The sequence below is a fragment of the Escherichia sp. WS1450 genome, from assembly GCF_046487395.1.
GTDB classification, from domain to species: domain Bacteria; phylum Pseudomonadota; class Gammaproteobacteria; order Enterobacterales; family Enterobacteriaceae; genus Escherichia; species Escherichia coli.
Genome location: NZ_JBJQJO010000008.1, coordinates 57672 through 115342, shown reverse-complemented (window position 1 = coordinate 115342; position 57671 = coordinate 57672). Strand labels below are relative to the sequence as shown.

Sequence of the window (57671 nt, the reverse complement as noted above, 5' to 3'; positions counted from 1 at the left end):
TTGTAAAAAAATACCCCAGTTCCAGTCTATAGACATAAATCTACTCCAGAAAAAAGAGGGTAGCAGCGTTAACTGCTACCCTCGAAGATTGTTACCCAGCGTATTGCGGTTTTCAGGCCCGATGGGGAACGACCATCAGGCGTATAGTCTGTCCGTGCTACGTAACAATCGAGAGGGCTGGAATTTCCGCCCCTGGTTCTTGTAATTAGTTCAGTGCTTTGTCATTCGGTTCTTTGAACAGTGCTTTCATTTCGTCTGACAGTTCGAAATTCATGTTCAGGTTTTTCGGCGGAATGGGATTTTTGAACCACTTATCAAACCATTTTTCCGCTTCACCGGAGGTCTGCACCTGAGCGATGGTGTCATCCATCAGCTTTTTGAACTGCGGATCATCTTTACGCAACATACAACCGTAGGCTTCCTGAGACTGCGGCTTGCCGACGATTTCCCAGTTGTCTGGTTTCTTCGCTTTCGCACGTTCACCGGCCAGCAGAGCGTCATCCATCATAAAGGCAACAGCACGACCGCTTTCCAGGGTGCGGAAAGAGTCACCGTGATCTTTGGCGCTGATGATGCGCATATTCATTTTTTGCTCTTCATTCAATTTGTTGAGCAAAACTTCAGAGGTAGTGCCGGAAGTGACGACTACGGCTTTGCCTTTCAGGTCGGCAAAATCTTTGATATCGCCGCCCTTTTTGGTCAGCAGGCGCGTACCGACCACGAAAATAGTGTCAGAGAAAGCCGCCTGTTTCTGGCGTTCGACGTTATTGGTGGTAGAACCACATTCAAAATCGAAAGTGCCGTTTTGCAGCAGTGGAATACGGTTTTGTGAGGTGATCGGAATCAGTTTCACCTGCAAGTCCGGTTTGTTGAGTTTCTTTTTCACTGCTTCAACAATGGCGTTGGAGTAATCCTGCGAGTAACCCACCACTTTTTGCTGATTGTCGTAATAAGAGAAAGGTACTGAAGATTCACGGTGACCGACGACAATCACACCGTTTTTGGCGATTTTGTCCAGCGTACTGCCCGCTGCCGGGGCGGCGTCATCTGCCTGTGCCAGTCCTGCGGAAAGCGCCAGGGCGAGGATTGCTGTGGCAGGTTTACGTAATTGCATATCCAACTCCTTTATCTTCTGCGTTAAGAACGCATGGATACCCGTTGTGAGTGTTTGTGTTGTTATCGTCTGCAACTTTATTGTGCAGTGTTGTGCCTGTTAGGTAACATTTAGTTTGGCTAAATGTAAAGATATTGCTGTTTTATTGTTTGTTTTTGCGAGATGCGCCGCACCATTCCGAAGCAAAATTCTTAAAATGCACTCTTTTGGTGCTACCCGTGGATTGCTGTGGTGCAACCGGGTTGTACTGATGCTGGTTCAAGCTTTGCCTTGTATAACAAAGCAATAGATGTGCCAAAGTTGGATAGGGGAATTTTGTTATCCGGATAACGCACTGATGCCGCATCCGGTGAGCGTGCCGAAATACGGGATGTATTCCGGCACGATAAGAAGGGATTATTTACGTCGTTGACGCAGGCTCATCAGCACAGCAGCAAAACCAAACAATGCCGTCAGTACCCACAGCGGCCAGTTGCCGGTACGTGCGTACGGTGTAAGTCCGGTAGTCGGCGTCACGTTAGTGGTCAACACTTCGCGGGTGAACTGCGGGATCATTGCCTGAATCTCACCCTGCGGGCCAATCACCGCCGTAATACCGTTGTTGGTGCTACGCAGCAATGGGCGCGCCAGCTCCAGCGCACGCATTCGCGCCATCTGGAAGTGTTGCCATGGACCAATAGATTTACCAAACCACGCATCGTTGGAGATAGTCAGCAGGTAGTCGGTATCCGGGCGGAAGTTATCGCGCACTTGCTCGCCGAGAATGATCTCATAGCAAATGGCCGCAGTAAGCTCAATACCATTCACCGACAGCGGCGGCTGGATATATGGCCCACGGCTGAACGACGACATCGGCAGATCAAAGAACGGTGCTAACGGACGCAGAATCGACTCCAGCGGGACAAACTCGCCAAACGGCACCAGATGGTTTTTGTTATAGCGATCGGCTGATTCGTAGCTGTACGGTGCACCTTTACCCAGCGTGATGATGGTGTTGTAGGTATCGTAGCGGTTCTGCTTATTGAGACGCGCGTCAACAATTCCGGTTACAAGCGTACTCCCTTTATCGCGCAACTCACCGTCCAGTGCTTTGAGGAACGGTTGCTGATTAATTTCCAGATCGGTTATCGCCGACTCCGGCCAGATAATCAACGATGATTTGCCCATCAGCGGTGCCGTCGCGTTGTAATAAATTTTCAGCGTATTAAGAAGCTGGCTTTCGTCCCACTTCAGCGATTGCGGAATATCGCCCTGAACCATCGAAACCTGAATGGTTTTCTCCGGTTGCGGGGTAAACCACTGGATGTAACGCAGCGGGAAGGGAAGGGCAAACAGCACGACGGCCACTACCAGCGGACGCCAGTTGCGTTTGACCAACGCCAGTGCCAGCAGGCCACTAACCATCATCAGCAGGAAGTTAATGGCTTCCACGCCCATTATCGGTGCCAGCCCTTTTAACGGGCCATCAATCTGGCTATAGCCGAACTGTAACCACGGGAAGCCGGTCAGCACCCAACCGCGCAGAAACTCGGTCACTTGCCAGAGAGCAGGGGCGGCAATCGCCACGCGCAGCCAGGTGGTTTTCGGCCATAGACGCGACAGCACGCCAGCAAACAGTCCGGTATACAGCGACAAATACGCCGCCAGCAGCACCACCAGGAAGATGTTAACCGGGCCAGGCATTCCGCCAAAAGTCGCGATGCTGACATAGACCCAGTTAATACCGCTGCCAAAGAGGCCAAATCCCCAGCAAAAGCCAATAGCGGCAGACTGGAGTGGACGGCGGTTAAAGGTCAGCGCCTGAAGCCCCATCAGCGAAATAATCGCCGCAGGCCAGACGTCGTAAGGAGAGAAGGCCAGCGTTCCGCAGGCACCGAATAATAACGCCAGCAGCAGGCGAATGCGCTGGCGTTCAATTAATGAGGCAAAAGCCATGTAGTTATCTATCCAGTTTCGGTTTTATTCATCCAGCTTCGGCTGGGGTGAGTCATCCGGGATTTTGACATGAACCTGAATAATACGCCGACTATCGGCCATCGCCACTTTGAACTGGTAACCGTCGATGTCGATAGTTTCGCCACGCGCCGGAAGATGCCCAAATGCCTGCATCACCAGACCACCGATAGTGTCAACCTCTTCATCGCTAAAGTGGGTGCCGAACGCTTCGTTGAAGTCTTCAATGGAAGCCAGTGCGCGCACGGTCCAGGTATGACGACTCAGCTGACGGAAGTCGATATCATCTTCTTCGTCATACTCGTCTTCAATCTCACCAACAATCAGTTCCAGGATGTCTTCAATGGTCACCAGACCGGAAACCCCACCGAATTCGTCAATGACGATCGCCATGTGGTAACGCTGAGAGCGAAACTCTTTCAGCATCCGGTCTACGCGCTTACTTTCAGGAACGACAACTGCCTGACGTAACACTTTGTCCATGCTGAAGGCTTCAGCATCGCTGCGCATAAACGGCAGCAAGTCTTTCGCCATCAGAATCCCTTCAATGTGATCTTTGTCTTCGCTAATCACCGGGAAACGTGAGTGGGCGGACTCGATGATGACATCAAGGCATTCGTCCAGCGTCTGGTTGCGTTTCAGGGTAATCATCTGGGAGCGGGGGATCATGATGTCGCGAACGCGTTGGTCTGCGATGTCCATCACCCCTTCGAGCATATCGCGCGTATCTTCGTCGATAAGGTCGTTCTGCCCGGAATCACGGATCAGCGCCAGCAGTTCGTCACGGTTTTTCGGTTCACCGTGGAAAAGTTGGCTGAGTAACAGGGAGAAAAATCCCTTCTTGTTGCTTATCGTGTCACTACTGTGTGAATTGTCGTCGCTCATGGCGTCGTATGGGTTCTCATGTTAGTTAATCAAAACGCCGTCGTTAATCACCAACGGCGGGGACATCTGCCAGTCAAATGCCTGGCAAATTATTCTTTCTCGGCAATGTACGGATCCTCATAGCCCAGAGCAAGCATAATCTCTGTTTCGAGGGCTTCCATTTCTTCTGCTTCGTCATCTTCGATGTGATCGTAACCTAACAAATGCAGACTGCCGTGCACCACCATATGCGCCCAGTGCGCCTCCAGTGGTTTGCCTTGCTCCTGTGCTTCCTTCTCAACCACCTGACGGCAGATAACCAGATCGCCCAGTAGCGACATCTCCATTCCAGGCGGCACTTCAAACGGGAAGGAGAGCACGTTGGTCGGCTTATCCTTACCGCGATAGGTCAGATTCAGACTGTGGCTTTCGGCGGTATCGACCACGCGAATCGTCACTTCCGATTCTTCCTGAAACTGCGGGATCACCGCATTCAGCCATGTCTGAAACTGGCTCTCTTCCGGTAACCCGGAATTATCTTCACATGCCAGTTGTAAATCGAGGATCACCTGACTCATTTTTGTTCCTGTTCTTCGCGCTTGCGTTCTGCTGCCAGCGCCGCTTTACGTTTTTGTTCTGCTTCTTCCCAGGCTTCATAAGCGTTAACGATACGCGCCACCACCGGGTGACGAACCACGTCTTCGCTGTGGAAGAAGTTAAAGCTGATCTCTTCGACGTCAGCCAGCACTTCGATGGCGTGACGCAAGCCTGACTTGGTATTACGCGGCAGGTCGATCTGTGTGACATCGCCGGTGATAACCGCTTTTGAGTTAAAACCGATACGGGTCAGGAACATCTTCATCTGTTCGATGGTGGTGTTCTGGCTCTCATCGAGAATGATAAACGCGTCGTTCAGCGTACGACCACGCATATAGGCCAGCGGCGCGACTTCAATAACGTTGCGCTCAATCAGTTTCTCGACTTTCTCAAAGCCCAGCATTTCAAACAGCGCGTCGTACAGTGGGCGCAGATACGGGTCTACTTTCTGGCTTAAATCGCCAGGCAGGAAGCCCAGTTTCTCACCGGCTTCGACCGCCGGACGAGTCAGCAGAATACGGCGAATTTCCTGACGCTCCAGGGCATCAACTGCCGCAGCCACTGCCAGGTAGGTTTTACCCGTACCCGCCGGGCCAACGCCGAAGGTGATGTCATGGTCGAGAATATTGGCGATGTACTGCGCCTGGTTTGGCGTGCGCGGCTTGATTACGCCGCGTTTGGTTTTGATATTGACCGCTTTGCCGTACTCCGGCACGCTCTCCGCGCTTTGCTCCAGTACCCGCGCTTCTTTAATCGCAAGGTGGATCTGTTCCGGTTCGATATCCTGAATCTGACCGCGCATCGGGGCGGTATCGACATACAGGTTACGCAGAATGTCTGCCGCAGCGGTGACGCAAATCGGACGGCCGGTCAGTTTAAAGTGGTTATCGCGGCGATTGATCTCGATGCCGAGACGGCGTTCGAGCTGCTTGATGTTGTCATCAAACGGGCCGCACAGGCTCAACAGACGCGCGTTGTCTGCTGGCTCCAGGGTGATTTCGCGAGTGTCTATGTTCAAACCGTTCCTCTTATCTGTATGCCGCCGGAAGCTGAACATTCACCGGCCTATAAGGAAATTATTCACGCCACAGGAAAAAGGCGCAAGCATTGCGATAAAGATGGGGATAAAGAGAGAAAAAACAAGGCCCACCGGAACGGCGGGCCTGAGAATTACGGCTGATAATAACCCACGCCAAGGTCGTTTTCTTTGCGGGTACGGGCAATCACCGATTCCGGTGTTTCTGCCACGCGCAGACCCATTTCATCTTCAGTACGCACCACTTTACCGCGCAGAGAGTTCGGGTAGACGTCGGTAATTTCTACATCGACGAATTTACCGATCATATCCGGTGTACCTTCGAAGTTAACCACGCGGTTATTTTCAGTGCGACCGGAAAGCTCCATGATGCTCTTACGCGATGTACCTTCTACCAGAATACGCTGGGTGGTGCCGAGCATTCGGCGGCTCCATGCCATCGCTTGCTGATTAATGCGTTCTTGCAGAATATACAGACGCTGCTTCTTCTCTTCTTCCGGAACATCATCAACCATATCGGCGGCTGGTGTACCTGGACGAGCGGAGAAGATAAAGCTGTAGCTCATGTCGAAATTGACGTCGGCAATCAGCTTCATCGTTTTCTCGAAGTCTTCGGTGGTTTCGCCAGGGAAGCCAACGATGAAGTCAGAACTGATCTGAATATCCGGACGCGCCGCACGCAGCTTACGGATGATCGCTTTGTACTCCAGCGCTGTATGGGTACGTCCCATCAGGTTCAGAATGCGATCGGAACCGCTCTGTACCGGCAGATGCAGGAAGCTCACCAGCTCCGGCGTGTCGCGGTACACTTCGATGATATCGTCGGTGAATTCGATCGGATGGCTGGTGGTAAAGCGAATACGATCGATCCCGTCGATCGCAGCAACCAGACGCAGCAGATCGGCAAACGATCCGGTGGTGCCGTCGTAGTTTTCACCACGCCAGGCGTTCACGTTCTGACCGAGCAGGTTGACTTCACGCACGCCCTGAGCCGCAAGCTGGGCGATCTCAAACAGAATATCGTCGGACGGACGGCTTACCTCTTCACCACGGGTGTAAGGCACTACGCAGTAGGTGCAATATTTATTGCAGCCTTCCATGATGGAGACAAACGCGGTCGGCCCTTCGGCACGCGGTTCCGGCAGACGGTCAAACTTCTCGATTTCCGGGAAGCTGATATCTACAACCGGGCTGCGGTCGCCGCGCACGGAGTTGATCATCTCCGGCAGACGGTGCAGCGTTTGCGGCCCAAAAATAATATCGACATAGTGGGCGCGCTGGCGAATGTGCTCGCCTTCTTGCGATGCCACGCAGCCGCCGACGCCGATAATCAGGTCTGGATTCTTCTCTTTTAACAGTTTCCAGCGACCCAACTGATGGAAGACTTTTTCCTGAGCCTTCTCGCGGATTGAGCAGGTGTTCAGCAGCAGCACATCCGCTTCTTCCGCCACGTCGGTCAGTTGATAGCCGTGGGTGGCATCCAGCAGATCGGCCATCTTCGATGAATCGTACTCGTTCATCTGACAGCCCCAGGTTTTAATATGGAGTTTTTTGGTCATCGACTTGCTCTTGCGAAATAGTAGCCAGGAATGCAGGGCGCATAGTGTAATGCTTTGCTGCCGTTGTGACCAGTATGAGCGTTATCAGCCCTTGGGGGTAAAAATCCTGTAAACTTAAAGCATATTGCTAACAGGATGATTGACCATGACAAATCAACCAACGGAAATTGCCATTGTCGGCGGAGGAATGGTCGGCGGCGCACTGGCGCTGGGACTGGCTCAGCACGGATTTTCGGTAATGGTTATCGAACATGCCCAACCTGCACCGTTTGTCGCTGACAGCCAGCCGGACGTGCGGATCTCGGCGATTAGTGCGGCTTCGGTATCATTGCTTAAAGGGTTAGGGGTCTGGGATGCAGTACAGGCTATGCGTTGCCATCCTTACCGCAGACTGGAAACGTGGGAGTGGGAAACGGCGCATGTGGTGTTTGACGCCGCTGAACTTAAGCTACCGTTGCTTGGCTACATGGTGGAAAACACTGTCCTGCAACAGGCGCTGTGGCAGGCGCTGGAAGCGCATCCGAAAGTAACGTTACGTGTGCCAACCTCGCTGATTGCGCTGCATCGCCATGATGATCTTCAGGAGCTGGAACTGAAGGGCGGTGAAACGATCCGCGCGAAGCTGGTGATTGGTGCCGACGGCGCAAATTCGCAGGTGCGGCAGATGGCGGGAATTGGCGTTCATGCCTGGCAGTATGCACAGTCGTGTATGTTAATTAGCGTACAGTGTGAGAACGATCCCGGCGACAGAACTTGGCAGCAATTTACCCCGGATGGACCTCGTGCGTTTCTGCCGTTGTTTGATAACTGGGCATCGCTGGTGTGGTATGACTCTCCGGCACGCATTCGCCAGTTGCAGAATATGAATATGGCGCAGTTACAGGCGGAAATCGCGAAGCATTTCCCGTCGCGTCTTGGGTATGTAACACCGCTTGCCGCTGGCGCTTTTCCGCTGACGCGCCGCCATGCGTTGCAGTATGTGCAGCCGGGGCTTGCGCTGGTGGGCGATGCCGCGCATACCATCCATCCGCTGGCGGGGCAGGGGGTGAATCTTGGTTATCGTGATGTCGATGCCCTGATTGACGTTCTGGTCAACGCTCGCAGCCATGGCGAAGCGTGGGCCAGTTATCCGATCCTCAAGCGTTACCAGATGCGGCGCATGGCGGATAACTTCATTATGCAGAGCGGTATGGATCTGTTCTATGCCGGATTCAGCAATAATCTGCCACCACTGCGTTTTGTGCGTAATCTTGGTTTGATGGCGGCGGAGCGTGCTGGCATGTTGAAACGTCAGGCGCTGAAATATGCGTTAGGGTTGTAGCCTTACAACATTGCCGGATGCATGCCAACCGTAGGTCGGATAAGACGCGTCAGCGTCGCATCCGACTTTGAAGGATAAGACGTGTCAACATCTCATTCGACATTGAATATACGCAGAAAAGCAAAAAGCTCGCCGAAGCGAGCTTTTTTAATGTGGCTGGGGTACGAGGATTCGAACCTCGGAATGCCGGAATCAGAATCCGGTGCCTTACCGCTTGGCGATACCCCAACTGGGTGCACTTACAAGGTAAGCGTCTTGAATAAATTGGCTGGGGTACGAGGATTCGAACCTCGGAATGCCGGAATCAGAATCCGGTGCCTTACCGCTTGGCGATACCCCAACAAATTGGTTTGTGAATTTGCCGAACGCATTCGACACATTCAGAATTTGGTGGCTACGACGGGATTCGAACCTGTGACCCCATCATTATGAGTGATGTGCTCTAACCAACTGAGCTACGTAGCCAGATTGTTTCTTCGATGGCTGGGGTACCTGGATTCGAACCAGGGAATGCCGGTATCAAAAACCGGTGCCTTACCGCTTGGCGATACCCCAATAACCGGGCGGTGAACCGCTTACTCGAAGAAGATGGCTGGGGTACCTGGATTCGAACCAGGGAATGCCGGTATCAAAAACCGGTGCCTTACCGCTTGGCGATACCCCATCCGTACAACGCTTTCTGGTGAATGGTGCGGGAGGCGAGACTTGAACTCGCACACCTTGCGGCGCCAGAACCTAAATCTGGTGCGTCTACCAATTTCGCCACTCCCGCAAAAAAAAGATGGTGGCTACGACGGGATTCGAACCTGTGACCCCATCATTATGAGTGATGTGCTCTAACCAACTGAGCTACGTAGCCATCTTTTTTTTCGCGATACCTTATCGGCGTTGCGGGGCGCATTATGCGTATAGAGCCTTGCAGCGTCAACCTCTTTTTCAAGGAAAATTGCTCGAAAGTGACTGTTTGGTTAGGTTGCGAACAGCGTGGCGCTATATTCGTCAATTATTGTTTACTTTGTGTTTTTTCCCCACCCTACAGCCATTCTTTTGTCATACAGGATGAAATTCGGAATTCAACAATAGTGGTGGGAAATTAATCTATGAAGTACTGGCCTACAGTGATGAATTGTCAAACAGTGATGTGGCAAACCCGGAACATTTCCTTACTGCATATCAGAATCAACAAGCACCTCAATAACTGAAACAGCCCCGGATTTTACCGGGGCTGTTTCGCATTTCTTACTTATACGCCGACTGGTGAACACCAACCGCACGACCAGATGGATCGTCCATTTTTTTGAACGCTTCATCCCATTCGATCGCTTTAGCGGAAGAACACGCGACGGAAGGACCGCCCGGCACGCACTCAGCGGCGCTCGGAAGCGGGAACAGTTCTTCAAAGATCTCCCGATACAAGTACGCTTCTTTAGAGGTTGGCGTGTTGTATGGGAAGCGGAAGCGGGCGGTTTCCAGTTGTTGATCGGTAACCTGCTGTGCCGCCACTTCTTTCAGGGTGTCGATCCAACTGTAACCGACGCCATCGGAGAACTGCTCTTTCTGCCGCCAGGCCACACTTGCGGGCAAGTACGACTCAAAACATTCACGCAGGATGTGTTTTTCCATTTTGCCGTTACCGCACATTTTATCCTGCGGGTTAATGCGCATCGCCACATCAAGGAATTTTTTGTCGAGGAACGGAACGCGTGCTTCCACGCCCCAGGCTGACATCGCTTTGTTGGCACGCGCGCAGTCATACATATGCAGGGCCAGCAGTTTACGCACCGTCTCTTCATGCAGTTCTTTAGCGTTCGGCGCTTTGTGGAAGTAAAGATAACCGCCAAACACTTCATCAGAACCTTCACCGGACAGCACCATTTTAATGCCCATCGCCTTGATCTTACGCGACATTAAATACATCGGTGTTGAAGCGCGAATAGTGGTCACATCATAGGTTTCGATGTGGTAAATCACGTCGCGGATGGCGTCCAGACCTTCCTGTACAGTGAAGTGAATTTCGTGATGCACAGTGCCCAGATGGTTTGCCACTTCCTGGGCTGCTTTCAGATCCGGTGAACCCGGCAGACCTACAGCAAAGGAGTGTAACTGCGGCCACCAGGCTTCAGAACGTTCCTGATCTTCCACGCGACGGGCGGCGTATTTCTTGGTGATCGCGGAAATGATTGAGGAATCCAGGCCACCAGATAGCAGCACACCGTAAGGAACGTCAGACATCAGATGGCTTTTAACGGAATCTTCCAGTGCCTGACGCAGCTCGTTTTTGTCGGTTACGTTATCTTTCACTGCATCGTAGTCGAACCAGTCGCGGTGATAATAAGAACGGATTTCGCCGTCCTGACTCCACAAATAGCTCCCCGCCGGGAACTCTTTAATCGTGCGGCATACCGGCACCAGGGCTTTCATTTCTGAGGCCACATACAGCTGACCATGTTCGTCATAGCCCATATACAGTGGGATGATCCCCAGATGGTCGCGGCCAATCAGGTATGCATCTTTTTCGCTGTCGTACAGGGCAAAAGCAAACATGCCCTGCAAGTCGTCGAGAAATTCCGGCCCTTTTTCTTGATACAGCGCGAGGATCACTTCACAGTCAGACCCGGTCTGGAACTGGTAACGATCGCCATATTCAGCGCGCAATGCCTGGTGGTTGTAGATTTCACCGTTTACTGCCAGCACGTGGGTTTTTTGTTGGTTGTAGAGAGGTTGCGCCCCCGCGTTAACGTCAACAATGGACAGACGTTCGTGGGCGAGAATGGCGTTATCGCTGGCATAAATACCGGACCAGTCCGGGCCACGATGACGCATCAGGCGTGACAGCTCGAGTGCTTTCTTGCGCAGCTCAACTGCGTCTGTTTTGATATCGAATACGCCAAAAATTGAACACATAACCTTCTCCGTTAACCTGGTATTTGTTGCTTGTTGTGTTTGCTTGTTTAAAAAAATGCCGCAAAGCAGCACCGTGCGCAAGCTATTTGGCAGTGGAAAAATAAAAAACGTAATAGTGATTGCTGATTTGTGAAAAAGGGGAGGGTGTGGTGACGTATTTATTGATGGATCGATAATTTTTGGCTGGTTTTATTGAATAGGATGATTTTAATGATGGCTAAAAATAAGAAACCACGCCCTGAGGCGTGGTTGCTATTCAGATAACGTCGATTTCAGCGACCGACGGGTAAATCCAGCTTGGGCGGAACGGCATACTGTCGATATCGTCGAGCGATGAAACACCAGAAAGCACCAGAATCGTCTCCAGACCCGCCTGGAAGCCCGCCAGAATATCGGTACGCAGGTTATCGCCGACAATCACCGTTTCTTCCGAATGCGCCTGCATTTTGTTTAATGCTGCGCGGATGATCCACGGACTCGGCTTACCAACATAGAACGGTTTACGTCCGGAGATTTTTTCGATCCCCGCGCATAGCGCGCCACAGGCCGGATAAAAACCGCGCCCGTGGGTGTCCGGGTTGGTGGCGATAAAGCGTGCACCGTTAGCGACGAAATAGGCTGCTTTATGCATCATGTCCCAGTTGTAGGAACGCGTTTCGCCAACAATCACAAAATCAGGGTTCACATCGGTAATAGTGAAACCGGCTTTGTACAGTTCATGAATCAGTGCGCCTTCGCCCACCACATATGCTTTCTTGCCTTCCTGGCGACGCAGGAAATCGGCGGTTGCCATCGCGGAGGTATAAAACACGCTGTCCGGCACATCGACACCCGCAGTGGCAAAGCGGTTCGCCAGATCTTGCCCGGTCTGCGAAGGATAGTTGGTCAGCAACACCAGCGGCAGGCCTTTATCCATAATCCCGTGCAAAAATTCCGCTGCACCCGGTACGGCGACGTTATCGTGCATCAGCACGCCGTCGATATCGCAAATTACATTTTTAATGGTCATGGACTACCCAGAATATTGACAACAATAAGCGCCACTATAAAAGCACATTAATTTTCCAGCAAATGCTGGAGCAAAATACCGTTGAGCATGGCGCGTTTTACCAGCGCAAAAGCGCCGATTGCCGAGCGGTGATCCAGCTCAGAACGTACTACCGGCAGATTAGTGCGAAACGCCTTCAGCGCCTGGGTATTAATGCAGCTTTCAATAGCAGGGAGCAGCACTTTATCGGCTTCGGTGATTTCACCGGCAATAACAATTTTTTGCGGATTAAATAAGTTGATCGCAATGGCGATGGTTTTGCCCAGATGACGACCCACATACTCAATCACTTCCGACGCCAGGCTATCGCCTTTGTTCGCAGCTTTGCAGATAGTTTTTATGGTGCAGTCGTCCAGCGGCACGCGGCTCTGGTAGCCCTGCTTTAACAGATTCAACACCCGTTGTTCAATAGCAGCGTTGGCAGCAATAGTTTCCAGGCAGCCAAAGTTGCCGCAGTGGCAGCGTTCACCCAGCGGTTCGACCTGAATATGGCCAATTTCACCGACGTTGCCGTTGCGGCCAATAAAAATGCGCCCGTTAGAGATAATCCCGGCCCCGGTCCCGCGATGGACACGCACCAGAATGGAGTCTTCGCAATCCTGACTTGCACCGAAGTAGTGCTCTGCCAGTGCCAGACTACGGATATCGTGACCGACGAAACAGGTCACTTTAAAACGTTCTTCCAGAGCTTCTACCAGCCCCCAGTTTTCTACCTGAATATGCGGCATGTAATGAATTTTGCCGCTGTCCGGGTCAACAAGTCCTGGCAGGATCACGGAAATGGCGATCAGCTCGCGCAGTTTGCGCTGGTAGCTATCAATAAACTGAGCAATGGCGTTAAGCAGGGCATGTTCCAGCGTCTGCTGGGTACGTTCCGGCAGCGGGTAATGTTCTTCTGCCAGCACTTTGCTACTAAGATCAAACAGAGTGATGGTGGCGTCGTGACGACCAAGCCGTACGCCGATTGCGTGGAAATTGCGGGTTTCGGTGACGATAGAGATAGCGCGGCGGCCCCCGGTGGAGGCCTGCTGATCAACTTCTTTAATCAGCCCGCGTTCGATAAGCTGACGCGTAATTTTTGTTACGCTGGCGGGGGCAAGCTGGCTTTGCTCGGCAATCTGAATCCGCGAGATTGGCCCGTACTGGTCAATCAGGCGATAAACCGCCGCGCTGTTAAGCTGTTTTACGAGATCAACATTACCTATCTGAGCTTGTCCGCCTGGTGTCATACTTTCTCTTATTGAGTTACGACCTCGTTACCGTTAACGATGGTCCTGGTGATTTTAAAATCAGGTGTGAATGCAGTCAGGTTGGCTACTTTACCTGCGGCGAGTGTGCCGAGACGTTTCTCAACGCCAATCGCACGCGCCGGATAGAGCGTCGCCATACGTAGCACTTCATCCAGTGCGATACCGCAATGTTCGACCAGATTACGCACGCCTTCAATCATGGTTAAGGATGAACCGCTTAACGTACCGTTCTCATCCACACAAAGTCCATTACGGTAGTATATTGTTTTACCCGCAAAAATGAACTGTTCAATGTTGGCACCTGCTGGCGCGGTGGCGTCAGTAACCAGACACAGTTTGTCGCCTTTCAGACGTTTAGCGTTGCGAATGTTGGCGTAATCAACATGCAGGCCATCAGCGATAATACCGCAATAAATGTCAGCTTCGTCGAGGATCGCGCCCGCCAGGCCCGGCTCACGACCGGTAATATACGGCATTGCGTTGTACAGATGGGTGGCAAAGGTAATCCCCGCGCGGAAACCGGCTTTCGCTTCTTTCAACGTCGCGTTGGAGTGACCGGCAGAAACCACAATCCCGGCATTTGCCAGTTTGCTGATGACTTCTGCAGGAACCATTTCCGGTGCCAGGGTCACTTTGGTAATGACATCGGCATTTTCGCACAGGAAATCGACCAGCGCGGCATCAGGCTTACGCACAAAATTCGGATTATGGGTGCCTTTTTTTACCAGATTCAGCCACGGGCCTTCCAGATGCAGACCTAACGCCTGATTCGGATGTTTTGCCAGGTACTCGCGCATAACGCGCACGCCCTGTTTCATCAGCTCGTCGCTGGTGGTGATAAGCGTCGGCAAATAGTTAGTACAGCCTGATTTCTCATTGGCTTTCTGCATGATTTCCAGCGTTTCTACGCTGACTGCTTCAGCAGTATCGTTAAACTGCACGCCGCCGCAGCCGTTTAACTGCACATCGATAAAACCGGGGGAGAGAATGGCCCCGTTCAGTGAACGTTGTTCGATCTCTGGCGGCAGTTCCGCTACCGGACAGACGCTTTTAATCAGGCCATCAGCGATAACAACCGCGTGGTCATCAAGAAATTCGTGGCCGGTAAAGATCCGGCCCTGGGTTAATGCATACATTCTGACCCCCGATTTTAAAAAATATTGCCCTGAGCAAGGTGTCAGGGCAGGGATAACAATTACAGACCTTTGATATTTTCTGCTTCTAATTCATTGAAATATCTTAAAGTCTTAACTTTCAGCTCCATGGTGGAAGGTTCATCGCACACCATGATCGCTTTTGGATGCAGTTGCAGACAGCTGATGGTCCACATGTGGTTTACGCAACCTTCAACGGCGGCCTGCAGTGCCAGTGCTTTCTGGCTACCCAGCACCAGAATCATCACTTCTTCGGCATCCAGCAATGTACCAACACCGACAGTCAGGGCATATTTTGGCACCTGATTGACATCGTTATCAAAGAAACGAGAGTTCGCGACGCGAGTGTCATGAGTCAGTGTTTTGATACGAGTACGAGAAGCCAGAGAAGACGCCGGTTCGTTAAATGCAATATGGCCGTCGTTACCTACACCGCCCATAAACAGATGAATTTTTCCGTAAGAACGGATTTTTTCTTCATACTGGCGGCACTCGGCGTCGATATCCGGGGCGTTGCCGTTGAGAAGGTTGATGTTTTCTGCTGGAATATCAACGTGATCGAAGAAATTACGGTGCATAAAGCTGTAGTAGCTTTCCGGATGCTCTTTCGGCAGACCGACATATTCGTCCATGTTGAAGGTGACAACGTGCTTAAAGCTGACCTGGCCTGCTTTATGCATTTCGACTAACGCTTTATAGGTGGTCATCGGCGTGCCGCCAGTCGGCAGGCCCAGAACAAACGGACGATCGGCAGTCGGTTTGAACGCATTGATACGATTGACGATATGGCGAGCAGCCCATTTGCCGACCTGTTCAGCGGTAGTCAGGGGGATCAGTCTCATTATTCACCTCAATAAGTAAAATGTAAGCCGTTGGCGGATTAGGCATCTTTAAGCGTAACCTGGATTTGCGCAGACAGGCGTCAATCCGACCTGATTTTTTGAATGATAAAATAAGTTTTCTGGTTTAGCCAGTAAAAGGGAGTGATGATAACGATATTTGGTGACAAAACTCACAAAAGACACGCGTTTAATTTGCGATACGAATTAAATTTTCACACACTCTGTAGCAGATGATCTAACAATCTGATTACAGAACATCGGCAGTACAATTTGCAGCAAAATAAAAATACGGCTTTAAACGAGCCAAATAGGGTTCTCGTAGGGGGAATAAGATGAATATTTTAGGTTTTTTCCAGCGACTCGGTAGGGCGTTACAGCTCCCTATCGCGGTGCTGCCGGTGGCGGCGCTGTTGCTGCGATTCGGTCAGCCAGATTTACTTAACGTTGCGTTTATTGCCCAGGCGGGCGGTGCGATTTTTGATAACCTCGCATTAATCTTCGCCATCGGCGTGGCATCCAGCTGGTCGAAAGACAGCGCAGGTGCGGCGGCACTGGCGGGTGCGGTAGGTTACTTTGTGTTAACCAAAGCGATGGTGACCATCAACCCGGAAATTAACATGGGTGTACTGGCGGGTATCATTACCGGTCTGGTCGGTGGTGCAGCCTATAACCGTTGGTCCGATATTAAACTGCCGGACTTCCTGAGCTTCTTCGGCGGCAAACGCTTTGTGCCGATCGCCACCGGCTTCTTCTGCCTGGTGCTGGCGGCCATTTTTGGTTACGTCTGGCCGCCGGTACAGCACGCTATCCATGCAGGCGGCGAGTGGATCGTTTCTGCGGGCGCGCTGGGTTCCGGTATCTTTGGTTTCATCAACCGTCTGCTGATCCCAACCGGTCTGCATCAGGTACTGAACACCATCGCCTGGTTCCAGATTGGTGAATTCACCAACGCGGCGGGTACGGTTTTCCACGGTGACATCAACCGCTTCTATGCCGGTGACGGCACCGCGGGGATGTTCATGTCCGGCTTCTTCCCGATCATGATGTTCGGTCTGCCGGGTGCGGCGCTGGCGATGTACTTTGCAGCACCGAAAGAGCGTCGTCCGATGGTTGGCGGTATGCTGCTTTCTGTTGCTGTTACTGCGTTCCTGACCGGTGTGACTGAGCCGCTGGAATTCCTGTTCATGTTCCTTGCGCCGCTGCTGTACCTCCTGCACGCACTGCTGACCGGTATCAGCCTGTTTGTGGCAACGCTGCTGGGTATCCACGCGGGCTTCTCCTTCTCTGCGGGGGCTATCGACTACGCGTTGATGTATAACCTGCCGGCCGCCAGCCAGAACGTCTGGATGCTGCTGGTGATGGGTGTTGTCTTCTTCGCTATCTACTTCGTGGTGTTCAGTTTGGTTATCCGCATGTTCAACCTGAAAACGCCGGGTCGTGAAGATAAAGAAGATGAGATCGTTACTGAAGAAGCCAACAGCAACACTGAAGAAGGCCTCAATCAACTGGCGACCAACTATATTGCTGCGGTTGGCGGCACTGACAACCTGAAAGCAATTGACGCCTGTATTACTCGTCTGCGCCTGACCGTGGTTGACTCGGCTCGCGTCAACGATGCGATGTGTAAACGGCTGGGTGCTTCTGGGGTAGTGAAACTGAACAAACAGACTATTCAGGTGATTGTTGGCGCGAAAGCGGAATCCATTGGCGATGCAATGAAGAAAGTTGTTGCCCGTGGTCCGGTAGCCGCTGCGTCAGCTGAAACTGCGCCTGCAACTGCCGCGCCTGTAGCAAAACCGCAGGCTATACCAAACGCGGTGTCTGTCGCGGAGCTGGTATCGCCGATTACCGGTGATGTTGTGGCACTGGATCAGGTTCCTGACGAAGCATTCGCCAGCAAAGCGGTGGGTGACGGTGTGGCGGTGAAACCGACAGATAAAATCGTCGTATCACCAGCCGCAGGGACAATCGTGAAAATCTTCAACACCAACCACGCGTTCTGCCTGGAAACCGAAAAAGGCGCGGAGATCGTCGTCCATATGGGTATCGACACCGTAGCGCTGGAAGGTAAAGGCTTTAAACGTCTGGTGGAAGAGGGCGCGCAAGTAAGCGCAGGGCAACCGATTCTGGAAATGGATCTGGATTATCTGAACGAAAACGCCCGCTCGATGATTAGCCCGGTGGTTTGCAGCAATATCGACGATTTCAGCGGCTTGATCATTAAAGCTCAGGGCCATGTCGTGGCGGGTCAAACACCGCTGTATGAAATCAAAAAGTAATCTGCTTTATACCTGATGCGACACGGCAGCGTCGCATCCAACAATGACAAGCGGTGGAGATCTTCTCTGCCGCTTTTTTTTTCATCAATCATCCCCATAATCTCAGTGAGATTTTCGATTTTCACTAACTAACAGTTGTCAGCCTGTCCCGCTTATAAGATCATACGCCGTTATACGTTGTTTACGCTTTGAGGAATCCACGATGAGTGAGGCAGAAGCCCGCCCGACTAACTTTATTCGTCAGATCATCGATGAAGATCTGGCCAGTGGTAAGCACACCACAGTACACACCCGTTTCCCGCCGGAGCCGAATGGCTATCTGCATATTGGCCATGCGAAATCTATCTGCCTGAACTTCGGGATCGCCCAGGACTATAAAGGCCAGTGCAACCTGCGTTTCGACGACACTAACCCGGTAAAAGAAGATATCGAGTATGTTGAGTCGATCAAAAACGACGTAGAGTGGTTAGGTTTTCACTGGTCTGGTAACGTCCGTTACTCCTCCGATTATTTTGATCAGCTCCACGCCTATGCGATCGAACTGATCAATAAAGGCCTGGCGTACGTTGATGAACTGACACCGGAACAGATCCGCGAATACCGCGGCACCCTGACGCAGCCGGGTAAAAACAGCCCGTACCGCGACCGCAGCGTTGAAGAGAACCTGGCGCTGTTCGAAAAAATGCGTACCGGTGGTTTTGAAGAAGGTAAAGCCTGCCTGCGTGCGAAAATCGACATGGCGTCGCCATTTATCGTAATGCGCGATCCGGTGCTGTACCGCATTAAATTTGCTGAACACCACCAGACTGGCAACAAGTGGTGCATCTACCCGATGTACGACTTCACCCATTGCATCAGCGATGCGCTGGAAGGTATTACGCACTCTCTGTGTACGCTTGAGTTCCAGGACAACCGTCGCCTGTACGACTGGGTGCTGGACAACATCACCATTCCTGTTCACCCGCGCCAGTACGAATTCTCGCGCCTGAATCTGGAATACACTGTGATGTCCAAGCGTAAGCTGAACCTGCTGGTGACCGACAAGCACGTTGAAGGCTGGGATGACCCGCGTATGCCGACCATTTCCGGTCTGCGTCGTCGTGGTTACACTGCGGCTTCTATTCGTGAGTTCTGCAAACGCATCGGCGTGACCAAGCAGGACAACACCATTGAAATGGCGTCGCTGGAATCCTGCATCCGTGAAGATCTCAACGAAAACGCCCCGCGCGCAATGGCGGTTATCGATCCGGTGAAACTGGTTATCGAAAACTACCAGGGCGAAGGCGAAATGGTTACCATGCCGAACCATCCGAACAAACCGGAAATGGGGAGCCGTCAGGTGCCGTTTAGCGGTGAGATTTGGATCGACCGCGCCGATTTCCGCGAAGAAGCTAACAAGCAGTACAAGCGTCTGGTGCTGGGTAAAGAAGTGCGTCTGCGTAATGCTTACGTCATTAAGGCAGAACGCGTGGAGAAAGATGCCGAAGGCAATATCACCACCATCTTCTGTACTTATGACGCCGACACCTTAAGCAAAGATCCGGCAGATGGTCGTAAAGTGAAAGGTGTTATCCACTGGGTGAGCGCGGCACATGCGCTGCCGGTTGAAATCCGCCTGTACGATCGTCTGTTCAGCGTGCCGAACCCAGGTGCTGCGGATGATTTCCTGTCGGTGATTAACCCGGAATCGCTGGTGATCAAACAGGGCTTTGCTGAACCGTCTCTGAAAGACGCGGTAGCGGGTAAAGCATTCCAGTTTGAGCGTGAAGGTTATTTCTGCCTCGACAGCCGCCATTCTACGGCGGAAAAACCGGTATTTAACCGCACCGTTGGGCTGCGTGATACCTGGGCGAAAGTAGGCGAGTAATTTTAAGTTCTACCAGGCCGGGTGAGGCGTTTACGCCGCATCCGGCATGAAACATGCAAACAATTCAAAATGCCGCGCTCTGCGGCGTTTTTTTCTGCTTTTCTTCGCGAATTAATTCCGCTTCGCAATTTATCCATAAAATAAATTTAAAATCATAAAACATAATTAAATAAAATGTAACCGCTTTCATCTTGCTGGAATTTCACGTTTTTATTCTTCTGCAAGCCTTTCAACTGCAAACTTAAGCCTTGTAACAAAAATCATCAAAATATGTGCGGTTGCTCATGTTCTTACATTCTGGTTACAGAAAGAGATTGATAATTCGCGTCGCGAAAAATAGTCTGTTCCTGTAGTCAGCGAGACTTTTCTCAACGCTACTTTTTTAATTTTTATTTTTTTCGCTGTTCACCTTTGGTGCAGCAATTTATACGTCAAAGAGGATTAACCCATGCGTACGTTTAGTGGCAAACGTAGTACGCTGGCGCTGGCTATCGCCGGTGTTACAGCAATGTCGGGCTTTATGGCAATGCCGGAGGCTCGCGCCGAAGGATTCATCGACGATTCAACCTTAACCGGCGGTATCTATTACTGGCAGCGTGAACGCGACCGTAAAGATGTTACCGACGGCGACAAATACAAAACCAACCTTTCTCACTCCACCTGGAACGCCAACCTCGATTTTCAGTCCGGTTATGCTGCTGATATGTTCGGCCTTGATATTGCTGCGTTTACGGCGATTGAAATGGCGGAAAACGGTGACAGCTCTCACCCGAACGAAATCGCGTTTTCAAAAAGCAATAAAGCCTATGACGAAGACTGGTCCGGCGACAAAAGCGGTATAAGCCTGTATAAAGCAGCGGCCAAATTTAAATACGGTCCGGTGTGGGCGAGGGCAGGTTATATTCAGCCAACTGGTCAAACGCTGTTAGCGCCGCACTGGAGCTTTATGCCGGGTACTTATCAGGGTGCGGAAGCCGGGGCGAATTTTGATTACGGCGATGCGGGTGCGTTGAGTTTCTCCTACATGTGGACCAACGAATACAAAGCACCGTGGCATCTGGAAATGGATGAGTTTTATCAGAACGATAAAACCACCAAAGTTGATTATCTGCACTCCATCGGTGCGAAATACGACTTCAAAAATAACTTCGTACTGGAAGCAGCATTTGGTCAGGCGGAAGGGTATATCGATCAATACTTTGCCAAAGCCAGCTACAAATTTGATATCGCCGGTAGCCCGTTAACCACCAGCTACCAGTTCTACGGTACGCGCGATAAAGTTGACGATCGCAGCGTCAACGACCTTTACGACGGCACTGCCTGGCTGCAAGCGTTGACCTTTGGTTACCGGGCGGCTGATGTAGTGGATTTGCGTCTGGAAGGCACCTGGGTTAAAGCCGACGGTCAGCAGGGATACTTCCTGCAACGTATGACTCCAACCTACGCTTCCTCCAACGGTCGCCTGGATATCTGGTGGGATAACCGTTCTGACTTCAACGCCAACGGCGAAAAAGCGGTCTTCTTCGGTGCGATGTATGACCTGAAAAACTGGAATCTTCCAGGCTTCGCCATCGGCGCTTCCTACGTTTACGCATGGGATGCTAAACCCGCTACCTGGCAGAGCAATCCGGATGCGTACTACGACAAAAACCGGACTATTGAAGAGTCTGCCTACAGCCTGGATGCGGTCTACACCATTCAGGACGGTCGCGCCAAAGGCACGATGTTCAAACTGCACTTCACCGAATACGACAACCACTCCGACATCCCAAGCTGGGGCGGTGGTTACGGCAACATTTTCCAGGATGAGCGTGACGTGAAATTTATGGTAATCGCACCATTCACCATCTTCTGATGCCCGACGCGGCAGGTTTTGTGCCTGCCGCACGTTTGAGGAATTTGCTATGAAAAAACTGATTCTCATCGCCATAATGGCATCGGGGCTGGTAGCTTGTGCGCAATCAACCGCGCCACAGGAAGACAGTCGTCTGAAAGAGGCATACAGCGCCTGTATTAACACCGCGCAAGGTTCGCCGGAAAAAATTGAAGCCTGCCAGAGCGTGTTAAACGTGCTGAAGAAAGAGAAACAACATCAGCATTTTGCCGACCAGGAAAGTGTACGCGTACTGGATTATCAGCAGTGTCTGCGCGCAACGCAAACCGGTAATGACCAGGCGGTAAAAGCCGATTGTGATAAGGTCTGGCAGGAAATTCGCAGTAATAACAAATAAGTGAGAGCTGTAACTCTCGCTTTTCTTATTTCCCGTGTATAAAAAAGCCAACCCGCAGGTTGGCTTTTCTCGTTCCGGCTGGCTTATTTGCCTTCGTGCGCGTGCTCATCTTCGCGGCAATCGCCTTCGGCACAGTGACCGTAAAGATAGAGACTGTGGTTAGTCAGGCGAATGCCATGTTTTGCGGCAATTTCACGCTGACGCGCTTCGATGGAATCATCACTAAATTCGATTACCTTGCCGCAGTCGAGGCAGATCAGGTGATCGTGGTGATGTTGCTGTGTCAGTTCAAATACGGATTTACCGCCTTCAAAATTGTGGCGGGTGACGATACCAGCGTCGTCAAACTGGTTCAGTACGCGATATACCGTAGCCAGACCAATTTCTTCACCCATATCGATCAGACGTTTGTATAAATCTTCCGCACTGACGTGATGGTTGTCCGGCTCCTGAAGAACTTCCAGGATTTTCAAGCGAGGAAGCGTTACTTTCAGGCCAGCTTTCTTTAGGGCGGTATTGTTATCAGTCATGCGGAATCTGTCCTGTTACTAAGCGGTTCACTTCATTAGGAGAAGTGACAGAATTTGCTCTTGAGATAATGCGTATCATTATAGAATTGCCACGCCTAAATGAAAACCACAAGTCCCTGGCAAATATTGTTAATAAAAACGTGGCACTGCTTACATTTACAACGGCAAGGCCACTTGAACACCGGGACATTGTACAGGTACAACAGCAAAAGTTACAAATTTGTAGCAATTATTTTGATTGGCATTATCTATTAATACGGCGTAGACATGAGTCTACGCCGCATCACATCAGGCATTGAGAATTTCGTCGAGATGCAACTCTTCAGAAATCTGTTTAACCCATTTTTCTACACGTTCAGCGGTCAGTTCCGGCTGACGGTCTTCGTCGATAGCCAGACCGACAAAGTGGTCGTCATCAGCCAGACCTTTTGATGCTTCGAAATGATAGCCCGCAGTTGGCCAGTGACCAACAATGGTTGCACCGCGCGGTTCAATGATGTCGCGGATGGTGCCCAATGCGTCACAGAAGTATTCAGCGTAATCTTCCTGGTCACCACAACCAAACAGCGCAACCAGTTTGCCATTGAAATCAATCTCTTCGAGAGTCGGAAAGAAGTCATCCCAGTCACACTGCGCTTCGCCGTAATACCAGGTTGGGATGCCCAGCAGCAGAATGTCATATGCTTCCAGATCTTCTTTGCTGCTTTTTGCAATGTCATGGACATCGGCAACGTCTTTACCAAGCTGTTTTTGAATCATTTTTGCGATATTTTCGGTATTACCGGTGTCGCTGCCGAAAAAGATGCCAGTGATAGCCATGAGTGAAATAACCTCTTGAAACTTATTGAAATGGGGGTGGAAAATTGCCCACGGATAAAGGCAATCATAGCAGAACAGGCAGTCTTGCGGAATCAGCAAACGAGCAGGACTGCACACTGTGCTACATGAAAGTGGAAATTTAAACGATGCCCTGACTACGCAGCGCCGCCAGTTGCTGCATTAACATCTCTTCGATCAGTTCGCTACGGCTCATATTGCGCGATTCCGCCAGCTCGTTCAGCGCCTCGACAGCTTCCGCGTTCAGCTTCAGTTCGACACGCTTAAGGCCACGTACTTTGTCGCGTTTTAGCTGGTTGCGTTTATTAATACGCAGCTGTTCATCGCGCGAAAGCGGATTAGTTTTCGGTCGTCCCGGTCGACGCTCGTGCGCGAACAGATCTAATGTCGTACGGTCCGTTTGTTCTTTGGCCATGATTTTGGTGACTTCGGGGGAAACAATCAGCCAGGCCTCTGCCCGGATGGATAGCGCGCCATAATACATCAGCGCGATGAGTCACGCCAACGCCCGCGCGCGGAAAGCGACGCGGGCGCTGGGTTTTTAATCAGTTGCGTTAATCATTGAGATAGCGACGGATAGCGCGTAATACCGCATCCGGTTTTTCAGCATGGACCCAGTGACCCGCGCCTGCAATCACATGCGCCCGTGCCTGTGGAAATTGTGCCAGTAAATCATCGCGGTACTGCTCGCTAACATACGGAGAATTGCCGCCAGGGATAAACAGGGCAGGGTGATCCCATGCCGGGATTTTCTCCCAACCCACAATATGCGGATACTGATCCCACAATACCGGCACGTTAAAGCGCCACTCCCCATCAACAAAAGATTTCAGCAGAAACTGAATCACCCCTTCTTCATTAAGATGCTGGCGCATTATTGCTGCTGCTTGCTGGCGAGTTTGTGCGTCCGATTCACTGACTGCGTTGATGGCCGCGAAAATCTCATCATGCCGGCGAACGTGATAATTGACCGGAGCAATATCAATTGCCACCAGCTTGTCAATCCGATCGGGGGTCAGTGCAGTAAGTGCCATTACCGCTTTACCGCCCATGGAGTGACCGATAAATGTTGCTTTGTCGATCTGCAGTGCATCCAGGGTATCAACAAGATCCTGCGCCATCGCCGGGTAATTCATCACTGGATCTCTCGGTGAAAGACCGTGGTTACGCATATCAACTTGGATGATATTGTGATCGTTTACCAGATCGCGAGCCAGTACGCCAAGGTTGTCGAGACTGCCAAACAGACCATGGACAAGAACGATGGGAGAATTATTGTGCTGGTTTTGTGCAGTTTGCGCGCGGATATTCAATTTCATGGCAAAGTTCTTTTTTTCGCGTTGTCGGGTTAGGGTATTATGTTGACCATTGTGCCACAGGGCTGCAACAAATAAGGTTTATTCCGAGTTTTTCTGCAAGCCAGGCTTGACGCTATCCGCTGCCGGGATTTATTCATATACTCCTGGCGACTTGTATTCAGCTAAGACACTGCACTGGATTAAGATGAAAACGATTGAAGTTGATGATGAACTCTACAGCTATATTGCCAGCCACACTAAGCATATCGGCGAGAGCGCATCCGACATTTTACGGCGTATGTTGAAATTTTCCGCCGCATCACAGCCTGCTGCTCCGGTGACGAAAGAGGTTCGCGTTGCGTCACCTGCTATCGTCGAAGCGAAGCCGGTCAAAACGATTAAAGACAAGGTTCGCGCAATGCGTGAACTTCTGCTTTCGGATGAATACGCAGAGCAAAAGCGAGCGGTCAATCGCTTTATGCTGCTGTTGTCTACACTATATTCTCTTGACGCCCAGGCGTTTGCCGAGGCAACGGAATCGTTGCACGGTCGTACACGCGTTTACTTTGCGGCAGATGAACAAACGCTGCTGAAAAATGGTAATCAGACCAAGCCGAAACATGTGCCTGGCACGCCGTATTGGGTGATCACCAACACCAACACCGGCCGTAAATGCAGCATGATCGAACACATCATGCAGTCGATGCAATTCCCGGCGGAATTGATTGAGAAGGTTTGCGGAACTATCTAAAACGTTGCAGACAAAGGACAAAGCAATGGCAATCCACAATCGTGCAGGCCAACCTGCACAACAGAGTGATTTGATTAACGTCGCCCAACTGACGGCGCAATATTATGTACTGAAACCAGAAGCAGGGAATGCGGAGCACGCGGTGAAATTCGGTACTTCCGGTCACCGTGGCAGTGCAGCGCGCCACAGCTTTAACGAGCCGCACATTCTGGCGATCGCTCAGGCAATTGCTGAAGAACGTGCGAAAAACGGCATCACTGGCCCTTGCTATGTGGGTAAAGATACTCACGCCCTGTCCGAACCTGCATTTATTTCCGTTCTGGAAGTGCTGGCAGCGAACGGCGTAGATGTTATTGTGCAGGAAAACAATGGCTTCACCCCGACGCCTGCCGTTTCCAATACCATCCTGGTTCACAATAAAAAAGGTGGCCCACTGGCAGACGGTATCGTGATTACACCGTCCCATAACCCGCCGGAAGATGGTGGTATCAAGTACAACCCGCCAAATGGTGGCCCGGCTGATACCAACGTCACTAAAGTGGTGGAAGATCGTGCCAACGCACTGCTGGCCGATGGCCTGAAAGGCGTGAAGCGTATCTCCCTCGACGAAGCGATGGCATCCGGTCATGTGAAAGAGCAGGATCTGGTGCAGCCGTTCGTGGAAGGGCTGGCCGATATCGTTGATATGGCGGCGATTCAGAAAGCGGGCCTGACGCTTGGCGTTGATCCGCTGGGCGGTTCCGGTATCGAATACTGGAAGCGTATTGGCGAGTATTACAATCTCAACCTGACCATCGTTAACGATCAGGTCGATCAAACCTTCCGCTTTATGCACCTAGATAAAGACGGTGCGATCCGTATGGACTGCTCCTCCGAGTGTGCGATGGCGGGTCTGCTGGCACTGCGTGATAAGTTCGATCTGGCGTTTGCTAATGACCCGGATTATGACCGTCACGGTATCGTCACTCCGGCAGGTTTGATGAATCCGAACCACTACCTGGCGGTGGCGATCAACTACCTGTTCCAGCATCGTCCGCAGTGGGGCAAAGATGTTGCTGTCGGTAAAACGCTGGTTTCTTCTGCGATGATCGACCGTGTGGTCAATGACTTGGGCCGTAAGCTGGTAGAAGTCCCGGTAGGTTTCAAATGGTTTGTTGATGGTCTGTTCGACGGCAGCTTCGGCTTTGGCGGCGAAGAGAGCGCAGGGGCTTCCTTCCTGCGTTTCGACGGCACGCCGTGGTCCACCGACAAAGACGGCATCATCATGTGTCTGCTGGCGGCGGAAATCACCGCTGTCACCGGTAAGAATCCGCAGGAACACTACAACGAACTGGCAAAACGCTTTGGTGCGCCGAGCTACAACCGTTTGCAGGCAGCTGCAACTTCCGCACAAAAAGCGGCGTTGTCTAAGCTGTCTCCGGAAATGGTGAGCGCCAGCACCCTGGCAGGTGACCCGATCACTGCGCGCCTGACTGCGGCACCGGGCAATGGTGCTTCTATCGGCGGTCTGAAAGTGATGACTGACAACGGCTGGTTCGCCGCGCGTCCGTCAGGCACGGAAGACGCGTACAAGATTTATTGCGAAAGCTTCCTCGGGGAAGAACATCGCAAGCAGATTGAGAAAGAAGCGGTTGAGATTGTTAGCGAAGTTCTGAAAAACGCGTAAACACATTAAATAAGAAAAAGGGCGGTCGGAAGATCGCCCTTTTTTACTTATGATTGCCTGATGCGCTACGCTTATCAGGCCTGCGAGGATGGTGCAATATATTGAATTTGCGCTATTTTGTAGGCCGGATAAGGCGTTCACGCCGCATCCGGCATGAACAACGAGCACTTTGCCAACAAACTGAATAGCTCAAGGGAATTCAAAATGAAGACCAAAAGGAGTCTGGTCGTCAGAGTGGCATTAATTACCGCCACACTACTGCTGACAGCATGCGCCCAACCTGAACAATCATCATTAGCTGGTGACTGGTTACTGACCCCTAAAGATAAAACCAGAGGATTAACGGGTAGCATTGCGGTAAATATTGCGCCTTCCCGGTGTAAGACAAATTGCCGTGGCGATAACTTACCTGATAATACCCGCCGCTGGCAGTTGTCAGGCGGGAACGAAAAAGAACTTACTTATCTTCACGATATGTCACCACAAGAAAAGAGCAGTTTAAATCGTGGCTGGCAGTGCTACACCTCATTTTTTATGCGGGTTTGCCAGGGCAAGCCTGGCACTCGACCGATTGTTAAAGAGGATTATGTCAGCGAAAGCGGATTTTTTGGCTCGATGATGCATGTCGGGATTATTGAGTTGCGACGCTGCCAGTCAGAAAAATGCCAGCAAGAGTTGAAACAGATAAATACGCATTAAACATATCGCGATGAGTGCCATGCCTGATGCGACGCTGACGCGTCTTATCATGCCTACGGGACGATGTGTAGGCCGGATAAGGCGTTCACGCCGCATCCGGCAATTCAGACCCTAAAGCATAAACCGATACCCAATACCGGTTTCAGTAATGAAGTGGCGGGGGCGGGCGGGATCCTGTTCCAGTTTTTGTCGCAGATGTCCCATATAAATACGCAAATAATGACTGTGTTCGACCGCGTTTGGCCCCCACACCTGGTTAAGGAGCTGGCGCTGGGTGAGCACTTTCCCGGCGTTATTCAGCAGCACCGCCAGCAGGCGGAACTCAATCGGGGTGAGATGCACCTCTTCCTCACCGCGATGGATCACGCGGGCGGCTAAATCGACGGTAACATCGGAAAATTTCACCAGCGGATCGGGCGCAGCGTTGGCGGAGTGGCGGCGTAGAGCGACGCGCAGACGGGCCTGCAATTCGCCAATACCAAATGGCTTACTCAGGTAATCATCCGCTCCGGCATCCAGCGCGGCGATTTTATCGCTCTCTTCGCTACGTGCGGAAAGCACAATCACCGGCACCGCGCTCCACTGGCGCAGGTCGCGGATAAACTCAATCCCATCACCATCGGGCAGGCCGAGATCGAGAATAATCAAATCTGGCTTACGGGTTGCCGCTTCCAGCAAGCCGCGTTGCAGCGTTTCGGCCTCAAAGACGCGCATCCTATCGCCCTCCAGCGCCGTGCGCAGAAAGCGACGAATAGCCTGTTCATCTTCAACAATCAGAACGTTTGTCACATATCCTCATGAAATTCTTCAAGTTCAGGGGCAGTTTGCTGGGGAAGTGTAACACGAAAACAGGCACCACCTTCCGGTCGGTTGAACGCGGTAATGGTGCCGCCGTGTACATCCACAATCGCCCGACAAATTGCCAGCCCAAGCCCGACACCCGGCACCGCCGACTCTTTATTCCCGCGAGCAAACTTATCAAATATCGTCTGCTCCTGGCCTGGCGGAAGACCGGGGCCGTTATCCCAGACATCCAGTTGTAGATTTTCGCCCTCAACGTGGGCATCGATACCAATTTCGGCCTGCGCACCCGCGTATTTCACCGCGTTCTCCAGCAGATTAATCAGCACCCGTTCAAACAGTGGCCCGTCAACGTGGATTAAGGTCAGCGGTTCTGGCAGAGAAAGATTGATGGGCGACGATAAACCCGGTTCCAGCATTTGCAGCGCGCTGCCGACCACTTCTTCCAGCGTTAACCACTCTTTCTTCAAATTAAAGCCGCCGGACTGAATTCGCGCCATATCCAGTAGATTATTCACCAGTCGGGTAGTGTTCAGCACATGCTGGCGAATCTCGCTGGCCTGGCGGGCGTGGGGTGATCCTTCGCTTGCCAGATCGAGCGTTAAGATTTCTGCCTGACCGAACAGCACCGTAAGCGGCGTGCGTAAATCATGCGAAAGCGCCGCCAGCAGAGCGTTGCGGATCTGTTCACGTTCGCTTGCCATCCGCGCCTGTTCTTCGCTGGCGGTCAGCGTCAGTCGCTCAAGCGCATTGGCGACTAACAGCGTAAATGTCTCCAACAGGCGCTGTTGTTCCGGGATCATCAACTGACGCAGATTCCCCGGTTCTACCACCACCAGTCCGTAGGTTTTCTCGCCGCTTTTTAACGGCAAAATCTGGTACGGTACGCCGGGTAACGTGTCGGTGCCCGCGCCCGCAGGCAGGCCTTTATCAAAACTCCACTGCGCGATGGCATCGTCCCACGGCGTCATTCCTTGCGGATGTGTTAACGGCTGCAATTTACCGTTGTCATCGGGTAACAACACCTGACTGCGGGCATGAAACGTGGAGGCAATAAATTGTTCGCTGGTGGCGGCGATGTCCTGCGGACTGCGGCCCACAGCCAGAGCTTTCGACATTTCATATAAGTGCCGTGTGCGTTGCTCGCGGTAACGGGCTACCCGCGCCTGATAACGCACACCCGCAGTAAGGTTCCCGATCACCAGCCCGACGGTTAACATCACCGCGAAGGTCAGCAGATATTGCACATCAGAGACGGCGAGCGTGCCGCGTGGGGCGATAAAAAAGAGATCGAAACTCACCACATTAATGATGGTGGCAACCACCGAAGGCCAGCGTCCGTAAAATAGTGCCACCACCACCACGCCAAGCAGATACAGCATCACCAGGTTGGCGGCATCAAACGCCATCAGCCACTGCATGGCAATTAAGGTGATAACGGCGCATAACGCGGCGGCAACCACGCATCCCTGAATCTGTACCCGCCACTTGTCTTTAAAAGAGCGGCTATCCGGCGCGTTGTTAATCGTGCGGGCGGGTGGTTCATCAAGCGCGACCAGCACCTGATCGAGATCGGGGGCGATGCGCGCCAGTCGGTCAGCAAACGTTTCCCGACGCCACCAGCGGCGCGAGGCCGGGCGACCGAGAATAATCTTGCCGAGATTATGTTCACGGGCATAACGCACTACCGCTTTCTCTTCCGCTGGATCAGAAAGTGTTGCCGTCTCTGCGCCCAGCTCCTGTGCCAGACGTAAGGCGCTGAGAATTGCCCGACGTTTTTTCTCCGGTAAGCGGTGCAGGGCAGGGGTTTCAACATACACCGCGTGCCAGACGCTACCCAGCCGTGACGCCAGCCGCGCCGCCGCGCGGACCAGTTTTTCGCTGCCGGTGTTATGCCCGATGCATAAAAGGATCGCGTCGCGCGTGTGCCAGACTTTCTCTTCGCCAGGATGCCCCCGCCAGGCGCGCATTTGCTCATCAACGCGATCGGCAGTACGGCGCAGTGCCAGTTCGCGCAGGGCGATCAGATTGCCTTTGCGAAAAAAATGTTCAATGGCGCGTTCCGCCTGCCCGGCAATATAGACTTTGCCTTCTTTCAGCCGTTGACGCAGATCGTCCGGGGGCAAGTCCACCAGCACCACGTCGTCGGCGGCATCGAAAAAAGGATCGGGCACGGTTTCCCGTACCTGAATTCCGGTGACGCCGCTGACCACATCATTCAGACTTTCCAGATGCTGAACGTTGACGGTTGTGAAAACATCAATGCCAGCTTCCAGCAGCTCTTCGATGTCCTGCCAGCGTTTAGGATGACGAGAACCAGGCGCATTACTGTGCGCCAGTTCGTCCATTAAGATCAGCGCCGGACGGCGGGCGAGGGCGGCATCGAGATCAAACTCGCTGATGTGCCGCCCACGGTACGCCTGGCGTTTGGGCGGCAGAACAGCCAGCCCTTCCAGCATCGCGGCGGTATCTTTCCGCCCGTGGGTTTCAACCACGCCAACCACAATATCCAGCCCTTGCGCCCGCAGTCGCTGGGCCTCTGCCAGCATCGCCCAGGTCTTCCCGACGCCTGCGCAGGCACCGAAGAAAACTTTCAGCTTCCCCCGATGCGGCGCGGCAGTTTGTTCCAGCAGACGATCGGGGTCGGGACGTAAGGGTTCGTTATTCATCAAGCTTATCCAGCGCCAGATTGAGTTCGACAATGTTGACGACCGGCTGGCCGATATATTTCACCAGCGGTTGTTGGCTGTATTTTGCGATCAGTTGCGTGAGCTGTTCAACGCTGAGATTACGCGCTTTCGCCACGCGTGGGATCTGCCAGGCTGCCGCTTGCGGGGTGATGTTATTGTCCAGCCCGCTTGCCGATGCCGTCACCAGTTCAACCGGAACGTTCGCGCTGGCATCAGGGTTAGCGGCCCGTAATGCAGCAACGCGTGCGGCTATTAGTTTATCCAGCTCAGGGTTACTGACCGCCAGATTGCTCCCGCCAGAAGCCTGTGGATTATAGGGCATTTCTGCCGTTGCCGACGGGCGACCATGAAAATAGCCGTTGCCGGTAAAATTCTGCCCGATTAATGCCGAACCGCGCACCGTATCACCTTCACGGATCAACGAACCGTTGGCCTGCCAGGGAAACCACCATTGCCCCAGCGCGGTGGTTAGCAGCGGGTAAACGCCGCCAGTAATCAATAACAGAAAGATAAATGTCGATAATGCCGGACGTAATCCACGCATGGTAAACCTCACACCAGACCGCAAACGGTCAGCAGTAAATCAATGACTTTGATACCAATAAACGGCACCAGCAGCCCACCCAGACCATAAATCCATAAGTTACGGCGCAACATGGCAGAAGCGGTAAGCGGTTTATAACTCACGCCTTTTAACGCCAGGGGAATCAAAAAGACGATAATCAAGGCGTTGAAAATCACTGCACTGAGGATTGCGGAGTCGGGCGAATGCAGGCGCATGATGTTCAGCGCATTTAACTGCGGATACGTTGCCGCGAATGCCGCCGGAATAATGGCGAAGTATTTCGCCACATCGTTGGCAATGCTGAAGGTGGTCAGCGAGCCACGGGTCATCAGCATCTGTTTGCCAATATGTACCACCTCGATCAACTTGGTCGGGTTAGAGTCGAGATCCACCATATTGCCCGCTTCTTTCGCCGCCTGAGTACCGGAGTTCATCGCCACCGCGACATCTGCCTGCGCCAGCGCCGGAGCATCGTTGGTGCCATCGCCGGTCATCGCCACTAAACGGCCTTCTGCCTGATACTGACGAATCAATGCCAGCTTGGCCTCTGGTGTCGCTTCGGCGAGGAAATCATCGACGCCCGCTTCCGCAGCAATCGCGGCGGCAGTCAGACGGTTATCGCCGGTAATCATCACCGTTTTAATGCCCATTTTACGCAACTGCGCGAAGCGCTCTTTAATACCGCCTTTGACGATATCTTTCAGCGCAATAACGCCAAGCACATGGGAGCCTTCTACTACTACCAGCGGCGTGGCTCCCTGACGCGCAACCTGATCGACTTTTTGATCAACATCGGCAGGGAAGTGACCACCGTTAGCCTCAACATGGCGGCGAATGGCATCGACAGAACCTTTACGGATCATGCGGTTGTCGATGTTGATCCCGCTCATCCGGCTTTGCGCAGTAAACGGTACAAAGGTGGCATGGAGCGACTGCACATCGCGCTCGCGCAGGTTAAAACGCTGCTTGGCGAGGATCACAATACTGCGACCTTCCGGCGTTTCATCAGCCAGCGAAGCCAGTTGTGCGGCGTCGGCCAGCGTTTTTTCCTCTACGCCCTGTGCAGGGATAAACTCCGATGCCTGACGGTTACCTAGCGTGATTGTGCCGGTTTTATCCAGCAGCAGGACGTCAACGTCACCCGCCGCTTCAACAGCACGTCCGCTGGTGGCAATCACATTCGCGCCCAGCATCCGACTCATCCCGGCGACGCCGATCGCTGACAACAGACCGCCAATGGTCGTTGGGATCAGACAGACCAGCAGCGCCACCAGTACCGTTACGCTGACTGCATTATCGCCCCACGCGGAAAATGGCCACAGCGTGGCGGTTGCCAGTAAAAAGACGATGGTCAGGGCAATCAGCAGGATGGTCAGGGCAATCTCGTTCGGCGTTTTGCGTCGCTGCGCGCCTTCCACCATCGCGATCATCCGATCCAGAAATGTCTCGCCGGGGTTAACGCTGCACTCAATCACCAGCCAGTCAGAAAGAATACGCGTGCCGCCAGTGACGGAGGCAAAATCGCCGCCGGATTCACGGATCACCGGTGCCGATTCCCCGGTGATGGCGCTTTCATCGACCGATGCGCCGCCTTCAATGACTTCACCATCGCAGGGGATAATATCGCCAGCTTCTACCAGTACGATATCGCCTTTACGAAGTTGATCGGCAGGAACTTTGTCCGCCGCAGCGCCATATTTCGGCTCACGCAGCTTGCGGGCAAAGGCAGTTTTTTTCACCCCTTTCAGACTGTTGGCCTGCGCTTTACTGCGGCCTTCTGCCAGCGCCTCGGCGAAATTAGCGAACAGTACGGTGATCCACAGCCAACCGCTAATGGCCGCGCTAAACAGCGCATTGCCGGGCATCGCACCGATTGCCATCGCGATGCTAATACAGGTGGTCAGCAGACTGCCGATCCAGACGATAAACATCACCGGATTGCGCCATTGCGCCTGCGGGTTTAATTTTTTCACCGCTTCTTTCAGCGCCTGAACGACAAGTGTTGGTTCGAATAGCGCCAGTTGTTTACGACTCATATTCAGTGCTCACTCAATATCATCAGGAGAGATATTCCGCCACCGGACCAAGCGCCAGGGCAGGGATAAAGGTCAGTGCGCCAACCAGCAACACGGTGCCGATTAACAGGCCAACAAACAGCGGGCCGTGCGTTGGCAGCGTGCCGGAGCTGGCGGGTTGGCTCTTTTTACTCACCAGCGAACCGGCAATTGCCATCACCGGGATAATCACCCCGAAGCGACCGACAAACATGCAGAACGCCAGTAAACAGTTCCAGAACGGAGAGTTGGCGCTTAATCCGGCAAAGGCGCTGCCGTTGTTGTTAGCGGCGGATGACACGGCGTACAGCACTTCGCTAAAACCATGCGGGCCAGGGTTGAGCATGGCGCTACGTCCGGCGTCGGTCATCATTGCCAGCGCCGCGCCCATCAGCACCAGCGTCGGGGTGACCAGAATCGCCAGTGCAGTCAGTTTCATCTCACGTACGTCGATTTTTTTACCCAGATATTCCGGTGTACGACCAATCATCAGCCCGGCAATAAACACCGCCAGCAGAACAAACAGCATCATGCCGTAAAGACCAGAACCGACACCGCCGAATACCACTTCACCAATTTGCATCAGCCACATCGGCACCATGCCACCGAGAGCGGTAAACGAATCATGCATCGCAATCACCGCGCCACAGGAAGCCGCCGTAGTCACGACCGCAAACAGGCTACTGACCAGCACGCCGAAACGGCTCTCTTTACCTTCCATATTGATGCTGCTGTCCGCACCCAGCGCCAGCAGATGAGGACTACCCTGAACTTCTGCCCACATCACCACGCCTACGCAGATGACAAAAATCACTGACATCGCCCACAGCAACATGCGCCCCTGGCGGCGATCGCCCGCCACTTCACCAAAGGCAAAGCACAGCGCTGTTGGGATCAAGAAGATCGCCAGCATCTGCACGAAGTTGGTCAGTGCGGTTGGGTTTTCAAACGGATGCGACGAGTTGGCATTAAAGAAGCCACCACCGTTAGTGCCGAGCATCTTGATCGCTTCCTGAGAAGCCACCGGCCCCATTGGTAACAGCTGTTTCGCTCCTTCAACGGTATTCACCGCCTGATAGGGCAGAAAGTTTTGCAGCGCACCTTGTTGAATAAAAAACAATGCGATCAACAACGCCACAGGGACTAGCACCCATAACGTGATGCGTAGCAGATCGACCCAGGCATTCCCGAGTGTGCTCATGCTCTGGCGGGTAAACGCACGGATGAGGGCAAAAATCACCGCAATCCCGCTGGCGGCAGAAAGAAAGTTTTGCACCGTTAAGCCAGCCATCTGGCTGAAATAGCTCAACGTGGTTTCACCGCTGTAAGATTGCCAGTTGGTATTGGTGACAAAGCTGACGGCAGTATTCAGCGCCAGATCCCACGACAGCCCCGGCAACTGCTGTGGATTAAGCGGCAGATAGTGCTGACCGAGCAACATAAAAAACAGCACCGCCAGCCCCAGCATGTTCAGGCCGAGAATGGCACAGAGATACTGCTTCCAGTTCATCTCACTGTCAGAGACGCCAGGTAAACGAAAAAGTACGCGTTCAACACCCGCTGTACCGGGAAGAGGTATGTCATTAATCAGCCGCGCCAGCCCGCTGCCTAAAGGGCGTGCCAGCACCATTAACACCAGTAAAAAAGTGGCAATCAGTAAGAACCCTTGCGCAGCCATCAGAATGCCTCCGCATTGATCAGGGCATAAACCAGATAACCCAGTAATAAAAACACCAGCAACACGCCGGCTATCACGCCTGCACTCACAGTGCACCTCCAGTGGCCTAAAAGTGATACCGGAAGAGTAGAATTCTGGCTGCAAAGATTTCGCAAAAATCTGCGGACGGGGTGTAAAAAAAGTATAAAAATGGCAAAAGCCATGATTTAACTGATGGTTAGTATTAATTTAACTTTTGTGTAACTTAATTACAGTGTGAATGTAAATAAACCATCAATAAGCAAAAATAAGTGGTCGGATGAGTAGTAAAATTACACAAAAGGCGGTACTATTTTCATCAGATAAACAAATTCATTTTTCCGGTGCCATTCACCGGGTAGATACAAAAGGGGGAGAAAAGTATGGAACTCTACAGAGAATATCCTGCATGGCTTATCTTTTTACGCCGTACTTATGCGGTTGCAGTGGGCGTTCTGGCGCTGCCTTTCATGCTTTTCTGGAAAGACCGCGCCCGCTTTTACAGCTATCTGCATCGCGTCTGGTCGAAAACCAGCGATAAACCGGTTTGGATGGATCAGGCCGAAAAGGCAACCGGTGATTTTTACTGATTGCTGAGTTCTGAATACATTGAAAACCGCCAGCGGAAACGCTGGCGGTTTTTTTTTGGTTAGGATCGCAGCACAAGGAACTGGAATCAGGGGTTTTTTATATACTCGTCATACTTCAAGTTGCATGTGCTGCGACTGCGTTCGTTCACCCCAGTCACTTACTTATGTAAGCTCCTGGGGATTAATGAGAGACATCCATGTCTCTCACCGAAGGTCAGCCTGCGACTGGGCAAATTCGTTCCTGACGAATTTGTCACTCGCTTGTCGCCTTCCTGCAACTTGAATTATTTAGAGTATAATCGCCAATGTAGTAGATGATGCACTATCTGGGCAGTTAGTGGCTTTCTAAAACATTACTGCGTCATGAATATTTAGGTTGAATATCTGGCGGAAGTCAGGTTCATAAAGTATTATTAGCGCTTGCCTACAAAGCAATATGTATTTCCGTGATGAGTTATTGAAAATTAAAAGCGAATATATATTCATCACAATAACCGATAATTAACCGCTCAGGTATTCTTAACATGAATAAAATCATAGAATATATAAATAAAATTGAATTTGACATGTCAATCAAATTTCCTCCAGTGTATAAACGTTTCTTAATAGAAGAAATTAAAGATAGTGAGGCCTATGAAATAACTAATAAGAAGCATGAAATATTATATCTGTATAACTATTCTGATCTTATTGAAAGAAATGAAACATATGATATTCAACGAGTGGAGCCTGACTATTTTTTGATAGGTCAGGATGGGGATTTAGGCTATTTTATCTATGTTGGGAGTGCTAAGGAAAGTGATACCATATTTAGTATTGATTTAGGTGCCTTAGGAGCCATGGAGTTTTCAGTAGAAGCTGATGATGTATATTTTTGATTTTTATATTGTAATAAATTTATAAATGTTAATTTCATCTTTTTTAGATAGACGATTTACGACTAAAATTTAACTGGATGATATGGAAATTAAAATGCAAGATGTTAGTGTTATTCTTAAATTAATTGCCAGAGGCTTGATTGATATCAGAACTGCAGCTAACTCTGGAAATGCAAAGGCTTGTTTTATATTGTCTGATTTTATACATGTTCTGCCTCATACAGCTAATTGTATGGTCAATGATGGACGGCGTTATGAAGATGTTGTGCATGATTTGTATGAGCGGGCTAAAATTAAGAACATGGATGATTGGCTTGAAAATGCTTTAAATGATATAGAATTAAATCAGAAAAATCATAGCAAATAAAGACATTATAAAATGAAAAATAAAGAAACCCTAAAACAGATTTATCACCTGCAATATGATTCATTCGCTTTCAAAAGTGGTTTAATAAACTGGTATAACTCTTTATTGGATAAAACACCGGATGAACTGGATGAAAATGATATTGCCAAAATGCTTCGTCAGAATATCTTACCAGCGCTTGCTGTACAAAAAGCAATTGAGATGATAGAGATTAATCTTATGGTAGGTTATTTATATAATGGAGAATTATTGCTGGTATTGAGTAATCTCATCGGGAGTGACTATTTTTCTCCTTTGCATTTGCTGCAATTAAAAAATATCATCAGTAAATTTTATGGCAACATGTTAAACGCTTCTACCATGAGTGATGAAGAAAAGAAACTATTTATCGCCACCATGAAATTTATTATGAGTTATTGAATTTCTTTACCGATCTCATTTATTCGTTTCGTTTTTTCAATACTGCCGTCTACACTTACTCCTGTAAACCGTTCAGGAGCAGTAATGAATCAGCAACGATTTGATGAAAGCACCCTAATCCGTATCTTCGCTCTCCACGAGTTACATCGACTGAAAGAACATGGCTTAACGCGCGGGGCGCTTCTCGATTATCACAGCCGCTATAAACTCGTCTTTCTGGCTCATTCCCAGCCGGAATACCGCAAACTTGGCCCGTTCGTGGCTGATATTCACCAGTGGCAAAATCTGGATGACTATTACAACCAGTACCGCCAACGCGTAGTTGTTTTGCTTTCTCACCCCGCCAACCGACGTGACCACACCAATGTTTTGATGCACGTTCAGGGTTATTTTCGCCCTCATATTGATTCCACAGAACGCCAGCAGCTGGCTGCGCTTATCGACAGTTATCGCCGTGGCGAGCAACCACTTCTTGCGCCGCTGATGCGTATCAAACACTATATGGCGCTTTATCCTGACGCCTGGCTTTCAGGGCAGCGTTATTTCGAACTTTGGCCGCGTGTGATTAACTTGCGCCATGCAGGAGTTTTATGACTACCCATCTGGTCTGGTTTCGCCAGGATTTACGTCAGCACGATAATCTCGCGCTGGCTGCCGCCTGCCGCAATTCGTCTGCGCGCGTGCTGGCGTTGTATATCGCTACACCACGCCAGTGGGCGGCGCATAATGTGTCGCCGCGTCAGGCTGAACTTATCAATGCTCAACTGAATGGGCTACAAATCGCGCTGGCGGAAAAAGGCATTCCTTTGCTGTTTCATGAAGTGGATGACTTTGCTGCCAGCGTCGAAATAGTTAAACAGGTGTGCGCGGAAAATCGTGTTACCCGTCTGTTTTATAACTATCAGTATGAGGTGAATGAGCGGGCGCGGGATGCGCAGGTTGAGAGAACGCTGCGTAACGTGGTGTGTGAAGGATTTGACGACAGCGTGATCCTGCCGCCGGGGGCGGTGATGACTGGCAATCATGAGATGTACAAAGTCTTTACGCCATTTAAAAACGCCTGGCTGAAACGGCTGCGGGAAGGGATGCCGGAGTGCGTCGCTGCGCCAAAAGTACGTAGTAGTGGATCGATAGATCCCGCGCCATCCATTACGCTGAATTATCCTCGTCAGCCTTTCGATACTGCGCATTTCCCGGTGGAAGAAAAAGCTGCGATTGCGCAATTACGCCAGTTTTGCCAGAACGGTGCCGGAGAATATGAGCAACAACGAGATTTTCCGGCAGTGGAAGGCACCAGTCGTTTGTCCGCCAGCCTGGCAACGGGCGGGTTATCGCCTCGCCAGTGTTTGCATCGCTTGTTGGCGGAACAGCCGCAGGCGCTGGACGGTGGGGCCGGTAGTGTCTGGCTTAGTGAGCTGATCTGGCGCGAGTTCTACCGTCATCTGATGACGTATTACCCCTCGTTGTGTAAACATTGTCCGTTTATTGCCTGGACGGATCGTGTGCAGTGGCAGAGCAATCCCGCACATTTACAGGCCTGGCAGGAAGGCAAAACGGGATACCCGATTGTCGATGCTGCCATGCGTCAGCTTAACAGCACTGGCTGGATGCATAACAGGCTACGGATGATTACAGCCAGTTTTCTGGTGAAAGATTTGTTGATCGACTGGCGCGAAGGCGAGCGATATTTCATGTCGCAGCTGATTGATGGTGATTTGGCAGCTAATAACGGTGGCTGGCAGTGGGCCGCTTCAACCGGAACCGATGCAGCGCCGTATTTTCGTATTTTTAACCCGACAACCCAGGGCGAGAAATTTGACCGCGAAGGCGAGTTTATCCGCCAGTGGCTACCGGAACTGCGCGATGTGCCAGGGAAAGTGGTGCATGAGCCGTGGAAGTGGGCAGATAAATCAGGTGTGACGCTGGATTATCCGCAACCGATAGTTGATCATAAAGAGGCAAGGCTGCGAACGCTGGCAGCGTACGAAGAAGCGAGGAAAGGAGCCTGATAAAACGCAGCGAGCGTTTTATCAGGCATGGTGCTGGCCTGTTAAGATTCCAGCGCCAGCGCGCGGTTTCTGAATTTCAGCGCCTGATACAGCCAAATCATCAACACCACTCCTACACACGCCAGTGCGCCCCAGGTAATTTGATCAAATACTTCAATATATGCATTGATGGAGTAGTTGATCGCCCCGGAAGCATCAAACGAAGCCTGCGATGTCTGATCGGCAATCACGCCAGCCAGATAGTTCGCAATCGCGCCGGAAAGCAGCATATAAATGCCAGTTAATACGCCAGTCACGCCAGGGATTTCAATGCGCGTAATCTGCGACATAGCAACCGGGTCGATAAACAGTTCCGCAAAGCCCATCACCGCCAGGCCTAACACCATTAGTGGCAGAGAAGAGTGACCATACATTGCGGACCAGCGGGCGCTTAAGGTCAGAATGCAGAATCCGGCGCTCATCAGGCCAAGGCCAAGAGCAAATTTTCCCCAGATGCGCACGGTACGATTACCTGCGACGCTCTCTTTAACCACCCACGCCAGGAACACACCGCACAGCATAACTGCGAAGGCATTAATCGACTGGAACATAGCAGTCGGAACGGTATAACCAAACATATCGCGGTTAACGAAGCGGTCGATATAAAGGCTAATCGAGCTACCGCCCTGTTGTGCGAAGGCCCAGAACAACATGCTGAAGAAGGTGAGGGTAACAATCAGCCCCAGCTCCTTACGCTGTTTCTGGTTTTCTGCTTTGCGATAAATTTTCGCCAGTACACCCAGGCCAATAATAGTCGCGACAATCAAGGCGTATACCGACCACTCTTTCCAGAACAGTACGGTGATCAGCGCAGGTGTTGCCACCAGCAGAACCAGCAGCCATCCCCAGTTCGGCAGGAGAAAGTTTGTCGCACGCAGTACTTTTTTGTTAACGCCGCGGGTATGAGTGAAATGACGATTGCCACATAAGAAAATGACCAGACCCGCGATCATGCCAACCGCCGCCAGGCCAAAGCCCATCGCCCAGCTATACTCTTCCTGGGCGTAACCACAGGCGATAGGTGCGATAATAGACCCCACGTTACCCGCCGCATACATCAGCGAGAAACCGCCATCACGACGCGGATCGGTTGGCTCATACAGCTCGCCGAGCAGGCAACTGACGTTGGATTTAAACAGACCATAGCCACAAACGATAATCGCCAGGGACAGATAGAGGAATGACGGATGGATCTCACTGGCACCCAGCACCACATGACCGATCGCCATCAACAACGCCCCCAGCATCACCGCCATGCGATTACCGAGAACTTTATCCGCCAAAAAGCCACCGAGGATTGGCGTGACATACACCAGCGAACAGTAGGCGCTAAATAACTCGTAGGCGTGAGTATCGTTGTATTTTAGTTGATTGGTGAGATAGAGAATCAGCAGGGCACGCATGCCGTAAAAGCTAAAATATTCCCAGATTTGCAGCGCAACGACATAGTAAATAGCGCGCGGCTGTGATGCGTGTTTATTCATAATAATTCCACAATTGACTGCAACGTCACGTAATAGTTGCGCGGCGTGCTTGTGTTTCCTTAAAGTTAAAACTTTGATACAGATCTGATTATTTATGCAATATGCTGTCTGATTGCATAAATATACATTAGCTGAAGCGTGATGATATAAACAATTTGCGTCTTTTGGCGTCGGGTTTGTTTCTTAATATGTCAAAAGATTGGCTATCGACGAACAGGCGAGGTAACGCTATGTTAACGGTGTAGCTATCAGAATACGGAAGGCGCGAAGATGAAAAACACCGAACTGGAACAACTGATTAACGAAAAACTGAACAGCGCGGCGATTAGTGATTACGCGCCGAATGGTTTGCAGGTGGAAGGCAAAGAGACGGTGCAAAAAATTGTTACCGGTGTCACTGCCAGCCAGGCTTTGCTCGATGAGGCAGTGCGTCTGGGCGCGGATGCGGTCATTGTGCATCATGGCTACTTCTGGAAAGGCGAATCTCCGGTCATTCGCGGAATGAAGCGTAACCGTTTAAAAACGTTGCTGGCAAATGATATCAACCTGTATGGCTGGCATTTGCCGCTTGACGCACATCCTGAGCTGGGCAATAACGCACAGCTGGCGGCGTTACTGGGGATCACGGTCATGGGCGAAATTGAGCCGTTGGTGCCGTGGGGCGAACTGACCATGCCTGTGCCGGGACTGGAACTAGCCTCCTGGATTGAAGCGCGTCTGGGACGTAAGCCGTTATGGTGTGGCGATACCGGACCTGAGGTGGTCCAGCGCGTTGCCTGGTGCACGGGCTGCGGGCAAAGTTTTATCGATAGCGCCGCGCGTTTTGGCGTGGATGCTTTTATTACTGGCGAAGTTTCAGAACAGACCATTCATTCAGCCCGCGAGCAGGGATTGCATTTTTATGCTGCGGGTCACCATGCCACTGAACGCGGTGGTATTCGCGCATTGAGCGAGTGGCTGAATGAAAATACCGATCTTGATGTGACCTTTATTGATATTCCTAATCCTGCATAACGAATAATCAGAGGGATCGAAAGTGCAACGAGCGCGTTGTTATCTGATAGGTGAAACGGCGGTAGTGCTGGAGCTGGAACCGCCGGTGACGCTGGCTAGCCAGAAACGGATCTGGCGACTGGCGCAGCGTCTGGTGGATATGCCGAATGTGGTTGAAGCCATTCCCGGCATGAACAATATCACGGTGATTTTACGTAATCCTGAGTCGCTGGCACTGGATGCCATAGAGCGTTTGCAACGCTGGTGGGAGGAGAGTGAGGCGCTGGAGCCGGAGTCTCGTTTTATTGAAATTCCGGTGGTTTACGGTGGCGCAGGCGGACCGGATTTGGCGGTGGTCGCGGCGCATTGTGGGTTGAGCGAAAAACAGGTTGTTGAATTGCACTCCTCCGTGGAATACGTGGTCTGGTTTTTAGGTTTTCAACCGGGCTTCCCGTATCTCGGGAGTTTGCCGGAACAACTACACACGCCACGTCGCGCTGAACCGCGCTTGCTCGTTCCGGCAGGTTCTGTCGGGATCGGCGGGCCGCAGACTGGTGTTTATCCGCTGGCAACGCCGGGGGGCTGGCAGTTGATTGGTCATACCTCACTCAGCCTGTTTGATCCGGCGCGTGACGAACCCATCTTATTACGTCCGGGAGACAGCGTGCGCTTTGTACCGCAGAAGGAGGGAGTATGCTGAAGATTATTCGTGCGGGCATGTATACCACTGTGCAGGATGGCGGTCGTCACGGTTTTCGCCAGTCGGGTATCAGCCACTGCGGCGCACTGGATATGCCTGCGTTACGCATTGCTAACCTGCTGGTGGGTAATGACGCCAATGCCCCCGCGCTGGAGATCACGCTCGGTCAGTTAACGGTAGAGTTCGAAACTGATGGGTGGTTTGCCCTGACGGGGGCAGGTTGCGAAGCGCGGCTGGATGATAATGCCGTCTGGACTGGCTGGCGATTGCCGATGAAAGCAGGCCAGCGTTTAACGCTTAAACGCCCGCAGCACGGGATGCGCAGTTATCTGGCGGTCGCGGGTGGTATTGATGTTCCGCCGGTAATGGGGTCATGCAGCACCGATCTCAAAGTGGGGATTGGCGGGCTGGAAGGCCGTTTACTGAAGGATGGTGACCGACTTCCGATGGGCAAATCGAAGCGTGATTTTATGGAAGCGCAGGGCGTTAAACAGTTGCTGTGGGGCAACCGCATTCGCGCCTTGCCGGGGCCGGAATATCATGAGTTCGATCGCGCCTCGCAGGATGCATTCTGGCGTTCGCCCTGGCAGCTTAGCTCGCAAAGTAACCGAATGGGCTATCGCTTACAGGGGCAAATTTTAAAACGCACCACCGATCGCGAACTGTTATCTCACGGTTTGTTACCGGGTGTGGTGCAGGTGCCGCATAACGGGCAGCCCATTGTGTTAATGAACGACGCACAGACCACGGGTGGTTATCCGCGTATTGCCTGTATCATTGAGGCTGATATGTACCATCTGGCGCAAATTCCGCTCGGTCAGCCGATTCATTTTGTCCAGTGTTCACTGGAAGAGGCACTGAAAGCACGGCAAGATCAGCAACGTTATTTCGAACAATTAGCGTGGCGGCTGCACAATGAAAATTGATCTGAACGCCGATCTGGGCGAAGGCTGCGCCAGCGACGCAGAGCTATTAACGCTGGTTTCCTCTGCCAATATTGCCTGTGGATTTCATGCAGGCAATGCGCAAACCATGCAGGCTTGCGTGCGTGAAGCAATAAAAAATGGTGTCGCGATTGGCGCTCACCCGAGTTTTCCCGACAGGGAAAATTTTGGTCGCAGCGCCATGCAGCTGCCGCCAGAAACCGTTTACGCCCAGACGCTGTATCAAATTGGCGCGCTGGCAGCGATTACCCGTGCGCAAGGCGGCGTAATGTGTCATGTCAAACCGCACGGCATGTTATACAACCAGGCGGCGAAAGAGGCACAACTGGCAGACGCCATCGCCAGAGCGGTATACGCTTGCGATCCGGTATTGATTCTCGTCGGGCTGGCAGGAAGCGAGCTGATTCGTGCAGGCAAGCAATATGGCCTGACAACGCGCGAGGAAGTGTTTGCCGATCGCGGTTATCAGGCAGACGGTTCGCTGGTGCCGCGAAGCCAGCCAGGCGCGTTGATTGAAAACGAAGAACAGGCGCTGGCGCAAACGTTGGAGATGGTGCAACACGGCAGAGTCAAAAGCATCACCGGCGAATGGGCAACGGTCACGGCGCAAACGGTCTGCCTGCATGGCGATGGCGAGCACGCACTGGCGTTCGCCCGCCGACTACGCTCTACATTTGCCGAAAAGGGGATTGTTGTCGCAGCATAACCCCGCTTAATAAAGAATGAAAAAAGGATATCACCATGCCTGAAGGCCCGGAGATCCGCCGTGCAGCGGATAACCTGGAGGCGGCGATCAAAGGCAAACCACTAACTGATGTCTGGTTTGCCTTCCCGCAGTTAAAATCTTATCAATCACGACTTATCGGTCAACACGTTACCCATGTGGAAACGCGTGGTAAGGCGTTGTTAACTCATTTTTCCAACGACTTAACGCTCTACAGCCATAATCAGCTTTACGGCGTCTGGCGCGTGGTTGAAACCGGCGAAGAGCCGCAGACCACGCGAGTATTGCGGGTAAAACTGCAAACGGCTGACAAAACCATTCTGCTTTATAGCGCCTCGGATATTGAGATGTTGACCCCGGAACAACTGACCACGCATCCGTTTTTACAACGCGTTGGTCCAGATGTGCTGGATCCGAATCTGACGCCAGAGGTGGTAAAGGAACGATTATTGTCGCCGCGCTTTCGTAACCGTCAGTTTGCTGGATTACTGCTCGATCAGGCGTTTCTGGCAGGACTTGGTAATTATTTGCGGGTGGAGATCCTCTGGCAGGTGGGGTTAACCGGCAATCATAAAGCGAAAGATCTCAGTGCGGCGCAACTGGATGCACTCGCAGACGCGTTACTGGATATTCCTCGACTTTCTTACGCTACGCGGGGGCAGGTGGATGAGAATAAACATCATGGGGCGTTGTTTCGCTTTAAGGTTTTTCATCGTGATGGCGAACCGTGTGAACGCTGTGGCAGCATCATTGAGAAAACCACGCTGTCCTCGCGCCCGTTTTACTGGTGTCCGGGCTGCCAGCACTAGGCCGACCGTTTCGGCGCATAGGTTGAAATAAACCGCGCAATGGCTGGCCCCGTCAGCAAAATACTGAACAGGCGCAGGGTTTGCATCGCCATAATAAGCGCCATATCGGCATTGCTCCCTGCGGCGATGACCGCCACGGTATCAAGCCCGCCGGGGCTGGTGGCGAGGTAGGCAGTCATAAAATCAATGTGCATAAATCGGGTCAGTCCCCACGCCATACCCGCACAAATAGCCAGCAGAGCAAAAATCGACAGCAGGATTTGTGGCAGCGGGCGCAATGCCCGCAGTAATATTTGTTTATCGAAACCAAGACCAATCCGCCAACCAATTGCCATATACGCCATCGCAAGCAGCCATTCCGGTAGTTCGATGGTGATGAGCTGACCAGACTGGAGCACTGCGCCCGCCAGCATCGGGATGAGCATCGTGCCGGAAGGAAGACGTAGCAAGCATCCCACTGTACCGGCAACGACTGCGAGCAAAATCGTAAGCAGGAGATTAATGCTCACTGAAGGGAACCAGACGATTTGCTGGTTAACCGCTTCAGCGTTATCACCCAGCATCATGCGGGTGACCAGAACAGCGGCCCCCGCGACGAACAGCACTCGCAGATATTGCATAAACGCCACCAGGCGAATATCTGCGCCGTAATCTTGCGCCATAGCGACCATTGCCGCCGCGCCGCCAGGAGAAGAACCCCAGGCACCGGTATTTCCAGGTAATGAGCTATAGCGCACCAGTAGCCACCCAACAATGGCGCTGGAAAGCAGCGTCACCAGTAAAATTGTAAGCACGATCGGCCAGTTGACGGCCAGCGTGGTGAGAATCGAACCAGTGAGGTTTTGCGCAATCATGCAGCCAAGAATGGCCTGGGCGGCGAGAAAAGCAGAGCGGGGAAGTTGCAGAGTAATTCCGCGCATACTAAAGATGATCCCGGCGATCATCGGCCCAAGTAATAGCGCCGCCGGGAGATGAACCGCGAGGAAACCAATAGAAAGGAGAAGTGAGAGCACACATAACATTCCCCACTGCAAAACTGGCATCCTTCGTTCCCTCATTATTTTTTCTTTGGTGTATCGATACAGCATAAAGAAAGCCGGGCCAGGAAAAAATAACAGCAATCAAGGAAAAGGGGAAAATCAGCAATTTTCTGAAAGAGATGCCCTTTCCGGCTGCAAAGGGCATCATGGCAAATCAGTTATAGTTAATCTTAAAAAGCACCACTGTATCGAAGGGGCCAGCCTCGATGGGGGTACCTGGAATGGACGAAAGTTCAGCCGTATAGGTTTTTTCGTAGATCAGCATATCGCTGGTGAAATCGGCGTATTCAGCATATTTATTGAAGGTATAAGGCGAGGCGTTTTCATCCAGCAAACGTAGCTTCAGACCATTACCAATCAACAATGCTTTATCTTCTTCAACCAACGTTTCTTCGGTATAAAAGGAGGAACTGACTTTAAATCCGTCGGTGCATTGGTCATTTTGTGATTTTGTCGTCTTAATACTGAATGTTTTCGACATTGTGTGGCGACGAATATCCAGCAAATTAAATTTACCAAAATCAATCACCTGTGTTTCCGGTGAAATGGAAAAATTGACGCTGCAATCCAGCACGCGAATGTTTTCCAGACCAGTAATATGATATTTCAGGTTTTGGGCGGTAGGGTCTTCGTTAACGCTACCGGCACCGTCAAATTGCACGACGATATAGTCGCTAAGCGTACTTTGATAATCATGCGGCGGCATTTCGCGAATCTTAACGTATAACCGCATACGAGCGAGAAAGGTTCGCGACATGTGAATATTAGCGGGGTCACCCGAGCATATTTTGTTCTGCCAGCCCATCGCGATAATCTGCTCAGGGGTATAAATGTTAATGTTCTTACTGTCGATACACTGGTTGGTGTCGATGCGGCTTTTCCCCAGACTGGCATCGTAATCGACACCATTGTATGTCACGCCGAGTTGATAATAACGATCCTGTACCCCCGGGTAGGGGTTTACCCATGCGTAGACATGTTCGCTTTCAAAGTTGCCGTTGGTATTGTTGTCACAATAGACGGGAATTTTAATATCGTCAGATTCCCAGATCTTATCGCCGGGTTTGGCATTACCTGGCACAGCAAAGGGTTGAATTGCTTCCGATTTTTCTACCGTTCCGCCGGAAGTACCAAAATAGCAGTTCAGCGCTAGCGCAGACTTCAATGGCAGAAATACCAGACAGATGACGAGCAACAATCCTTTGCCAGTACTCATTTCTTCGCCTCCACTGCTTGTAAACGGCATTGTCCGCTGCAGTTGAGCGTCGTCATGCGTAACGCGCCGTAATCATCCATATAACCGAGATAAAACTGCCTGCCGCTATAACTTCCGGTGTTTGTGTTGACCGTACTAAAAGGCGCAACCATCACGGTTTTGAAGCCCGGGAGAATACCTTGCTCATTTCGTCCCAGGTAGGCGATTGTCAGGTAATAGCCGGTCGGGTTTTTTAAGTTAAGTTGATTGCCCTGCTGGCTGACTTGTAACTGTAGCTCGACTTTTTCTCCTGCTTTCTTGCGTAACGCAGACGGTCTCCAGAACACCTTGATTCGACTCTGGATGGCGACCTGCAGAACGGCATGGCCGCTGTTTTTTTCTGGGGAGGGAGGAATTTCACGCATATTGTAGAAAAATAGCGTTTCGCGATCGCCCGGTAATTTTGTGGTCGAGGCTTGCTTTACTATCCGTACCTGCGTTGTTGCTTTCGGTTCCAGACGTTGTATCGGTGGCAGGGCGACCAGAAGATCGTCGCTTTTCTCCCCTTTTTCATTTTCGAGCCAGGAATAAGCGAGGTAGGGGAGTTTATCGCTACGATTATCCACGCGCAGACTGGTAGCTTTATCATTAGCGTTAAACACAATACGAGTGCGATCGGGTTGTAGTGCAGCGTGGCTGCACAGACTGGCAACCAACAACAAAAGGGGTAGTCCTTTCATAAATGTCATTTTCATTTCCTTAATTAATGACAAGGTAAAATCAGTCGATTTGCGGTGTTTTCCATATGTTCAGGAAGATAGAGCGAGCAATGCTGACTATCACCCCAGACCACGGTAAATTGTTGATTTTCAGCGACTCCGCTTAACCAGGCGTGTCCTTCCTCGCCAACCATCCCCACGCTAATGCCGCTATCCTCCTGGCGGATATCCGCTCCGAGGGGAGGGAACTGACCGCTGGCGTTGCGAATGATGACGTTAACGTCTTTACCGGAACGGGAAGCCAGTGATTTGTAACCTATCGCGCCTTCAATCCACGTTTCTTTGATAACGTTATCTGCCACTGTTACGCCGTCGGGTAAATCATTCATGTTCACCGCCACGGTGGAAGGCTGATAACTGGAAATCAACGGCACCACCGCAATGCCAAAATGGTTGGTGTAGTCGAGATTGCCCTGAACCGGAATATCTGCCACGCCATCGGTGCTGACCATCAGGCGTGGTTCATTGGTGGAGCTGCGACGATGGAACGCCGCACCATATTGAGTTGCCGTGAAAGAACCGCTCCAGCTGCTGCTGACGGAACTGTAATCATTGGCGGCATAGGTACCAGAAATATCCCACTCACCCGCTGAACTCAGGTGCTGATAGTTACCGCTCACCTGGGCTCCATTATCCGGACGGTCGGATTGCAGTCCGGTAGACATGCCCCAGCTATTACGTTCATCTAACGTATCATTCCACGACATGCGGTGCGTGGTGCTGTGATTACTGTTTTGCATGTCATAACCGACCCGCCCCCCGTTACCGAAGGGGAGCGAAATCGACAGGTAAATCTGATTGTCGCGATCTTTATCTTCGTAATGGGTTGTATTGAATGACGTCGAGATCGAGATATCTCTCCAGTTACCAATATCAACATTAAAACCCGCCGTGATGTTGGCGGTCGTGGAGGCGTCTGCATTCCACCAGGTTTGATGCAGCAGGTTGGCGTACAGATTGAAGTTCAGTGGGGTAATCGGTTGCCCCACGGATAAGCTGATCGTCTGTTTTTCGTCCTGCGCATCGTTGTCGTTGTATTTGTGATCCAGATAGTTGGCGTAGCTGTGAAAATGACGATCTGAGAAGCGATAAGCGGCGAGCGAAATCGTGCTGTTAGTGGCATCCACTTGTTTGCTGTAATTAAAGCGGTAACTTAAGCCCCGCTCGTCCTGCTGAGTATCAAACTGACTACTGGCCCAGGTGACATCAAACGACAATGCACCAAGCCAGAGCATATTTTGCCCGATACCCATTGCGGCAGAATGGTAGTCGTCACCCGAAATCAGCAGGCCGCCGTACAGCGAGGTATTTGACAGCATCCCCCAGGAAACTTCATTGCTAAAAAAGGTTTCATTTTCAGTTTGATGTGACATGGAGGGCCGTGGCTGACCCGCGGCCAATTTATAGCGAACCTGTCCCTGGCGAGTCAGGAAGGGAGTCGATGCTGCCGAAACCTGGAAATTGTTCACCCGACCATCTTCTTCCGTCACTTTGACATCCAACGTACCCTGGACGGACTGATTAAGGTCATCAATGATAAACGGACCTGGTGGGACTTTTTTCTGGTAAATAACTCGCCCTGAGTGACTCACGGTGACGGTGGCGTTGGTTTGTGCAATGCCGCTGATTTGTGGGGCGTAGCCGCGTAGCTCCCACGGTAACATCCGATCGTCACTTGCCAGTGCCGCGCCGGTATAAGAAAAGCCGTCGAAAATATTGGAACTGAAATCGGTTTCGCCGAGGGTTAACTTAGAGCCTAATTGCGGTAATGGACGAAAAAGATAGGTGCGCGATATTCCGCCTGACTGGTCATGGTTATCTTCGCTATCGGTCTTATTAAGCTGGTAATCACTGCGTAAGCGCCATGCCCCGGCGTTAATTCCGGCGGTACCGTAGGCATTCAGATTAGTGCTGCTGCTGCCGTCCTGTGGGCGGTAGCTGCTGGCAAACAAGTTGTAATCCATCAGGACACCGGCAACACCTTCTTTCCATGTAGAGGGGGGAGCCCAGTTTTCTGAGTGCCACGCCAGCCAGGCTTGCGGAATACTAATATTCAGTTGCTGATTGGCTTGATCGAAATTGAAGAGCATTTCAGGTCGGGAACTGAAATCAATACACCGATCTATCTGTGGCAAGGACTGACGGATATCTGGTTTTAAACCAAATTTATCGACCAGTGAATCATTGATGCATGGAATGGTTTTGTCACCCTTTTTTTGCCAGTTGATTTTTTGCCCATTACTGATTTGGTTGTTATTCACCGCAACGCTAACAAAATATTCACCGGGAGCAATGACTCCTTTTTCCTTTAATAATGAAATATCAATGCGATCTCGCATCGATTTATCGAGGACATTCAGGTTGAATTCGACCGCCAATGCGGAAGGTATCGCCATGACCAGGCAGGATATAAAAGAGAGTCGATAAATATTCACGGTGTCCATACCTGATAAATATTTGAAGAAAGGCGGCGATAGCGCCGCCAAAGTGATACTTATTTATAATCCAGCACGTAGGTTGCATTCGCCGTAACTGCGCCTGGTGTTACGGGCGTAGCCTGATCAATTTGTTCCATCCACGCAAAGAAATTTAACGTTTGTTCGCTGGAGGTTGGTGCCAGGTCGATATCTGGAGTAGCGGTGCCTAAAACGATATTGCTTTGATCTTTATTCATTAAACGCACGCCGACACCGGTCGCTTCACCCGTGCTGGTGTTGTTGAGAATCGGATCTGCGCCGGTGGTTTTCGCTGAGCTGTCAAAGGTGACTGCAACTTTAGAAATCTTGCCGCCGGAACCGTTGTTGGAGTTTTCCAGATCGCAGTTGACTAAGCGCAGGTCGACAGCAACGGCATCGCTGTGATGCGACTGATTAATGTGGCTGGTGGTCACCTGACCGAGTTCAACCTCTTTATCAATATCATCCTGATGTATTTCACACGGTGCTTCAATAACTTCACCTTTAAAGTGAATTTCACCGGATCCTTCATCAGCCGCATAAACAGGTGCAGTGAACAGCAGAGATACGGCCAGTGCGGCCAATGTTTTTTGTCCTTTAAACATAGCTGAGTCCTTTAAATAATGAGATAGAGTGTTGCGAGGCAAGAATATATTAACTGACAGTTGAATGTATTTGGTTTTATTTAACAATATTAAAAAGCTTGTTATATAAAGAATGGAATAATTGAGTGCATAAATTTATTGTTTAATGAGATGAAAGATGGGGTGGGATGGATATGCATAATTTTCATTGGGTTAAAAATGCTACCGGCAGGAAAGTATAAAAATAAACTTATCATTCTGCTCAGTATGTGACTTGTCACATTTTTTCACCTTATTAATGGGTATTTGCATCTGGTTTAATTTTTACAATTTATTATGTTCAGCCATATAAAAAAGAACCCGCTCTATTAAAGGCGGGTCCGGAAAGTAAACGGCTTAGCAATCAACCATTAACGCTTAATGTCGCTTTTAAAGTCGCGTTTTTCATATCCTGTATACAGTTGACGCGGACGGGCAATCTTCATACCGTCACTGTGCATTTCGCTCCAGTGGGCGATCCAGCCAACGGTACGTGCCATTGCGAAAATGACGGTGAACATGGAAGACGGAATACCCATCGCTTTCAGGATGATACCAGAGTAGAAATCGACGTTCGGGTAGAGTTTCTTCTCGATAAAGTACGGGTCGTTCAGCGCGATGTTTTCCAGCTCCATAGCCACTTCCAGCAGGTCATCTTTGGTACCCAGCTCTTTCAGCACTTCATGGCAGGTTTCACGCATTACGGTGGCGCGCGGGTCGTAATTTTTGTACACGCGGTGCCCGAAGCCCATCAGGCGGAAAGAGTCATTTTTGTCTTTCGCACGACGAACAAATTCCGGAATGTGTTTAACGGAGCTGATTTCTTCCAGCATTTTCAGCGCCGCTTCGTTAGCACCACCGTGCGCAGGTCCCCACAGTGAAGCAATACCTGCTGCGATACAGGCAAACGGGTTCGCCCCCGAAGAGCCAGCGGTACGCACGGTGGAGGTGGAGGCGTTCTGTTCATGGTCAGCGTGCAGGATCAAAATACGGTCCATAGCACGTTCCAGAATCGGATTAACTTCATACGGTTCGCACGGCGTGGAGAACATCATATTCAGGAAGTTACCGGCATAGGAGAGATCGTTGCGCGGGTAAACAAATGGCTGACCAATGGAATACTTGTAACACATCGCGGCCATGGTCGGCATTTTCGACAGCAGGCGGAACGCGGCAATTTCACGATGACGAGGATTGTTAACATCCAGCGAGTCGTGATAGAACGCCGCCAGCGCGCCGGTAATACCACACATGACTGCCATTGGATGCGAGTCGCGACGGAAAGCATGGAACAGACGGGTAATCTGTTCGTGGATCATGGTATGACGGGTCACCGTAGTTTTAAATTCGTCATACTGTTCCTGAGTCGGTTTTTCACCATTCAGCAGGATGTAACAAACTTCCAGGTAGTTAGAATCGGTCGCCAGCTGATCGATCGGGAAACCGCGGTGCAGCAAAATACCTTCATCACCATCAATAAAAGTAATTTTAGATTCGCAGGATGCGGTTGAAGTGAAGCCAGGGTCAAAGGTGAACACACCTTTTGAACCGAGAGTACGGATATCAATAACATCTTGACCCAGCGTGCCTTTCAGCACATCCAGTTCAACAGCTGTGTCCCCGTTGAGGGTGAGTTTTGCTTTTGTATCAGCCATTTAAGGTCTCCTTAGCGCCTTATTGCGTAAGACTGCCGGAACTTAAATTTGCCTTCGCACATCAACCTGGCTTTACCCGTTTGTTATTTGGCTCGCCGCTCTGTGAAAGAGGGGAAAACCTGGGTACAGAGCTCTGGGCGCTTGCAGGTAAAGGATCCATTGATGACGAATAAATGGCGAATCAAGTACTTAGCAATCCGAATTATTAAACTTGTCTACCACTAATAACTGTCCCGAATGAATTGGTCAATACTTCCACACTGTTACATAAGTTAATCTTAGGTGAAATACCGACTTCATAACTTTTACGCATTATATGCTTTTCCTGGTAATGTTTGTAACAACTTTGTTGAATGATTGTCAAATTAGATGATTAAAAATTAAATAAATGTTGTTATCGTGACCTGGATCACTGTTCAGGATAAAACCCGACAAACTATATGTAGGTTAATTGTAATGATTTTGTGAACGGCCTATACTGCCGCCAGGTCTCCGGAACACCCTGCAATCCCGAGCCACCCAGCGTTGTAACGTGTCGTTTTCGCATCTGGAAGCAGTGTTTTGCATGACGCGCAGTTATAGAAAGGACGCTGTCTGACCCGCAAGCAGACCGGAGGAAGGAAATCCCGACGTCTCCAGGTAACAGAAAGTTAACCTCTGTGCCCGTAGTCCCCAGGGAATAATAAGAACAGCATGTGGGCGTTATTCATGATAAGAAATGTGAAAAAACAAAGACCTGTTAATCTGGACCTACAGACCATCCGGTTCCCCGTCACGGCGATAGCGTCCATTCTCCATCGCGTTTCCGGTGTGATCACCTTTGTTGCAGTGGGCATCCTGCTGTGGCTTCTGGGTACCAGCCTCTCTTCCCCTGAAGGTTTCGAGCAAGCTTCCGCGATCATGGGCAGCTTCTTCGTCAAATTTATCATGTGGGGCATCCTTACCGCTCTGGCGTATCACGTCGTCGTAGGTATTCGCCACATGATGATGGATTTTGGCTATCTGGAAGAAACATTCGAAGCGGGTAAACGCTCCGCCAAAATCTCCTTTGTTATTACTGTCGTGCTTTCACTTCTCGCAGGAGTCCTCGTATGGTAAGCAACGCCTCCGCATTAGGACGCAATGGCGTACATGATTTCATCCTCGTTCGCGCTACCGCTATCGTCCTGACGCTCTACATCATTTATATGGTCGGTTTTTTCGCTACCAGTGGCGAGCTGACATATGAAGTCTGGATCGGTTTCTTCGCCTCTGCGTTCACCAAAGTGTTCACCCTGCTGGCGCTGTTTTCTATCTTGATTCATGCCTGGATCGGCATGTGGCAGGTGTTGACCGACTACGTTAAACCGCTGGCCTTGCGCCTGATGCTGCAACTGGTGATTGTCGTTGCACTGGTGGTTTACGTGATTTATGGATTCGTTGTGGTGTGGGGTGTGTGATGAAATTGCCAGTCAGAGAATTTGATGCAGTTGTGATTGGTGCCGGTGGCGCAGGTATGCGCGCGGCGCTGCAAATTTCCCAGAGCGGTCAGACCTGTGCGCTGCTCTCTAAAGTCTTCCCGACCCGTTCCCATACCGTTTCTGCGCAAGGCGGCATTACCGTTGCGCTGGGTAATACCCATGAAGATAACTGGGAATGGCATATGTACGACACCGTAAAAGGTTCGGACTATATCGGTGACCAGGACGCGATTGAATATATGTGTAAAACCGGGCCGGAAGCGATTCTGGAACTGGAACATATGGGCCTGCCGTTCTCGCGTCTTGATGATGGTCGTATCTATCAACGTCCGTTTGGCGGTCAGTCGAAAAACTTCGGCGGCGAGCAGGCGGCACGTACTGCGGCGGCAGCTGACCGTACCGGTCACGCACTGTTGCACACCCTTTATCAGCAGAACCTGAAAAACCACACCACCATTTTCTCCGAGTGGTATGCGCTGGATCTGGTGAAAAACCAGGATGGCGCGGTGGTCGGTTGTACCGCACTGTGCATCGAAACTGGTGAAGTGGTTTACTTCAAAGCTCGCGCTACCGTGCTGGCGACTGGCGGGGCAGGGCGTATTTATCAGTCCACTACCAACGCCCACATTAACACTGGCGACGGCGTCGGCATGGCTATCCGTGCAGGCGTACCAGTGCAGGATATGGAAATGTGGCAGTTCCACCCGACTGGTATTGCCGGTGCGGGCGTACTGGTCACCGAAGGGTGCCGTGGTGAAGGCGGTTATCTGCTGAACAAACATGGCGAACGCTTTATGGAGCGTTATGCGCCGAACGCCAAAGACCTGGCGGGCCGTGACGTGGTGGCGCGTTCCATCATGATCGAAATCCGTGAAGGTCGTGGCTGTGATGGTCCGTGGGGGCCACACGCAAAACTGAAACTTGACCACCTAGGTAAAGAAGTTCTCGAATCCCGTCTGCCGGGTATTCTGGAACTCTCCCGTACCTTCGCTCACGTTGATCCGGTGAAAGAGCCGATTCCGGTTATCCCAACCTGTCACTACATGATGGGCGGTATTCCGACCAAAGTGACCGGTCAGGCGCTGACGGTGAACGAGAAAGGCGAAGATGTGGTTGTTCCGGGGCTGTTTGCCGTTGGTGAAATCGCTTGTGTATCGGTACACGGCGCTAACCGTCTGGGCGGCAACTCGCTGCTGGACCTGGTGGTCTTTGGTCGCGCAGCGGGTCTGCATCTGCAAGAGTCTATCGCCGAGCAGGGCGCACTGCGCGATGCCAGCGAGTCTGATGTTGAAGCGTCTCTGGATCGTCTGAACCGCTGGAACAACAACCGTAACGGTGAAGATCCGGTGGCGATCCGTAAAGCGCTGCAAGAATGTATGCAGCATAACTTCTCGGTCTTCCGTGAAGGTGATGCGATGGCGAAAGGGCTTGAGCAGTTGAAAGTGATCCGCGAGCGTCTGAAAAATGCCCGTCTGGATGACACTTCCAGCGAGTTCAACACCCAGCGCGTTGAGTGCCTGGAACTGGATAACCTGATGGAAACGGCGTATGCAACGGCTGTTTCTGCCAACTTCCGTACCGAAAGCCGTGGCGCGCATAGCCGCTTCGACTTCCCGGATCGTGATGATGAAAACTGGCTGTGCCACTCCCTGTATCTGCCAGAGTCGGAATCCATGACGCGCCGAAGCGTCAACATGGAACCGAAACTGCGCCCGGCATTCCCGCCGAAGATTCGTACTTACTAATGCGGAGACAGGAAAATGAGACTCGAGTTTTCAATTTATCGCTATAACCCGGATGTTGATGATGCTCCGCGTATGCAGGATTACACCCTGGAAGCGGAAGAAGGTCGTGACATGATGCTGCTGGATGCGCTTATCCAGCTGAAAGAGAAAGATCCCAGCCTGTCGTTCCGTCGCTCCTGCCGTGAAGGTGTGTGCGGTTCCGACGGTCTGAACATGAACGGCAAGAATGGTCTGGCCTGTATTACCCCGATTTCGGCACTCAACCAGCCGGGCAAGAAGATTGTGATTCGCCCGCTGCCAGGTTTACCGGTGATCCGCGATTTGGTGGTAGACATGGGACAATTCTATGCGCAATATGAGAAAATTAAGCCTTACCTGTTGAATAATGGACAAAATCCGCCAGCTCGCGAGCATTTACAGATGCCAGAGCAGCGCGAAAAACTCGACGGGTTGTATGAATGTATTCTCTGCGCATGTTGTTCAACCTCTTGTCCGTCTTTCTGGTGGAATCCCGATAAGTTTATCGGCCCGGCAGGCTTGTTAGCGGCATATCGTTTCCTGATCGATAGCCGTGATACCGAGACTGACAGCCGCCTCGACGGTTTGAGCGATGCATTCAGTGTATTCCGCTGTCACAGCATCATGAACTGCGTCAGTGTATGTCCGAAGGGGCTGAACCCGACGCGCGCCATCGGCCATATCAAGTCGATGTTGTTGCAACGTAATGCGTAATTAAATGTTGATGCCGGGGAAATCCCCCGGCTATTCAGGAAATCTTTAAAAACTGCCCCTGACACTAAGACAGTTTTTAAAGGTTCCTTCGCGAGCCACTACGTAGACAAGAGCTCGCAAGTGAACCCCGGCACGCACATCACTGTGCGTGGTAGTATCCACGGCGAAGTAAGCATAAAAAAGATGCTTAAGGGATCACGATGCAGAACAGCGCTTTGAAAGCCTGGTTGGACTCTTCTTACCTCTCTGGCGCAAACCAGAGCTGGATAGAACAGCTCTATGAAGACTTCTTAACCGATCCTGACTCGGTTGACGCTAACTGGCGTTCGACGTTCCAGCAGTTACCTGGTACGGGAGTCAAACCGGATCAATTCCACTCTCAAACGCGTGAATATTTCCGCCGCCTGGCGAAAGACGCTTCAC

General features: G+C 51.4%; 55 protein-coding genes and 7 tRNA genes (2 of these 62 cut by a window edge). 24 read left to right on the top strand and 38 right to left on the bottom strand.

The features are described 5' to 3' along the window. The 7 genes from gltJ to miaB all read right to left on the bottom strand — a co-directional run. Window positions 1–36, bottom strand: partial view of a glutamate/aspartate ABC transporter permease GltJ gene (gene gltJ / locus ACJHYR_RS12095; RefSeq protein WP_000020941.1) — the beginning only. The gene continues 705 nt to the left of window position 1, outside the view; 36 of the gene's 741 nt are visible here — the first part of the coding sequence; it begins with the start codon at window positions 34–36; its stop codon lies off the left edge, out of view. Window positions 37–205: 169 nt separating this feature from the next. Then, entirely contained in the window at window positions 206–1114 is a 909-nt protein-coding gene (gene gltI / locus ACJHYR_RS12090) for a glutamate/aspartate ABC transporter substrate-binding protein GltI (RefSeq protein ID WP_001177085.1), read from the bottom strand. 396 nt (window positions 1115–1510) lie between these two features. After that, window positions 1511–3049: an apolipoprotein N-acyltransferase gene (lnt, locus tag ACJHYR_RS12085; RefSeq protein ID WP_001522550.1), complete on the bottom strand. Its 1539-nt coding sequence runs from the start codon at window positions 3047–3049 to the stop codon at window positions 1511–1513. A 24-nt stretch (window positions 3050–3073) separates the two neighbouring features. Next, window positions 3074–3952, bottom strand: a complete 879-nt coding sequence (gene corC / locus ACJHYR_RS12080) for a CNNM family magnesium/cobalt transport protein CorC (protein ID WP_001278605.1) — start codon at window positions 3950–3952, stop codon at window positions 3074–3076. Window positions 3953–4041: 89 nt separating this feature from the next. Further along, window positions 4042–4509, bottom strand: a complete 468-nt coding sequence (gene ybeY, locus ACJHYR_RS12075) for an rRNA maturation RNase YbeY (protein ID WP_000084469.1) — start codon at window positions 4507–4509, stop codon at window positions 4042–4044. Further along, the gene (locus tag ACJHYR_RS12070; RefSeq protein ID WP_059327732.1) at window positions 4506–5546 is read right to left on the bottom strand and encodes a PhoH family protein; all 1041 of its coding nucleotides are present in this window, start codon (window positions 5544–5546) and stop codon (window positions 4506–4508) included. The genes ybeY and ACJHYR_RS12070 overlap by 4 nt, the downstream gene beginning before the upstream one ends. A 152-nt stretch (window positions 5547–5698) precedes the next feature. Continuing rightward, entirely contained in the window at window positions 5699–7123 is a 1425-nt protein-coding gene (gene miaB, locus ACJHYR_RS12065; protein ID WP_000162740.1) for a tRNA (N6-isopentenyl adenosine(37)-C2)-methylthiotransferase MiaB, read from the bottom strand. A 145-nt stretch (window positions 7124–7268) separates the two neighbouring features. Between miaB and ubiF the strand changes: the two genes are divergently transcribed. After that, on the top strand, window positions 7269–8444 hold the full coding sequence (gene ubiF / locus ACJHYR_RS12060) for a 3-demethoxyubiquinol 3-hydroxylase (protein ID WP_021564076.1): 1176 nt from the start codon (window positions 7269–7271) through the stop codon (window positions 8442–8444). A gap of 153 nt (window positions 8445–8597) precedes the next feature. On the opposite strand, the gene ACJHYR_RS12055 is transcribed toward ubiF, so the two are convergent. From ACJHYR_RS12055 to nagB, 12 genes are all read right to left on the bottom strand, one after another. Beyond that, window positions 8598–8672: transfer RNA gene (locus ACJHYR_RS12055), tRNA-Gln, on the bottom strand. Window positions 8673–8709: 37 nt separating this feature from the next. Beyond that, a tRNA-Gln gene (locus ACJHYR_RS12050) sits at window positions 8710–8784 on the bottom strand. A 48-nt stretch (window positions 8785–8832) separates the two neighbouring features. Next, window positions 8833–8909, bottom strand: a tRNA-Met gene (locus ACJHYR_RS12045). 15 nt (window positions 8910–8924) lie between these two features. Further along, window positions 8925–8999, bottom strand: a tRNA-Gln gene (locus ACJHYR_RS12040). Window positions 9000–9033: 34 nt separating this feature from the next. Further along, a tRNA-Gln gene (locus tag ACJHYR_RS12035) sits at window positions 9034–9108 on the bottom strand. Window positions 9109–9131: 23 nt separating this feature from the next. Beyond that, window positions 9132–9216 (bottom strand) — tRNA-Leu (locus tag ACJHYR_RS12030). 10 nt (window positions 9217–9226) lie between these two features. After that, window positions 9227–9303, bottom strand: a tRNA-Met gene (locus ACJHYR_RS12025). A gap of 380 nt (window positions 9304–9683) precedes the next feature. Then, window positions 9684–11348 carry an asparagine synthase B gene (gene asnB, locus ACJHYR_RS12020; RefSeq protein ID WP_000337082.1) on the bottom strand — a complete coding sequence of 555 codons (1665 nt, stop codon included), beginning with the start codon at window positions 11346–11348 and terminating at the stop codon, window positions 9684–9686. A gap of 256 nt (window positions 11349–11604) precedes the next feature. Then, window positions 11605–12357 carry a ribonucleotide monophosphatase NagD gene (gene nagD / locus ACJHYR_RS12015; RefSeq protein WP_000153129.1) on the bottom strand — a complete coding sequence of 251 codons (753 nt, stop codon included), beginning with the start codon at window positions 12355–12357 and terminating at the stop codon, window positions 11605–11607. 47 nt (window positions 12358–12404) lie between these two features. Continuing rightward, complete coding sequence (gene nagC / locus ACJHYR_RS12010) at window positions 12405–13625, bottom strand: DNA-binding transcriptional regulator NagC (protein ID WP_000187594.1); 1221 nt, start codon at window positions 13623–13625, stop codon at window positions 12405–12407. A gap of 8 nt (window positions 13626–13633) precedes the next feature. Then, a complete protein-coding gene (gene nagA / locus ACJHYR_RS12005) occupies window positions 13634–14782 on the bottom strand; it encodes an N-acetylglucosamine-6-phosphate deacetylase (protein ID WP_000271154.1) in 1149 nt (382 codons plus the stop codon). Window positions 14783–14841: 59 nt separating this feature from the next. Then, entirely contained in the window at window positions 14842–15642 is an 801-nt protein-coding gene (gene nagB / locus ACJHYR_RS12000) for a glucosamine-6-phosphate deaminase (protein WP_001237072.1), read from the bottom strand. Between the two features lie 332 nt (window positions 15643–15974). Here nagB and nagE point away from each other — a divergent pair, with 332 nt between their 5' ends. The 4 genes from nagE (at window position 15975) to chiQ (ending at window position 22019) form a co-directional block, all read left to right on the top strand. After that, complete coding sequence (gene nagE, locus ACJHYR_RS11995; RefSeq protein WP_001023116.1) at window positions 15975–17921, top strand: PTS N-acetyl glucosamine transporter subunit IIABC; 1947 nt, start codon at window positions 15975–15977, stop codon at window positions 17919–17921. 202 nt (window positions 17922–18123) lie between these two features. Further along, complete coding sequence (glnS, locus tag ACJHYR_RS11990; protein ID WP_001287164.1) at window positions 18124–19788, top strand: glutamine--tRNA ligase; 1665 nt, start codon at window positions 18124–18126, stop codon at window positions 19786–19788. Window positions 19789–20236: 448 nt separating this feature from the next. Next, window positions 20237–21643, top strand: coding sequence for a chitoporin ChiP (gene chiP / locus ACJHYR_RS11985; protein WP_001258828.1), 1407 nt, complete (start codon window positions 20237–20239; stop codon window positions 21641–21643). A 49-nt stretch (window positions 21644–21692) separates the two neighbouring features. Then, window positions 21693–22019: a ChiQ/YbfN family lipoprotein gene (gene chiQ / locus ACJHYR_RS11980; RefSeq protein WP_000733572.1), complete on the top strand. Its 327-nt coding sequence runs from the start codon at window positions 21693–21695 to the stop codon at window positions 22017–22019. Between the two features lie 83 nt (window positions 22020–22102). On the opposite strand, the gene fur is transcribed toward chiQ, so the two are convergent. From fur to ybfF, 5 genes are all read right to left on the bottom strand, one after another. Further along, window positions 22103–22549, bottom strand: coding sequence for a ferric iron uptake transcriptional regulator (gene fur / locus ACJHYR_RS11975; protein ID WP_000131702.1), 447 nt, complete (start codon window positions 22547–22549; stop codon window positions 22103–22105). After that, a complete protein-coding gene (gene uof, locus ACJHYR_RS11970; protein ID WP_001695552.1) occupies window positions 22542–22628 on the bottom strand; it encodes a fur leader peptide in 87 nt (28 codons plus the stop codon). The genes fur and uof overlap by 8 nt, the downstream gene beginning before the upstream one ends. Before the next feature lie 209 nt (window positions 22629–22837). Beyond that, window positions 22838–23368, bottom strand: a complete 531-nt coding sequence (fldA, locus tag ACJHYR_RS11965) for a flavodoxin FldA (RefSeq protein ID WP_001018618.1) — start codon at window positions 23366–23368, stop codon at window positions 22838–22840. A 139-nt stretch (window positions 23369–23507) separates the two neighbouring features. Further along, on the bottom strand, window positions 23508–23801 hold the full coding sequence (ybfE, locus tag ACJHYR_RS11960) for a LexA regulated protein (protein WP_001300829.1): 294 nt from the start codon (window positions 23799–23801) through the stop codon (window positions 23508–23510). Between the two features lie 139 nt (window positions 23802–23940). After that, window positions 23941–24705: an esterase gene (gene ybfF, locus ACJHYR_RS11955; RefSeq protein WP_001589886.1), complete on the bottom strand. Its 765-nt coding sequence runs from the start codon at window positions 24703–24705 to the stop codon at window positions 23941–23943. A 184-nt stretch (window positions 24706–24889) separates the two neighbouring features. On the opposite strand from ybfF, the gene seqA reads away from it, so the two are divergent. The 3 genes from seqA (at window position 24890) to ACJHYR_RS11940 (ending at window position 27800) form a co-directional block, all read left to right on the top strand. Further along, entirely contained in the window at window positions 24890–25435 is a 546-nt protein-coding gene (seqA, locus tag ACJHYR_RS11950) for a replication initiation negative regulator SeqA (RefSeq protein WP_000848387.1), read from the top strand. Between the two features lie 25 nt (window positions 25436–25460). Next, window positions 25461–27101, top strand: coding sequence for a phosphoglucomutase (alpha-D-glucose-1,6-bisphosphate-dependent) (pgm, locus tag ACJHYR_RS11945; protein ID WP_058905371.1), 1641 nt, complete (start codon window positions 25461–25463; stop codon window positions 27099–27101). 204 nt (window positions 27102–27305) lie between these two features. Then, the gene (locus ACJHYR_RS11940) at window positions 27306–27800 is read left to right on the top strand and encodes a hypothetical protein (RefSeq protein WP_000851057.1); all 495 of its coding nucleotides are present in this window, start codon (window positions 27306–27308) and stop codon (window positions 27798–27800) included. A gap of 111 nt (window positions 27801–27911) precedes the next feature. On the opposite strand, the gene kdpE is transcribed toward ACJHYR_RS11940, so the two are convergent. The 6 genes from kdpE to kdpF are packed head-to-tail and all read right to left on the bottom strand — an operon-like array spanning window position 27912 to window position 35677. Continuing rightward, window positions 27912–28589, bottom strand: coding sequence for a two-component system response regulator KdpE (gene kdpE, locus ACJHYR_RS11935; protein WP_001586806.1), 678 nt, complete (start codon window positions 28587–28589; stop codon window positions 27912–27914). Further along, window positions 28586–31270 carry a two-component system sensor histidine kinase KdpD gene (gene kdpD, locus ACJHYR_RS11930; RefSeq protein WP_001586807.1) on the bottom strand — a complete coding sequence of 895 codons (2685 nt, stop codon included), beginning with the start codon at window positions 31268–31270 and terminating at the stop codon, window positions 28586–28588. Before kdpD ends, kdpE begins: the two co-directional genes overlap by 4 nt. Further along, window positions 31263–31835, bottom strand: coding sequence for a K(+)-transporting ATPase subunit C (kdpC, locus tag ACJHYR_RS11925; protein WP_001309344.1), 573 nt, complete (start codon window positions 31833–31835; stop codon window positions 31263–31265). The genes kdpD and kdpC overlap by 8 nt, the downstream gene beginning before the upstream one ends. A gap of 8 nt (window positions 31836–31843) precedes the next feature. After that, window positions 31844–33892, bottom strand: coding sequence for a potassium-transporting ATPase subunit KdpB (kdpB, locus tag ACJHYR_RS11920; RefSeq protein ID WP_000087929.1), 2049 nt, complete (start codon window positions 33890–33892; stop codon window positions 31844–31846). 22 nt (window positions 33893–33914) lie between these two features. Beyond that, window positions 33915–35588 carry a potassium-transporting ATPase subunit KdpA gene (gene kdpA / locus ACJHYR_RS11915; protein WP_000741119.1) on the bottom strand — a complete coding sequence of 558 codons (1674 nt, stop codon included), beginning with the start codon at window positions 35586–35588 and terminating at the stop codon, window positions 33915–33917. After that, window positions 35588–35677 (bottom strand): K(+)-transporting ATPase subunit F, encoded by a 90-nt coding sequence (gene kdpF, locus ACJHYR_RS11910; RefSeq protein WP_001365534.1) that lies wholly within the window; start codon window positions 35675–35677, stop codon window positions 35588–35590. The genes kdpA and kdpF overlap by 1 nt, the downstream gene beginning before the upstream one ends. A gap of 312 nt (window positions 35678–35989) precedes the next feature. Between kdpF and ACJHYR_RS11905 the strand changes: the two genes are divergently transcribed. The 6 genes from ACJHYR_RS11905 (at window position 35990) to phrB (ending at window position 39870) form a co-directional block, all read left to right on the top strand. Beyond that, on the top strand, window positions 35990–36196 hold the full coding sequence (locus tag ACJHYR_RS11905) for a YbfA family protein (RefSeq protein ID WP_000424927.1): 207 nt from the start codon (window positions 35990–35992) through the stop codon (window positions 36194–36196). A gap of 524 nt (window positions 36197–36720) precedes the next feature. Further along, entirely contained in the window at window positions 36721–37074 is a 354-nt protein-coding gene (locus tag ACJHYR_RS11900; protein WP_001033414.1) for a hypothetical protein, read from the top strand. Between the two features lie 82 nt (window positions 37075–37156). Further along, window positions 37157–37441, top strand: a complete 285-nt coding sequence (locus ACJHYR_RS11895) for a hypothetical protein (RefSeq protein WP_001309346.1) — start codon at window positions 37157–37159, stop codon at window positions 37439–37441. Window positions 37442–37453: 12 nt separating this feature from the next. Continuing rightward, the gene (locus ACJHYR_RS11890; RefSeq protein ID WP_000790734.1) at window positions 37454–37861 is read left to right on the top strand and encodes a contact-dependent growth inhibition system immunity protein; all 408 of its coding nucleotides are present in this window, start codon (window positions 37454–37456) and stop codon (window positions 37859–37861) included. Window positions 37862–37945: 84 nt separating this feature from the next. Further along, the gene (locus ACJHYR_RS11885) at window positions 37946–38455 is read left to right on the top strand and encodes a YbgA family protein (protein ID WP_001076022.1); all 510 of its coding nucleotides are present in this window, start codon (window positions 37946–37948) and stop codon (window positions 38453–38455) included. Beyond that, the gene (phrB, locus tag ACJHYR_RS11880; protein WP_000207166.1) at window positions 38452–39870 is read left to right on the top strand and encodes a deoxyribodipyrimidine photo-lyase; all 1419 of its coding nucleotides are present in this window, start codon (window positions 38452–38454) and stop codon (window positions 39868–39870) included. Before ACJHYR_RS11885 ends, phrB begins: the two co-directional genes overlap by 4 nt. A gap of 41 nt (window positions 39871–39911) precedes the next feature. On the opposite strand, the gene dtpD is transcribed toward phrB, so the two are convergent. Further along, window positions 39912–41393 carry a dipeptide permease DtpD gene (dtpD, locus tag ACJHYR_RS11875; RefSeq protein WP_001032697.1) on the bottom strand — a complete coding sequence of 494 codons (1482 nt, stop codon included), beginning with the start codon at window positions 41391–41393 and terminating at the stop codon, window positions 39912–39914. A 270-nt stretch (window positions 41394–41663) separates the two neighbouring features. Between dtpD and ybgI the strand changes: the two genes are divergently transcribed. From ybgI to nei, 5 genes are read left to right on the top strand one after another with little or no spacing between them, the layout of a single operon-like run. Beyond that, complete coding sequence (gene ybgI / locus ACJHYR_RS11870; RefSeq protein ID WP_044059606.1) at window positions 41664–42407, top strand: radiation resistance protein YbgI; 744 nt, start codon at window positions 41664–41666, stop codon at window positions 42405–42407. A 22-nt stretch (window positions 42408–42429) separates the two neighbouring features. Continuing rightward, complete coding sequence (gene pxpB / locus ACJHYR_RS11865) at window positions 42430–43086, top strand: 5-oxoprolinase subunit PxpB (protein WP_001188343.1); 657 nt, start codon at window positions 42430–42432, stop codon at window positions 43084–43086. Continuing rightward, entirely contained in the window at window positions 43080–44012 is a 933-nt protein-coding gene (pxpC, locus tag ACJHYR_RS11860) for a 5-oxoprolinase subunit PxpC (protein WP_000912728.1), read from the top strand. The genes pxpB and pxpC overlap by 7 nt, the downstream gene beginning before the upstream one ends. Further along, on the top strand, window positions 44002–44736 hold the full coding sequence (pxpA, locus tag ACJHYR_RS11855) for a 5-oxoprolinase subunit PxpA (RefSeq protein ID WP_000687160.1): 735 nt from the start codon (window positions 44002–44004) through the stop codon (window positions 44734–44736). The genes pxpC and pxpA overlap by 11 nt, the downstream gene beginning before the upstream one ends. Window positions 44737–44771: 35 nt before the next feature. Then, window positions 44772–45563: an endonuclease VIII gene (gene nei / locus ACJHYR_RS11850; protein ID WP_001114011.1), complete on the top strand. Its 792-nt coding sequence runs from the start codon at window positions 44772–44774 to the stop codon at window positions 45561–45563. Here nei and ACJHYR_RS11845 read toward each other — a convergent pair. From ACJHYR_RS11845 to ACJHYR_RS11815, 7 genes are all read right to left on the bottom strand, one after another. Next, window positions 45560–46606 (bottom strand): AbrB family transcriptional regulator, encoded by a 1047-nt coding sequence (locus ACJHYR_RS11845; protein WP_001586810.1) that lies wholly within the window; start codon window positions 46604–46606, stop codon window positions 45560–45562. The two genes, nei and ACJHYR_RS11845, sit on opposite strands and share 4 nt — an antisense overlap. A 151-nt stretch (window positions 46607–46757) precedes the next feature. Next, entirely contained in the window at window positions 46758–47819 is a 1062-nt protein-coding gene (locus tag ACJHYR_RS11840) for a fimbrial protein (RefSeq protein WP_000103079.1), read from the bottom strand. Continuing rightward, on the bottom strand, window positions 47816–48547 hold the full coding sequence (locus ACJHYR_RS11835) for a molecular chaperone (protein WP_000143537.1): 732 nt from the start codon (window positions 48545–48547) through the stop codon (window positions 47816–47818). Before ACJHYR_RS11835 ends, ACJHYR_RS11840 begins: the two co-directional genes overlap by 4 nt. Window positions 48548–48561: 14 nt before the next feature. Next, window positions 48562–51021 carry a fimbria/pilus outer membrane usher protein gene (locus tag ACJHYR_RS11830; RefSeq protein ID WP_072262363.1) on the bottom strand — a complete coding sequence of 820 codons (2460 nt, stop codon included), beginning with the start codon at window positions 51019–51021 and terminating at the stop codon, window positions 48562–48564. 50 nt (window positions 51022–51071) lie between these two features. Further along, window positions 51072–51638 carry a fimbrial protein gene (locus ACJHYR_RS11825; RefSeq protein WP_000472419.1) on the bottom strand — a complete coding sequence of 189 codons (567 nt, stop codon included), beginning with the start codon at window positions 51636–51638 and terminating at the stop codon, window positions 51072–51074. 389 nt (window positions 51639–52027) lie between these two features. Continuing rightward, a complete protein-coding gene (gene gltA, locus ACJHYR_RS11820) occupies window positions 52028–53311 on the bottom strand; it encodes a citrate synthase (RefSeq protein WP_000785834.1) in 1284 nt (427 codons plus the stop codon). Between the two features lie 205 nt (window positions 53312–53516). Continuing rightward, complete coding sequence (locus ACJHYR_RS11815) at window positions 53517–53624, bottom strand: hypothetical protein (protein ID WP_001305582.1); 108 nt, start codon at window positions 53622–53624, stop codon at window positions 53517–53519. 380 nt (window positions 53625–54004) lie between these two features. Between ACJHYR_RS11815 and sdhC the strand changes: the two genes are divergently transcribed. The 5 genes from sdhC to sucA all read left to right on the top strand — a co-directional run. Beyond that, window positions 54005–54409, top strand: coding sequence for a succinate dehydrogenase cytochrome b556 subunit (sdhC, locus tag ACJHYR_RS11810; protein ID WP_000263355.1), 405 nt, complete (start codon window positions 54005–54007; stop codon window positions 54407–54409). Next, a complete protein-coding gene (sdhD, locus tag ACJHYR_RS11805) occupies window positions 54403–54750 on the top strand; it encodes a succinate dehydrogenase membrane anchor subunit (RefSeq protein ID WP_000254365.1) in 348 nt (115 codons plus the stop codon). Before sdhC ends, sdhD begins: the two co-directional genes overlap by 7 nt. Further along, window positions 54750–56516, top strand: coding sequence for a succinate dehydrogenase flavoprotein subunit (gene sdhA, locus ACJHYR_RS11800; protein ID WP_000775540.1), 1767 nt, complete (start codon window positions 54750–54752; stop codon window positions 56514–56516). The genes sdhD and sdhA overlap by 1 nt, the downstream gene beginning before the upstream one ends. Window positions 56517–56531: 15 nt before the next feature. After that, window positions 56532–57248 (top strand): succinate dehydrogenase iron-sulfur subunit SdhB, encoded by a 717-nt coding sequence (gene sdhB, locus ACJHYR_RS11795; RefSeq protein ID WP_001235263.1) that lies wholly within the window; start codon window positions 56532–56534, stop codon window positions 57246–57248. 200 nt (window positions 57249–57448) lie between these two features. Next, window positions 57449–57671 carry the 5' end (the start) of a 2-oxoglutarate dehydrogenase E1 component gene (gene sucA / locus ACJHYR_RS11790; RefSeq protein ID WP_001181473.1) on the top strand. Its footprint extends 2579 nt past the window's final position, so only the first 223 of its 2802 coding nucleotides appear in the window; its start codon is at window positions 57449–57451; its stop codon lies beyond the right edge, outside the window.

Coding starts and splice junctions, on each gene's coding strand:
- uof (WP_001695552.1), bottom strand. CDS start 22,628: ATGATACGCATTATCTCAAGAGCAAATTCTGTCACTTCTCCTAATGAA.
- ACJHYR_RS11815 (WP_001305582.1), bottom strand. CDS start 53,624: ATGCGTAAAAGTTATGAAGTCGGTATTTCACCTAAGATTAACTTATGT.
- ACJHYR_RS11825 (WP_000472419.1), bottom strand. CDS start 51,638: ATGTTTAAAGGACAAAAAACATTGGCCGCACTGGCCGTATCTCTGCTG.
- ACJHYR_RS11905 (WP_000424927.1), top strand. CDS start 35,990: ATGGAACTCTACAGAGAATATCCTGCATGGCTTATCTTTTTACGCCGT.
- fur (WP_000131702.1), bottom strand. CDS start 22,549: ATGACTGATAACAATACCGCCCTAAAGAAAGCTGGCCTGAAAGTAACG.
- kdpA (WP_000741119.1), bottom strand. CDS start 35,588: ATGGCTGCGCAAGGGTTCTTACTGATTGCCACTTTTTTACTGGTGTTA.
- ACJHYR_RS11900 (WP_001033414.1), top strand. CDS start 36,721: ATGAATAAAATCATAGAATATATAAATAAAATTGAATTTGACATGTCA.
- corC (WP_001278605.1), bottom strand. CDS start 3,952: ATGAGCGACGACAATTCACACAGTAGTGACACGATAAGCAACAAGAAG.
- ACJHYR_RS11835 (WP_000143537.1), bottom strand. CDS start 48,547: ATGACATTTATGAAAGGACTACCCCTTTTGTTGTTGGTTGCCAGTCTG.
- nagB (WP_001237072.1), bottom strand. CDS start 15,642: ATGAGACTGATCCCCCTGACTACCGCTGAACAGGTCGGCAAATGGGCT.
- sdhB (WP_001235263.1), top strand. CDS start 56,532: ATGAGACTCGAGTTTTCAATTTATCGCTATAACCCGGATGTTGATGAT.
- sdhC (WP_000263355.1), top strand. CDS start 54,005: ATGTGGGCGTTATTCATGATAAGAAATGTGAAAAAACAAAGACCTGTT.
- sdhA (WP_000775540.1), top strand. CDS start 54,750: ATGAAATTGCCAGTCAGAGAATTTGATGCAGTTGTGATTGGTGCCGGT.
- gltA (WP_000785834.1), bottom strand. CDS start 53,311: ATGGCTGATACAAAAGCAAAACTCACCCTCAACGGGGACACAGCTGTT.
- nagD (WP_000153129.1), bottom strand. CDS start 12,357: ATGACCATTAAAAATGTAATTTGCGATATCGACGGCGTGCTGATGCAC.
- nagE (WP_001023116.1), top strand. CDS start 15,975: ATGAATATTTTAGGTTTTTTCCAGCGACTCGGTAGGGCGTTACAGCTC.
- sdhD (WP_000254365.1), top strand. CDS start 54,403: ATGGTAAGCAACGCCTCCGCATTAGGACGCAATGGCGTACATGATTTC.
- pxpC (WP_000912728.1), top strand. CDS start 43,080: ATGCTGAAGATTATTCGTGCGGGCATGTATACCACTGTGCAGGATGGC.
- ACJHYR_RS11840 (WP_000103079.1), bottom strand. CDS start 47,819: ATGAGTACTGGCAAAGGATTGTTGCTCGTCATCTGTCTGGTATTTCTG.
- ybgI (WP_044059606.1), top strand. CDS start 41,664: ATGAAAAACACCGAACTGGAACAACTGATTAACGAAAAACTGAACAGC.
- ACJHYR_RS11890 (WP_000790734.1), top strand. CDS start 37,454: ATGAAAAATAAAGAAACCCTAAAACAGATTTATCACCTGCAATATGAT.
- ACJHYR_RS11940 (WP_000851057.1), top strand. CDS start 27,306: ATGAAGACCAAAAGGAGTCTGGTCGTCAGAGTGGCATTAATTACCGCC.
- miaB (WP_000162740.1), bottom strand. CDS start 7,123: ATGACCAAAAAACTCCATATTAAAACCTGGGGCTGTCAGATGAACGAG.
- chiP (WP_001258828.1), top strand. CDS start 20,237: ATGCGTACGTTTAGTGGCAAACGTAGTACGCTGGCGCTGGCTATCGCC.
- ybfF (WP_001589886.1), bottom strand. CDS start 24,705: ATGAAATTGAATATCCGCGCGCAAACTGCACAAAACCAGCACAATAAT.
- chiQ (WP_000733572.1), top strand. CDS start 21,693: ATGAAAAAACTGATTCTCATCGCCATAATGGCATCGGGGCTGGTAGCT.
- ACJHYR_RS11885 (WP_001076022.1), top strand. CDS start 37,946: ATGAATCAGCAACGATTTGATGAAAGCACCCTAATCCGTATCTTCGCT.
- dtpD (WP_001032697.1), bottom strand. CDS start 41,393: ATGAATAAACACGCATCACAGCCGCGCGCTATTTACTATGTCGTTGCG.
- seqA (WP_000848387.1), top strand. CDS start 24,890: ATGAAAACGATTGAAGTTGATGATGAACTCTACAGCTATATTGCCAGC.
- nagC (WP_000187594.1), bottom strand. CDS start 13,625: ATGACACCAGGCGGACAAGCTCAGATAGGTAATGTTGATCTCGTAAAA.
- pxpA (WP_000687160.1), top strand. CDS start 44,002: ATGAAAATTGATCTGAACGCCGATCTGGGCGAAGGCTGCGCCAGCGAC.
- ubiF (WP_021564076.1), top strand. CDS start 7,269: ATGACAAATCAACCAACGGAAATTGCCATTGTCGGCGGAGGAATGGTC.
- ACJHYR_RS11830 (WP_072262363.1), bottom strand. CDS start 51,021: ATGGACACCGTGAATATTTATCGACTCTCTTTTATATCCTGCCTGGTC.
- kdpD (WP_001586807.1), bottom strand. CDS start 31,270: ATGAATAACGAACCCTTACGTCCCGACCCCGATCGTCTGCTGGAACAA.
- nagA (WP_000271154.1), bottom strand. CDS start 14,782: ATGTATGCATTAACCCAGGGCCGGATCTTTACCGGCCACGAATTTCTT.
- gltI (WP_001177085.1), bottom strand. CDS start 1,114: ATGCAATTACGTAAACCTGCCACAGCAATCCTCGCCCTGGCGCTTTCC.
- pgm (WP_058905371.1), top strand. CDS start 25,461: ATGGCAATCCACAATCGTGCAGGCCAACCTGCACAACAGAGTGATTTG.
- lnt (WP_001522550.1), bottom strand. CDS start 3,049: ATGGCTTTTGCCTCATTAATTGAACGCCAGCGCATTCGCCTGCTGCTG.
- ACJHYR_RS11895 (WP_001309346.1), top strand. CDS start 37,157: ATGGAAATTAAAATGCAAGATGTTAGTGTTATTCTTAAATTAATTGCC.
- nei (WP_001114011.1), top strand. CDS start 44,772: ATGCCTGAAGGCCCGGAGATCCGCCGTGCAGCGGATAACCTGGAGGCG.
- ACJHYR_RS11845 (WP_001586810.1), bottom strand. CDS start 46,606: ATGCCAGTTTTGCAGTGGGGAATGTTATGTGTGCTCTCACTTCTCCTT.
- ybeY (WP_000084469.1), bottom strand. CDS start 4,509: ATGAGTCAGGTGATCCTCGATTTACAACTGGCATGTGAAGATAATTCC.
- phrB (WP_000207166.1), top strand. CDS start 38,452: ATGACTACCCATCTGGTCTGGTTTCGCCAGGATTTACGTCAGCACGAT.
- fldA (WP_001018618.1), bottom strand. CDS start 23,368: ATGGCTATCACTGGCATCTTTTTCGGCAGCGACACCGGTAATACCGAA.
- glnS (WP_001287164.1), top strand. CDS start 18,124: ATGAGTGAGGCAGAAGCCCGCCCGACTAACTTTATTCGTCAGATCATC.
- kdpC (WP_001309344.1), bottom strand. CDS start 31,835: ATGCGTGGATTACGTCCGGCATTATCGACATTTATCTTTCTGTTATTG.
- kdpB (WP_000087929.1), bottom strand. CDS start 33,892: ATGAGTCGTAAACAACTGGCGCTATTCGAACCAACACTTGTCGTTCAG.
- asnB (WP_000337082.1), bottom strand. CDS start 11,348: ATGTGTTCAATTTTTGGCGTATTCGATATCAAAACAGACGCAGTTGAG.
- ybfE (WP_001300829.1), bottom strand. CDS start 23,801: ATGGCCAAAGAACAAACGGACCGTACGACATTAGATCTGTTCGCGCAC.